The organism is Pectobacterium carotovorum (assembly GCA_016415585.1).
Classification (GTDB): Bacteria; Pseudomonadota; Gammaproteobacteria; order Enterobacterales; family Enterobacteriaceae; genus Pectobacterium; species Pectobacterium carotovorum_K.
In genome coordinates this window covers 2,076,167-2,133,837 of record CP066552.1, presented here as the reverse complement: position 1 = coordinate 2,133,837, position 57,671 = coordinate 2,076,167, and the positions used below count along the sequence as shown (strand labels likewise).

Below are 57,671 nucleotides of genomic sequence, written 5' to 3'. Positions count from 1 at the left end.
GGCCCCGATTGCGCCACCTAAGCAGCCAAAGATGAAAGGACGCTTCAGCGGCAATGTGACGCCATATACCGCAGGTTCTGTAATACCAAAGATGGCTGCCGAGAACGCCGAACCAGAAATCCCTTTCAGCTTCATATCACGAGTACGCAGCAACACACCCAGCACCGCCCCTGCCTGCCCTAACACCGCAGGCGTCAGCAGCGGCAGCAGTGTGTCGTGTCCCAATACGCTGAGGTTATTGATCATCAGCGGCGTTAAGCCCCAATGCAGGCCAAAAATCACGAATACCTGCCACAGCGCGCCCATCAGTGCGCCTGCAATTGTGGAGTTCAGCCCGTAGATCAGCTGGTAGCCGCCAGCCAGCATATGCCCAAGCCAGGTGGCCGCCGGCCCAATCAGCAGGAACGTAACGGGGACCGTGATACAAAGGCACAGTAACGGCGTGAAGAAATTGCGGATGTTGATATGCAATATGGCATTCAGTGGCTTTTCCAGACGTGAAGAGAGCCAGGCCGAGAAAATAATCGGAATAACGGAAGACGCATAATTAATAAAGGTAATTGGAATGCCCAGAAAATAAAGCTGCTGATAATTCGCATCCTGCATGGCGCCAAATTCAGCGATCATGGATGGGTGAACCAGCGTTGCACCAATCACCATGGTAACGAATGGATTTCCACCGAATTTTTTCCCTGCGGTATAGCCTAAAACTACCGGGAAGAAAAAGAATAATGCATCGCTGGCCGCAAACAGAACTTTATAGGTTCCACTGGTTTCAACCATCCAACCGCACACTAAACTCAGGGCTAAAAATCCCTTTAAAATACCAGAGGCAACCATGACGCCAATTAATGGCGTAAATATGCCAGATATAATATCAATGAAGCGGGAAAGAAGATTACCTTTCTTCTCATCACCGTCTTCATTATTTGAGGAGTCAGCCTGATCGCTCAATCCAGAAACATCCAGTAAACTGCGATAGACATCGCTGACATGATTGCCTACAACGACCTGAAATTGTCCGCCACTTTCAACCACCATGATCACGCCTGAATTATTCTTCAGCGCAGCGGCATCCGCTTTCTTGTCATCTTTTAGTTTAAAGCGTAGTCGGGTTGCGCAGTGTATCACGCTAATGATGTTGCCACGCCCACCGACACCATCGAGTATATCACTTGCTAATGCTTTATATTCCATCGTCTATCCTTAATGCTAAACAGACTTAAGTATCAATAATTTAAGATTGCCAGCTCTGTTTGAGACAAAAAAAAACCTAAATCGCTTTTCCCAATAAACATTGAGAAAACGATTTAGGTTTTGCCTGCCCGCCTAGACTAGCCTGACAGTAACAATCCTGCTTGTATGCCCGTCATACTTCAAGTTACATGTGCGTTGGCTACGCTACTTGAATTATTTAGGCCTATGCCAGCACAACTCATGCACTGACAATAAAACTTTACTTCATCTGATAATTTGCTTTCCACATACTCTATTCTTTCACTTTCATCGTAAGCAAGGTATTTATCTTGCTACATTGCTATTTTTGTGACTAAAATCAAATTAGCAGAAATTATTCTCCATCACCGGGTTCTATTTTATCCTGACCATCTGTACGCACACGTTCAATATGAATAGTTAAGAACATCAATTCTTCTTTCGTTAATGTGTAATGATACTTTTGAATAATGTGCGCCTGTATTTTTTCCGCACAGCGATAAGACAGTTGATATCTTTCCTTCACGACATCATGCAGCGATTCATCGTCACTAAATACGGTACTTTTTCCTATTAGTCGCTGAGCAAAGAATTTCAAATGCGTCACAAAGCGATGGTAGCTCAATGCCTGCTCATTATAATCCAGATTCAGCTGATATTTTACAATATTCAGTATTTCCTGCATGATTTTGGTAATTTGCAATACTTCTGGCATTTCGCTGTCAAGCTGTGCGTTCACCAAATGTAAAGCAATAAATCCCGCTTCATCTTCCGGTAGTCGCACGGCCAAACGCTGCTCAATAATATCCAATGCCTCCTGGCCGACAGCGAACTCTTTCGGATATAGGCGTTTTATTTCCCATAGCAGTACATTGCGGATATCCACCCCTTGTTTGTGACGCTCGATCGCAAAGTGGCAGTGATCCGTTAAGGAGATATAGACGCTGTTTTGCAGTTTCCCGGGTAAACGCGCTTTTGCCAGAAGAATGATTTTGTCTGCCGTTGTGATGACATCCATCGGAATCTCTGACAGCAGTTCCTGCAAGCGCGATGTCAGCTCGCCGGATTTCATCACAAACACACGCTCAATCAGCGTTTCGTCCAGCAGATCGCCAGAGTGCTTTTTGAAGCCCAGCCCGCGTCCCATCACAACCGACTCATTATTGTTTTCGTCGATTACGGTGACGACATTATTGTTGAGTATTTTGGCAATCTTCATTTTTCAAACCCTGGAAACAAAAAAACCAGACACTCGTAACAAGAACGAGCATCTGGTTTTGCCTGCTTACGCAGTAACAATCCGCAATGGCAGGTAAACTACCATCTGCATTCATCTTCTCAAGGAGCATGACACAAAAACGTGATACGGATCGACAGAAATACCTGCCGCTTACACGCATTTTCTTTATTTACTGTCAGCCATTACAAGAATCAATCACTTATCATCACTCGCCGTAATATCGTAGTTATGCAGCGGATTTCTTAGGCGGTTGCGCAACAAAGTTAGGTAAAAACACCAAATCATCCCGTTTTTTGCGTAAACGCGACAAAATATTCAATTTCATCCCTTTTACCACCTTGTTTCTCGTCGCTTAATAACTATAATACGAAACGTCGTTTCAATTGAATGGTTTCAGCTAAACAACGTGCCACTATCAATAACATTATTATCAACGGCATCGCCAACGCGAATCTCGCTAACTTCATGCGACGAGCGGCTACGCACTTCATCACCCATTCGCTACGACCATTTATACTTACCTCTTTTATACTGTTTCCTCATACATTCTTTCCAGCGGCTTGCCTCGCATCGCCACTGGTTCACTCGTTTTTTTATCCATCACAACTTGTAGAAACTATCGTATGAAAAAGACAAAAATTGTTTGTACCATCGGGCCAAAAACAGAGTCAGAAGAAATGCTGGGCAACCTGCTGTCTGCTGGCATGAATGTGATGCGCCTGAATTTCTCTCACGGGGATTACGCAGAACACGGTCAACGCATTAAGAACCTGCGTGCCGTCACGGAAAAAACGGGTAAAAAAGCCGCTATCCTGCTTGATACCAAAGGCCCGGAAATCCGTACCATGAAGCTGGAAAACGGTGCCGACGTAACGCTGACCGCAGGTCAAACGTTCACGTTCACCACCGATCAAAGCATCGTGGGTAACAAGGATCGCGTAGCAGTAACGTATGCCGGTTTTACTGAAGACCTCAGCGTGGGTAACACCGTTCTGGTGGATGACGGTTTGATCGGCATGCAAGTTACTGCGATTAACGGTAACGACGTCGTCTGTAAAGTGCTGAATAATGGCGATCTGGGTGAGAATAAAGGCGTTAACCTGCCTGGCGTTTCCATCCAGTTGCCTGCTCTGGCCGAAAAAGACAAACGCGACCTGATTTTTGGTTGTGAGCAAGGCGTCGATTTCGTTGCGGCATCCTTTATTCGTAAACGTTCTGACGTTGAAGAAATTCGCGCCCACCTGAAAGCACACGGCGGCGAACACATCCAGATCATCTCCAAAATCGAAAACCAGGAAGGTCTGAACAATTTCGACGAAATTCTGGAAGCCTCTGACGGCATCATGGTTGCACGTGGCGATCTGGGCGTTGAAATTCCAGTGGAAGAAGTGATCTTCGCGCAGAAGATGATGATCGAAAAATGTAATCTGGCACGCAAAGTAGTTATCACCGCGACGCAAATGCTGGATTCCATGATCAAAAACCCACGCCCTACCCGTGCTGAAGCTGGCGACGTGGCAAACGCCATCATCGACGGCACCGATGCCGTTATGCTGTCTGGCGAAAGTGCGAAAGGTAAATACCCGCTGGAATCCGTTACCATCATGGCGACGATCTGTCAGCGTACCGATTCGGTGATGAAAAGCCGTCTGGATACCATCAAGACGCCTCCAGTATTGCGTATCACCGAAGCTGTCTGCCGCGGTGCAGTAGAAACTGCAGAGAAACTGGATGCGCCACTGATTGTCGTTGCGACCAGCGGCGGTAAGTCTGCTAAATCTATCCGTAAATACTTCCCGAATGCCCGCATTCTGGCGCTGACGACTAACGACGTCACCGCGCGTCAGCTTCTGCTGAGCAAAGGCATTGATACGCTGCTGGTGAAGGAAATCGCTTCTACTGATGATTTCTACCGTATCGGTAAAGAAGCCGCGCTGAAAAGCGGTCATGCGCAGGCTGGCGATGTTGTGGTTATGGTATCTGGTGCACTGGTTTCCAGCGGCACAACCAACACCGCTTCCGTACACCGTCTCTGATCCCAACAATCAGATAGGTAAAAAGCGCCTTAGTGGCGCTTTTTTTATATTCTGAAACGACTTTCTACAGTGCGATAACCTAATTAATGCGTTTGTGTAACGTGCCATTTAATAGCTTACAGCCTCGGAGTTATCCGATAAAAATAGCACTGTTTTCCTTACTTTTTTAATGAATAGGTAAAACTCGCTGTTTCTTTGAGCGAACGATCAAAATTAAGCATGTTCTCATCAAAAATTTATTCTCATTAGAAAAAAGTTTGTGTAATACTTGTAACGCTACATGGAGATTAACTCAATCTAGAGGGTATTAATAATGAATCGTACTAAACTGGTACTGGGCGCGGTAATCTTGGGTTCTACTCTGCTTGCTGGTTGTTCAAGCAACGCTAAAATTGATCAGCTGTCTTCTGACGTTCAGACTCTGAACGCTAAAGTTGACCAACTGAGCAATGACGTGAACGCAATCCGCTCTGACGTACAAGCTGCTAAAGACGACGCAGCTCGTGCTAACCAGCGTCTGGACAACCAAGTTCGTACCTACAAAAAGTAATCGAACTGGTTAAGTCGTGAAAATGGCGCACAATGTGCGCCATTTTTTTGCCTTCATTTTACTCTCTCACCTTTCCTTTCAATCCTTTTTTACCCAGTCAGGTATATCCCCAGCCCTCTCCCATTTTTGGGGCAGCGCAGATGCGCCTAAGCGCATCTGGCCGGCTTATTTCACCATTAGCGCGCGGAAGTGCTGATAGCCGTGATCGGGGCAGCCTGATGCGTTTCAGGCGCTGAATCTACTGATGGCTGATAGGTATTGATATCTTGCCCTACGCTAACCACGATCGGCATGCCGGAACGGCGCACAATCGCATCAGCAACGGCCTTAGTGTCCGTTTCTGCATCCTTAACAAATTTTTGCGTCTTTGTCGTCAGCGGAATAGGCATAGTTTGCGGATCGTCTTTATCGGTCTTCGACAGAGGCTGATGCACTTCAACATAGCGTTTGCCGTCTGGCTCAACGGAAGTTTTAATCGCATCGTTAACAATCTGCACTCGCGTACCGACTGGCACGTTGTCGAACAACGCCTTGATGTCATCCGGACGCAGACGAATACAGCCGGAGCTTACACGCATGCCGATACCGAAGTCCGCGTTCGTACCGTGCAGCAGATAAACGCCACCGTGCGCTGACAGACGCAACGCGTGTAATCCCATCGGGTTATCCGGGCCAGCCGGAACAACAGCAGGCAACTTGATGCCCTGCTCTTCGAGATAATGCTTGCGGATGTTCGCCGTTGGCGTCCAGGTCGGGTTTTCACGCTTCTCGCTTACGCTGGTCGTCATCAGTGGCGTATTGCGTCCCAACTGACCAATACCGATCGGGTAAACGATGACGGTATTCTTCCCTTTCGGGTAGTAGTAGAGACGCAGCTCCGCCAGATTGACCACAATGCCTTCACGCGGGGTATCCGGCAGCAGCATTTGCGTTGGGATCGTGATTGTGGAACCCGCTGTCGGCAGGTAAGGATCCACGCCCGGATTCGCCTCCATCATGCCCAACAGACCAATCTTGAAATCCGCAGCGATAGCCTCCAACGGACGACCATCATTGGGGACCGTATAAGCGATATTCTCGCCGATAAGGCGGCTATTAGGTGGCGGTAGCGGGTATTCCGTCGCTTTAGCGGCGGTGCTGGCCAGGTATGCCGCGAAGGCCATACCGAGTAAAGTTAACGCGCGTTTCATATTAGGTTCCCTACAATCAATAACATCTGGTTATGTACCCAGAATGCACTATCCGGCTATACCTCTTGATCGGGTGTCAATCCGGCTATCACAGCCCCTTTCCACCGAGCGTGGGTATATATTAGCATTGTTGTAACAAAAGAATATTTTATTTAAAAATCAAAGCATTGATATTCAATTCTTTACAAAGCAGAGCCAGCATAAAATTTAATGGGAAATAAATATACGGGACGAATTCTGAAATATCAGCGAGTTAATAAATCAACCAAAAACAATAACGTGCCGTTGGTAAAAATCAGTAAGTGAAAAAACAAAAAAGCGCTGGACGTTTTTTTCCGTCACAGCGCTTTTTTATACTTCAGGAAAGCAGAAAACAGGGAAGAAAATTAAAGCAGTGCGGCAGCATGCGCACGAATCGCGCGCAGCATCGCCTCAAGCCCCTGAGAGCGGGATGGCGTCAGGTGTTGATTCAAAGCCAGCGATTCGAAGAATGGCCGCACATCTAGCTCAACAATCTCCTGCGCGGTCAGCCCCTGATACAGGCTGAAAACCACCGCAATCAGTCCCTTCACAATAGCGGCATCGCTGTCGCCATGCAGGACGATAATGCCCTGTTCATCAGGCTGCGCCACAATCCAAACCTGACTCTGGCACCCCGAAATCAAGTTATCTGGATTACGCCATTCGTCAGGCAGAGGGTCAAGACGCTCCCCTAACTCGATGACATAAAGATATTTTTCTTCCCAGTCATTGCAGCGCGCAAAGTTGCGCGCCAGTTTCTGCGGTTCTGGCAGACTCGCCATGTTTTCCTCCCCGAACAGATCCGCGCGCGGCGCTTAACTGCCCAGCAATCGATGGATACGTTGCAATCCGGCAACCAGCCGGTCAATTTCTTCGCGTGTAGTATAAACGGCCAGCGAGGCGCGGCACATACTAGGAACACCGTAGTGTTCCATCAGCGGCATCGCGCAATGGTGGCCGGTGCGAATCGCAATACCGTACTGATCGAGGAAACTTCCGACATCATAGGCATGGTGCTGCCCAAGATTAAACGCAATGACGCCGTGACGCTCAGCAGGACCGTACAGTGTCAGATCGGGCACCTGCGTTAACGCTTCCAGCGCATACTGCATCAGCGAGGATTCATAACGTTGAATATCTTCACGCCCCAGCGCCGTCACGTAGTCCAGCGCAGCACCTAAGCCTATGATACCGCCCGTGTTGGGCGATCCCGCTTCAAAGCGCCACGGTGAATCGGCATAGGTGGTGCCCGTACGCAGGCTCACCTGGCAAATCATCGCCCCGCCACCTTCCCACGGTGGCATAGCCTGAAGCAGGTCACGTTTGCCGTATAACACGCCAATACCCGAAGGGCCGTAGATCTTATGTCCTGAAAAGACAAAGAAATCGCAGTCCAGATCCTGCACATCGACAGGCTGATGCATAATCGACTGCGCGCCATCGATCAACACCACCGCGCCCGCTGCTTTTGCCTGCGCAATCATGGCTTTCACTGGGTTCAGCGTGCCCAACACGTTAGAGATCTGCGTTACTGCCAGCAGACGAGTACGTTCGTCCAGCAAGCCAGGAAGCTGCGCGATATCCAGCGTGCCCTCTTCAGCCAGCGGCAATACACGAACCTCAACGCCACGCGCTTCCGCCAGCATCTGCCAGGGAACGATATTCGCGTGGTGTTCCATCTCGGTGATGATCAGGTTATCGCCCGGCTGGATGAAGGTGCGGCCATAGCTGTTAGCCACCAGATTGATGGCCTCTGTCGTCCCGCGTACAAAGACAATTTCTTCTGCTGAGGCGGCATTGATAAAGGATGCCACCTTTTCGCGCACCGCTTCCATCGTGCTGGTCGCCTGTGCGCTCAGCGTGTGAATGCCGCGATGCACCGCAGCATATTCATGGCGATAGAATTCGGCTTCGCGATCGATTACCGCGTGCGGTTTTTGCGCACTCGCGGCGCTATCAAGATAGGCTAACAGATGGCCGTGAACCTCACTTGCCAGCAACGGGAAATCGGCGCGAACCCGTTCAATAGGATAACTCATCATACCGCCTTGCCGGCATTCGCCAGCGCGTTTGGCAAACGCTGCGCGATACGTTCCAGAACCACATCTCGCAGAGACTCGTTTTCAATTGCTTCTGTGACTTCCGCCGCAAAGGCGAAGATGATCATCTGTTGCGCATCCTGCTGCGTAATACCGCGGGAACGTAGATAGAACAGCTGTTCTTCGTCCATACGCCCAATAGTGGCGCCGTGGCTGCATTTCACGTCGTCTGCGTAGATTTCCAACTGCGGCTTGGTGTCGACTTCAGCCAGTCGGCCAAGCAGCAGGTTATTGTTGGTCATCTGCCCGTCAGTTTTCAGCGCATGCGGCGCAACTTTGATCATGCCGTTAAACACCGCTCTGGCACGATCGTTGACGATAACCTTATGCAGCTGGCGGCTTTCGCCATAGCCCTGATTGTGTTCCAGATACGTTCGCGTATCACACACTTCGCTACCAACCGGCAGAATCAGGCTGTTCATGGACAGATTAGTGCCTTCACCGTTCAACTGGGCGCTGGTGTTATGACGCGTCAGACCCGCACCCAGCAAGAAGCTGTGGCTACGAACCCGAGCATCACGCGCCAGAACCAGATCGTTGTGCGCGAAGTGGTAGCCTGCTGCCGCTTCAAACGCCAGCTTATAGTGGCTAACCTGGCTATTTTCCGCCGCATTCACCGTCAGGCGTGCGCCAGTAAAGTGCGCATGCTCATCCAGACTGACGTAGTGCTCGATAATTTCCGCACTCGCGCCATGTTCGACGTTCAAATGATGGCGATGGTGAACTGTGTTCAACGCCGCTGCCTGACAGCTGCTGATGTGCAACAGATAAAGCGGTTTTTCCGCCTGCTGTCCGGCAGCCAGGCGAATCAGCGTACTGGTGCTAGCCAGACTTTCGGTCAGATGCAGGAACACTTCTGACTGGATGGCCGCAGGCAGCGCGCCACGCGCACGCGACGCCTGTACATCAACCTGATAAGGGCCCCAGGTGCTGTCGCTGAGTTCGGCATTGAATACGCCATCGACAAACACCAGACGCCAGCTATCCACGGCTAATGCCAAGGCATCTACCGCTGCACGATCGAGAGACTGTGCCTGCGGTGCGACAAATTCGTTGCTCAGCAAGCCATCCAGCGGCGTGTATTTCCAGTGCTCATGCTTACGGTGCGGTAAGCCAAGGCGCACTACGTCCTGCCAGTGTTGGTTCGCCTCTTCAGAACGGCGCGACGCATCACGCTCAAACAGGCCATGCCATTGTTGCAGCGCCTGCTCTTGCTTCTGGGCGATGCTGGTTTTACCCGTCGCGTTGTCGCTCGTCACCTTATTGCTCGTCGGTAAGCCAGCCATAGCCTTGCTCCTCCAACTGTTTCACCAGCGAAAAATCACCGGATTTCACAATACGTCCCTGATACAGAACGTGGACGTGATCCGGTTTGATGTAATCAAGAATACGCTGGTAGTGCGTTACGATGATGAACGAGCGTTTGCCGTCACGCAGGGAGTTTACGCCGTTAGAGACGATTTTCAGTGCATCGATGTCCAGCCCGGAGTCGGTTTCATCCAGAATGCACAGGTCCGGCTCCAGCGCCGCCATCTGCAGAATATCATTACGCTTCTTCTCACCGCCGGAGAAGCCCACGTTGACCGAACGGGTCAACAAATCTTCCGGCATATTCAACAGCTTGATCTTTTCTTCGATAAAGTCGGCGAAGTCAAAGCGATCCAGAGGTTCCTGCTCACGGTATTTACGCACCGCGTTAACGGAGGTTTGCAGGAAGAATTGGTTGCTGACGCCGGGGATTTCGACAGGGTACTGAAACGCCATAAAGACGCCTTCACCCGCGCGATCTTCTGGAGCCAACTCCAGCAGGTCTTTCCCTTTGAAACTGACAGAACCGTCGGTCACTTCATATTCTTCACGTCCAGCCAGCGTTGCGGAGAGCGTACTCTTTCCTGAACCATTTGGGCCCATAATCGCGTGGACTTCACCCGGCTTAATGGTGAGATTAAGCCCTTTGATGATCTCTTTGCCTTCTACGCTGACTTTTAAATTTTCGATGCTTAACATGCTTATTCCTTCCAACGCCCAATGTGGCGAGCGCTTAATGAATTCCGGGACCGATGATTCTCATTATTCGTCTGTGAAAATCCCGGTAACCGCCGAATTAACCGACGCTGTGTTCCAGGCTAATCGCCAGTAACTTTTGTGCTTCTACCGCAAATTCCAGCGGCAATTCAGAGAAGACGTCCTTACAGAATCCGTTCACGATCATCGAAATAGCGTCATCTTCGCTGATACCGCGTTGCAGACAGTAGAACAGTTGGTCTTCACCAATTTTCGAGGTCGTCGCTTCGTGCTCCAACTGCGCGGTATTGTTGCGCACTTCCACGTAGGGGAAGGTATGTGCGCCGCACTCGCTGCCGATCAGCATAGAGTCACACTGGGTGAAGTTACGGGCGTTGGTCGCGCTCGGCATGATCTTCACCAGACCACGATAGGTGTTCTCACTGCGTCCGGCGGAAATCCCTTTGGAGATGATGGTCGAACGGGTGTTTTTACCGATGTGAATCATCTTGGTGCCGGTATCGGCCTGCTGACGACCGTTGGTCAAGGCAACAGAGAAGAATTCGCCGACGGAGTAGTCACCGCGCAGAATAACGCTCGGGTATTTCCAGGTAATCGCTGAGCCAGTTTCTGACTGCGTCCATGACATTTTTGAGTGCTCACCGGCACACAGCGCGCGCTTCGTCACGAAGTTCAGAATCCCGCCTTCTGCGTCATCTTTACCGGAGAACCAGTTCTGCACCGTGGAGTATTTCACTTCGGCATTCTTGTTGATGATGACTTCCACCACCGCGGCGTGCAGTTGGTAGGTGTCACGAACCGGCGCGGAGCAGCCTTCGATGTAGCTGACGTAGCTGTCATCATCGGCGATCAGGATCGTACGCTCGAACTGACCGGTTTTCGCCGCGTTGATGCGGAAATACGTCGACAGTTCCATCGGGCAGCGCACGCCTTTCGGGATGTACACAAACGTGCCGTCAGAGGCAACCGCCGAGTTCAGCGCCGCAAAGAAGTTGTCGTTCGCCGGTACGACCGTACCGAGATACTGACGTACCAGATCGGGATGTTCCTGAATCGCCTCGCTGAATGAACAGAAGATAATGCCTTTTTCAGCCAGCTCATGCCGATACGTGGTCGCCACAGATACGGAGTCGAAAATCGCATCGACCGCCACTTTCTTGCCCTCACGGACAGGAACACCCAGCTGATTAAACGCATTCTCTACTTCGCTGGTCAGGTAATTATTCACGTCCGTAATCCCGGATTGCTGCTTGGCGCCGGGCTCAGAGCCGCAGCTGTCATCGCAGTTACCGCAGGAAGGCGCGGAATAATAGCTATAGTCCTGATAGTCGAGTTTTTCGTAATGGGCTTTTAACCAATGCGGCTCTTCCATCTCCAGCCACGCTTTGTAGGCGTTGAGACGGAATTCCAACATCCACTCAGGTTCATTACGCTTCGCCGAGATCGCCCGTACGACATCTTCGTTGATGCCATGCGCCAGCTCATCGGTTTCCAACTGCGTGAAAAAACCTTCTTTATAGCGTCCATCACCCATCCAGATCTGGACATCATCAGGTACATCTACCGTGCTACGAGCCATAATTTTTCATCACTTAAATGCCAAAGCTTTCGCCACATCCACAAGCATGCTGCGCTCTGGGATTATTAAACTTGAATATCTGATTCAGCCCTTCACGGACGAAATCAAGTTCTGTGCCGTCAATGAAAGGCATCGCTTTCAGTGGGACATACAGTTTTGCGCCATCACGTTCGAAGACCAGATCGTCGGTCTCAAACTCCTGTACCAGATCCAGCACGTAGCCAAACCCTGCACAGCCTGATTGTTTAACGCCGAGCCGCAGTCCTTGCACGGCTTCATCCTGCTTCATCAGATTCTTAATCTGCTTCACGGCGCTCTCGGTCAGCGTCAGTCCTTGCCAGACATTTTCATCCAGTGAAAACGTCCCTACATTTTCCGCTTGCATATGGAATACCTCATTGCGTGTGGTACCAGTTTTAGGCTGGTTTCCCCTAATGTTAGTGATAATGAAACTAGCTTCAACCTCTTGTTTCGCAGGGCTATTCGTAACATTTCGGTTTTTAGCGAGCCAATAGCGCTATTTTACACGTCTCCGACGCGCCAAACAACGTGGCGAAAAATCGACTAACCAATTGATAATAAATGAATTAATATCATCACCCCTGCCCCTTTCGGGAAGGTAAAAATTATCATCTCATTATCATTATTATAACATTTATCGGCGATACCTATTTGTAAAACAGGGAAGGTATATGAAGATTTATGTGATTTCCGATCGGACTTTTGACGTTAAAGCACATTTTGCCCATTGATCATGGCCTTTTTTATCAATATGATAATGATTATCATTTCATATTCGGGATCGATAACCATGCTTTCCGTGAATGCCTGGCTGCACCACCAAATTGACGAATATAAATTTCAGATTCGCGATGCCACCGTTGATTTCTATATGGCGGAAGCTCGCCTGAACCGTCCAGGAAGCAATATTGACCATTTACGTCGCTATCATAACGCCTGCATGGACATGGTTGAACTCTGTCTGAGAAATGGCGATGACGACAGCTATCTGCATGCGCTGGTTAAGCTGCACAATCGGTTGATTAAAGAGATTAATAATGAAGGGCGTTGCCACCTCTTTCGAGTGCAAAGCTACTACTTTGCCCGTAACACGCTGAAATCAATTTGCCATCAGCTAAGCATGCAAGGCTCATGGGATAAAGCCACCGAGTTTCAGACAGACTTTGTTAAGCGTGTGCCGTTTCTCCCCTGAAGAGCAATGTTTTCTCAGAACAACCGAACCAGACCCGCCAGCAGTCTGGTTCAGTGCTTCATGTTTACAGTTTTACGGTGTAATGACCGACGTCGTCAGACGTGAAATGCAGCACAGGCGATTCTGATTATCAAAAATCTCAATCTGCCACACCTGGCTACGGCGGCCAACGTGAAGCGCCCGGCATACGCCCCGCACTTCCCCTTCGCGCACGGCTCGCAGATGGTTGGCGTTAATTTCCAGCCCCACCACCTGCTGATCGCCTTCAGAACACAAATAGCCCGCGACGGAACCCAGCGATTCCGCCAGCACAACAGATGCACCGCCGTGCAATAAGCCAAACGGTTGACGCGTGCGAGAATCCACTGGCATCAACGCTTCCAGAGAATCCTCCGCGATATGGGTATAACGAATACCGATATGGCCCACCATACACGTTTGGCTCGGTTCATTAAGCTGCTCAAGCGTAACCTGTCGTTTCCATAGCATCAGATAATCTCCAGCAAGGCCTGTAGCGGATGGCGCAATGCGCTGCCTTCCATACGTTTCACCTGACTGCGGCATGAATAGCCGGTGGTCAGGCAGCGTTTCTGCGGTAACTTCTGCAACACCTGCTGCCAGGACAGCGCATAGATTCCCTGCGAGTTGGCAAGGTTCTTGGTTTCATGCCCGTAGGTTCCCGCCATGCCGCAGCAGCCGACGCTGACATTCTCCAGTTTGGCACCAAAGCGCGAGAAAATGTCGGACCACTGTTTCGTGCTGATCGGCAGCGCCGTGGTTTCCGTACAGTGCCCCAACAGATACCAGGATTTGCCAGTGGCAGGTTGCGGCGTGCTGTCTGCCAATGCCGTCACTAGCCATTCGTGCACCAGCTGCACCTGGAAATCGCCACGCTTCTCTCCCAGAATTTCACGATATTCGTCACGATAGCACAGCACCAGCGCGGGATCGACGCCCACCATTGGCATCCCCAGTTTGGCTACACGGTTCAGGAAATCTGCCGTCTTCGAGGCCGTTTTGGCAAAACGCTGTAAGAAGCCTTTAATGTGCTGCGCTTTTCCGTTCGGCGAGAACGGCAATAGCACCGGTTTCAGCTTCAGTTTTTCGATCAGGTGGACGAAATCAGCCACCACCTGCGCATCGTAATAGCTGGTAAACGGATCCTGCACGATTAACACATACTGCTGGCGCGCCGCTTCCGGCAACTGTTCCAGCTGTTCCAGCGTGGTGTTGACGCCGCTATGCCCGGCAAACTGCTGACGCAGCGACGGCGATGACAGTAAGGGCAAATCGACCATACCAATCTGGCTGCGGCTCAGGTTATTCAGCAGCGGCATTTTCAGGAAGAAGTTAAACGTCTTCGGGCTGCGCGCCATCAGCGGCGCATAGCTTTCGACACCGGCCACCAGATAATCACGCACCGGACGCAGATAGCGAGTGTGATAAAGCTGTAGGAAGCGAGAGCGGAAACCGGGCACGTCAATCTTGATAGGGCACTGCGTTGAACAGGCTTTACACGCCAGACAGCCCGACATCGCATCTTTAACTTCATGCGAGAAATCGTAATCACCCTGCTTCGCCTGCCAGGTATTGCGAGTCTTCTGGATAAAGGCGCGCAGGCTCAGCTTCTGCTGCGGCAACGCTTTTTCCAGCACTACCGGATCGACGCCCTGCTCCGCCAGCAGGCGTAACCATTCACGCACCAGCGTCGCACGGCCTTTCGGTGAATGAATACGGTTGCCGCTGATCTTCATCGACGGACACATTGGGCTACGAGCGTCAAAGTTAAAACACAGTCCGTTACCGTTACATTCCATCGCACCACGGAACGCGGTACGCACCGTCAGCGGGATCGTGCGATCAAACGTGCCGCGCTTAACCGCATCGACTTTCATCATCGGCGCATCCACGTCCAGCGGCGCACAAATTTTCCCAGGATTAAGTCGGTTATCGGGGTCGAACGCCGCCTTGATGCGGCGTAACTCGGCATACAGCTCCGGCCCAAAGAATTCAGGGCTGTATTCGGCGCGGAAACCTTTACCGTGCTCACCCCACAGCAGGCCGCCATATTTGGCCGTCAACGCGACAATTTGGTCGGAAAGCTGCTTCATCAGCATTTCCTGTTGCGGGTCGCACATGTCCAGTGCGGGACGGACGTGCAACACCCCTGCGTCCACATGGCCGAACATGCCGTACGTCAGGTTATGGCTGTCCAGCAGCGCGCGGAACTCTTCAATGTAATCAGCCAGATGTTGTGGTGGCACACAGGTATCTTCCGCAAATGGGATCGGTTTAGCCTGCCCTTTACTGTTGCCCAGCAGCCCGACTGCTTTTTTCCGCATCGCGTAAATACGTTCGATGCCAGCCAGATCGTTACAAGTTTGGTAGCCAATCACCCCGCCTTCGCCGGTAGCCAGCAGCGTATCCAACCGCTGACAGAGCGCGTCGACCTGCCCGTTAATCAGCGCCTCATCATCCCCTGCGAACTCCACGATATTCAGGCCGAGCATTTCCTGATTAGGCACATCGGTAATCAGTTCACTGACGGAGTGCCAGACGATATCTTCGCGGGCAAGGTTTAACACCTTAGAATCCACGGTTTCAACGGATAACGCCTTCGCCTCCACCATGAACGGCGCATTGCGCAACGCGGAGTTGAAGGAGTCGTATTTGATATTCACCAGACGACGGCTCTTCGGCAGCGGCGTGATATCGAGCTTCGCTTCGGTGATAAACGCCAGCGTACCTTCCGCCCCGGTCAGAATACGCGTCAGGTCAAAGGTACGGAGATCGTCGCTGAACACATGACGCAGGTCATAGCCCGTCAGAAAACGATTCAGCTTAGGGAACTTGTCGATAATCAACGCACGCTGTTCGCGGCAGCGGTGCAGCACCGTATGGTAAATACGGCCGATGGCGGAATCTTCTAACGCCAGTTTCTCTGCCAACTCTACCGGCATCGCCTGCGTATCCAGCATTTCGCCGCCCAGCAGAACCGCACGCAGCCCCAGCACATGGTCTGAGGTTTTACCGTACACCAGCGAACCTTGCCCTGATGCATCGGTATTGATCATACCACCCAGCGTTGCTCGGTTACTGGTCGACAGTTCAGGTGCGAAGAAATAGCCGTAAGGCTTCAGATATTGGTTAAGCTGATCTTTAATGACGCCAGCCTCGACGCGTACCCAGCCCTGTTCAGGATTGATCTCCAGAATGCGGTTCATATAACGCGACATATCGACCACGATGCCGCGGTTCAGCGCCTGCCCGTTTGTTCCTGTCCCGCCACCGCGTGGCGTAAAGGTCAACCCTGAAAAACGCGTATCACCCGCCAGCCGCGAGAGGATCGCCACATCGGCGGTTGAGCGGGGGAAAACCACCGCATCCGGCAAAAGCTGGTAGATACTGTTATCCGTTGCCATCGTCAGACGATCGGCATAATTAGTCGCCGTATCGCCTGTGAATCCATTTTTCTTCAATGCTTCCAGAAAATTAAGCACCGGCTGAACCAGCCCGGGAGATTGCGTGATCTGTGGGATCATTATTTTTTGACCCTGTCCGTACATGATGTGTTTGCCAATATGTCGTGAAATGCCTGTGAAGAGTCTGCTATAGCCGCTCTGTCATCGGGGACATCACGTTTTATCACATTTCGCAATCGTGTGCGCTCCCGGATCGGCAAAAACATACAGCGTGTTGGCGAACCGTCGTTTCACCAACAAAATGTTCAACAGGCTGTCAAAACACCCGGAAATATCTCATGATGACGCTGTGATTAAATCAGTTCACCCAAACCACCTCACCTTCAGCCTTTTCTTTTGCTATTGAGGAACCATTCGTTGAGCAAATATTCTCAACCACCACGATTTGACCTGGCCAGAATCCTGTTCAGTCTGGTGTTTATTACCATCATGATTATTGCCTGTTTTTGGGTGGTGCAGCCTTTTATTCTGGGATTCGCCTGGGCATGTATGGTGGTCATTGCCACCTGGCCGATGCTGATTAAATTTCAGGCACTATTATGGGGGCGGCGTTCTCTGGCAGTGCTGGTGATGACGCTGCTGCTTATCCTGCTATTTATTGTCCCGATTGCCGTTCTTGTCAGTAGCGTGGTGGATAACAGCTCTGCGCTGATGAGCTGGGGAGCCCGGCAGGAAAACTTTTCGCCCCCGACGCTGGAGTGGCTGACGTCCATTCCTTTAGTGGGAGAGAAATTATTTAACAGCTGGCAGGCGCTGTTGCAAAGCGGTGGCAGCGGTCTGTTCGCCAAAGTGCAACCCTATTTTGGTAAAACGGCGACCTGGTTGGTGGCACAGGCGGCGCATGTCGGGCGTTTTCTGATGCACTGTTCCCTGATGCTGATCTTCAGCGCCCTGCTTTATTACAAGGGCGAAGCCGTTGCGAAGGCCGTGCGACATTTCGCTATCCGGCTGGGACAGGAGCGCGGCGATGCCGCCGTGATTCTGGCAGCACAGTCAATTCGTGCCGTCGCACTAGGCGTGGTAGTAACAGCTATCGTGCAATCGGTGCTAGGCGGAATCGGTCTGGGGCTATCCGGGATTCCCTACACCACACTATTAACCGTTCTGATGTTTCTATGTTGTCTGGCGCAGTTGGGGCCACTTCCGGTACTTATCCCTGCCATTATCTGGCTGTATTGGACAGGCGATACCACCTGGGGCACCATCCTGCTGGTATGGAGCTGTTTCGTTGGCACCATCGATAACATTATCCGTCCGGTATTAATCAGAATGGGAGCCGATCTTCCTATGCTGCTGATTCTTTCTGGCGTGATTGGTGGGTTGTTGGCGTTTGGCATGATTGGGATATTTATTGGTCCGGTCGTCCTCGCCGTTTCCTACCGTCTGCTGTTTGCCTGGATGCGTGAAATCCCCGAACCGCAAAACATCCTCTCCGTTAATACGTCTAACACGACAGATAAAGAGTAAGACCGACAGTCACCGTTTTCTCTTCCCGTGGGCGGTACACCGCCCACGTATTCCCTCTCTCGGCATCGCTTCTTCGGCTCTATTTTCCGGTTCTATTTTTTCGACACTATCATTCCCTTACTTTTTCAATAGGTAAAAGTAGCTAATGATTAACCCTCTATTCTTAGGGATTAGTCCTAAAAATTTTGATATCATTTCTCTAATGCATCAATATTATTGACAATATAAAAACTCTGAGAGGTCAACTCTTAAAAGATAATTAACTATTAGGATGATTCTTAATGACGAAATAGGCCATAATCCATAGGATAAATACCGGAGCTAGTATTAACCTACTGTTTGTCCATGAGGTTTCCTCCTCGTCAGAGTTAGTAACGAATTGCTGTGTGTAGTCTTTGCCCATCCCCTGAGATGGGCCTTTTTTTTCCTTTCATTTGTCTTCCATTCAATTACGCCTCATCCCTTTTTTGTTACTCTCCTGTCTGCCTACTCTCAGTTCAGTTTTTCAGGAGTTTTTCATGATGCCTCTCGCCGCGAAGAGATTGCTACTCTGTGGCTTATTCTGCCTTCTGACAGCCTGCGATAATCCAACGCCGACAACACAGCGCCCTTTGTTGACCATTGAAGGCAAAACCATGGGGACGTTTTACAGCGTAAAAATTAGCGGCGACGTCACCGAAGACAAAACGCAGTTGCAACGAGAAATCGATGCCCTGCTGGAGCAGGCCAATAACGACATTTCCACCTACCGTGACGATTCGGTACTGTCGCGTTTTAATCAGTACAGGGGAACGGATCCCCAGCCCATCAGCAATGGCATGGCGGATATTATTCTGGCCGCGCTGCGTATCGGTAAAGCCACGCACGGCGCGATGGATATCACCGTCGGCCCGTTGGTTAATCTCTGGGGATTCGGCCCGCAGAAGCAACCTACGCGGATTCCCAGCCAACAGCAGATTGATTTAGCGCGGCAAAATGTCGGGCTGCGCCACCTGAAACTGATAAGTGATGAAAAAGGCGAGTGGATTCAGAAAGACCTCCCGGATTTGTATGTCGATCTCTCCACGCTGGGCGAAGGGTACGGCGCAGACATTCTCGCGCAGCTAATGACGCGTAAAGGGATCACCAATTATCTGGTTTCCGTCGGCGGTGCGATTTCCAGCCGTGGGGTGAATGCCGAGGGTACGCCGTGGCGTGTGGCGATTCAGAAGCCAACCGACCAGGAAAATGCAGCGCAGGCGGCGGTGAATTTGCAGGGTTATGCGATCAGCACCTCCGGCAGCTATCGGAATTATTTTGAGGAAGACAGCAAGCGCTATTCTCACGTTATCGATCCCGAGACGGGCAGACCGATTACTCATCAGTTGGTTTCTGCAACCGTGATTGCGCCAACCGCGCTGGAAGCCGACGGCTGGGATACGGGTTTGATCGTGTTGGGAACGGAGAAGGCGTTGAAGCTGGCGGAGCAGCAGGGGCTGGCGGTTTATCTGATTACCAAAACGGATAAGGGCTTTAGCGCAGTGATGACGCCACAGTTCAAATCCTTCCTGATTGCAGCACAGTGATTTTCAGCACGGCTTGCGATAAGCAGCGGCCGAGCGGTGGTAATGGATAGATCGTAAAGACGCTGTAAATACACCCCTGTACGCTCGGATTGCGCCATCCATGGCGCAAACGCTTTACTCTTCTATTCCATTACCACCGTTTTCATTCTGTAAATATTGTTTCAACAACCTGAATGGCTGATGACTACGGATATCAGACACCCACAGTGCGGATTACTTGTGCTCCGCCAGATTCAGCCAGGTTTGCACCACGGTGTCCGGGTTGAGCGACAAGCTATCGATGCCCTGTTCCATCAGCCAGATCGCGAAATCTTCGTGATCTGACGGGCCCTGACCGCAAATACCGACGTATTTACCCTGTTTCTTGGCAGCTTTAATCGCCATCGACAGTAGCGCCTTCACCGCATCGTTACGTTCATCAAACAGTGACGATACCACGCCAGAGTCGCGATCCAGACCCAACGCCAGCTGCGTCATGTCGTTTGAACCGATGGAGAAGCCATCAAAGTGTTGCAGGAATTCATCGGCCAACAGCGCGTTGGACGGAATTTCGCACATCATGATGATTTTCAGGCCGTCTTCGCCACGGCGCAGACCCTGACTCGCCAGTTCGGCAATCACCGCTTCCGCTTGCGCCACGGTACGAACGAACGGGATCATGATCTCGACGTTCTTCAGGCCCATCACGTTACGCACGCGTTTGACCGCTTCACATTCCAGCGCAAAACAGGCTTTGAAGTCCGGCGATACGTAGCGGCCTGCACCGCGGAAGCCCAGCATCGGGTTTTCTTCTTCCGGCTCATAGCGTTCACCGCCGACCAGATTGGCGTATTCGTTCGATTTAAAATCGGACAAACGGACAATAACGCGCTTCGGCGAGAATGCCGCTGCCAGCGTCGCGATCCCTTCCACCAGACGACCTACGTAGAATTCCACCGGATCGTCGTAGCCCTGCATCAGCGTTTTGATCTCGCGTTGCAGCTCAGGGGCTTGCTGGTCGAATTCCAGCAGCGCACGCGGGTGTACGCCAATCATGCGGTTGATGATGAATTCCAGACGCGCCAGACCGACGCCATCGTTTGGCAGGCAGGCGAAATCAAATGCACGGTCAGGGTTACCTACGTTCATCATGATTTTCAGCGGCAGTTCAGGCATTTCATCAATCTGTGAACTCTTCACGGAGAAGTCCAGCAGATCCTGATACACATAACCGGTGTCGCCTTCCGCACAGGACACAGTCACTTTCTGCCCTTTGCGCAAACGCTCGGTCGCATCGCCACAGCCCACGACAGCCGGAATGCCCAGCTCGCGTGCGATAATCGCCGCGTGGCAGGTACGTCCGCCGCGATTGGTAACAATCGCCGCCGCTTTCTTCATGATCGGTTCCCAGTCTGGGTCGGTCATGTCAGTCACCAGCACATCACCCGCGTTGATCAGGTGCATCTCGCTGATGTCCTGAATCACTTTTACTTCGCCCGCACCGATACGGTGGCCGATCGCACGGCCTTCCACCAGCACCGTGCCACTGGCAGGCAGGTGATAACGCTCCATGACCTGGCCGTTGGAACGTACGGTCTCAGGGCGTGCCTGCACAATATAGAGTTTGCCCGTGTGGCCATCTTTCGCCCACTCGATGTCCATCGGGCGGCCGTAGTGTTTCTCAATCATCAGTGCCTGACGTGCCAGCGCCTGCACTTCGTCATCCGTCAGACTGAAACGTGTCGTTTGTTCTGTCGGCACATCTTCAATCCGCACCTGCTTGCCATGTTCCTGGCTCGCGGCATACACCATACGGATTTTTTTCGATCCCATGTTACGGCGCACAATCGCCGGTTTGTTGTTCTGCAAGGTCGGTTTGTGAACATAGAACTCATCCGGGTTCACCGCACCCTGCACCACCATTTCACCCAAACCGTAAGCCGAGGTGATGAACACCACCTGATCGAAACCGGATTCGGTATCGATGGTGAACATCACGCCTGCGGAGGCCAGATCGGAACGCACCATGCGCTGCACACCCGCCGACAGCGCCACGCCACGGTGGTCATACCCCTGATGTACACGATAGGAGATCGCACGATCGTTAAACAGCGACGCAAACACGTGCTTCACCGCCACCATCACCGCGTCAATGCCCTGCACGTTCAGGAAGGTTTCCTGTTGGCCGGCAAAGGACGCATCCGGCATATCTTCTGCCGTGGCGGAAGAACGCACGGCAAACGAGGCGTCTTTCTCACCGTCGGCCAGTTGCTGATAGGCGTCACTGATTGCCTTTTCCAGCTCCGGCTGGAATGGCGTATCAATAATCCACTGGCGAATCTGCGTACCGGCGCTCGCCAGTTGACTCAGATCGTCAATGTCGGTGCGATCGAGCAGCTCATAAATGCGCTGGTTGATCCCGCTTTGATTAAGAAAATCATTAAACGCCTGCGCCGTTGTCGCAAAACCGTTGGGAACGGCTACGCCCAATCCTGAAAGGTTGGTGATCATTTCACCCAGAGAGGCATTCTTGCCCCCCACCCTTTCAACGTCGTGCATACCGAGCTGGTTATACCAAAGGACATTACGCAAATCAGGGCCGTTATTGGACATCGAAAATAATCCTTTCTGCATACAATTAGGGTATGAAAGAGTTCGGTTGAGAATCGCCTCAACGCAATCAGGTTAACATAGCGTTTTGATGAACATGGACAGGTGAATCGATCAACCTATGAAAAAAAACTGATTTCACGGCGAATGATTGCTTAACGCGGTAAAAATCCAATATCGTAGGAGATTAGCATTCTTTATCATGAAGATAATGAAATGGCGTTTTAATAAAAGTATTCTTGAAACGCAATTTTTGACGAGGTTAACGTGTTCGAGCTGTCGGAAATATCACAAGGGGGTTATGTGGAAAGGAACGTATTTTATGTCTCGGACGGTACAGCCATTACGGCGGAAGTGCTGGGTCATGCGGTGTTATCCCAGTTCCCCGTGAACACGGTTAGCTATACCTTACCTTTCGTGGAAAGTGAAGCTCGCGCCAAAGCCGTATGTGAGCAAATCAATACGCTATATCAGCAAACCGGTGTGCGCCCGCTGGTGTTTTACTCCATCGTCACGCCGACCGTGCGTAACATTATTACCAGCAGCGACGGGTTTTGCCAGGACATCGTACAGGCGCTGGTTGCCCCCTTGCAGGAAGAATTGAACACGCCGCCTACGCCGATTGCCAACCGCACTCACGGTTTGACGGCCAATAACCTAAGCAAATACGACGCCCGTATTGCCGCCATCGACTATACGCTGGCGCACGATGATGGCATTTCGCTGCGCAACCTCGATCAGGCACAGGTTATTTTGCTGGGTGTGTCACGCTGCGGTAAAACGCCGACCAGCCTGTATCTGGCGATGCAGTTCGGCATTCGCGCCGCCAACTATCCTTTTATTGCCGATGATATGGATAACCTGCGCCTGCCTGACGCGTTAAAACCTTTCCAGCACAAGCTATTCGGGCTCACCATTGATGCCGAACGGCTGGCGGCCATTAGGGAAGAGCGTCGGGGCAACAGCCGCTACGCTTCGTTGCGCCAGTGCCGCATGGAACTCAGTGAAGTTGAAGCGCTATTTCGCAAACATCAGATTAAATATCTCAATACCACCAATTACTCCGTTGAGGAAATTTCCGCCAAAATCATCGACATTCTCGGCATGAGTCGGAGAATGTACTAGTACATGATAGATTTTTTATTCTGATGCGGTTGTAATGTGCGCCATTTCGTTTATTGTGTGCACCATCACTTCCCGGCATTTCGCCGCTGCGAAGCAACCTTTTAGTCGGAAACATAGCCTGAAAACGCTGTCTGAAAACACTGTCATGTCCATGCATTTCGGTGACGACAGGTTTTCGGCTTGACCGTATTCAGAGATAAAACATGCTGCAAACAGATGAACTGCGGAGCGCGCGCATCGAGAGTCTGGTTACGCCTCAAACGTTACTCGCCAGACTCCCGATTACCCCTGCCGTTGCCGAAAATGTCACCTCGTCACGCAAGAAAATTGAAGCCATTCTAACCGGTCAAGATCCCCGTTTACTCGTCGTGGTTGGCCCGTGTTCCATCCATGATACCGATAGCGCGTTAGATTATGCGCGCCGTCTGGCTGCACTACGCACGCAGTATCAGGATCGACTGGAAGTCGTCATGCGCACCTATTTTGAAAAACCGCGCACGGTGGTGGGCTGGAAGGGACTCATTTCCGATCCGGCACTCAATGGAACCTTCCAGGTGAATGAAGGGCTGGAAATTGCACGCCGCCTGCTGCTGGACGTCAACCAGCTTGGATTGCCGACCGCGACGGAATTCCTCGATATGGTCACTGGCCAATATATCGCCGACCTGATTAGCTGGGGCGCGATTGGCGCGAGAACTACCGAAAGCCAGATCCACCGGGAAATGGCCTCGGCGCTGTCCTGCCCTGTTGGCTTCAAGAACGGCACAGACGGTAATACACGCATTGCCGTCGATGCCATTCGTGCCGCTCGCGCCCAGCACATGTTCCTCTCGCCGGATAAGCAGGGCTTCATGTCGGTCTACAAAACGCAGGGCAACCCGTTTGGCCACATTATTATGCGTGGCGGGAAAAAACCGAACTACCACGCGGAAGATATCGCCGCCGCCTGCGATCATTTGCGTGAATTCTCGCTGCCCGAACATCTGGTGATCGATTTTAGTCATGCCAACTGTCAGAAACAGCATCGCCGTCAGCTCGACGTTGCCAATGACATCTGCCAGCAAATTCGCGCGGGTTCACGCGCCATTGCGGGCATCATGGCGGAAAGTTTCTTAATCGAAGGCAACCAGCCGGCGATCAATCCTCTGGCATTGACGTATGGGCAATCCATTACCGATCCGTGCCTGAGCTGGCAGGATACCGAAACGCTGCTGGCACGTCTGGCAGACGCCGTCGACAGTCGTTTTTAATCCGATATACGCTGGCACACTCACCTTCCCCGGTAGTGTGTCAGCCATTTTCCTGCTTTCCCCCGCCCATCTCGCTATCTCGCAGCACGTAAATACCTCTTACGATTCTTCTTATTCCACTTATTAAGAAAACTTCACTTGAGGTTGCGTTTTTGTTACATGAAAATGATTCTCATTCATTGCTATAATCAACACGACAACGATTAAGGGAACGAGATGCAGACGTCCATTTACCAACAATACCTCCAGGCTAAAGTAGAACATCCGCGTAAATACGCACGCGATCTGGCTGCACAACTCGGCATCAGTGAAGCGGAATTAACTCACGCCCGCGTCGGACACGATGCACAGCGTCTACAGGGTGATGCCAAAGTTTGGCTTAGTGCACTGGAGCAGGTTGGTAATACCAAGTCGATCACGCGCAACGAATACGCCGTGCATGAGCATACCGGTTACTATCAAAACCAGACGCTTGATGGGCACGCTGGTCTTATCCTCAACCCGCGCGAGTTAGATCTGCGTTTGTTCCTTTCTCAATGGGCTTCCGCCTTTGCGCTGCGTGAAAATACCGCACGCGGTGAGCGCCAGAGCATTCAATTTTTCGATCATCAAGGTGATGCCATTCTGAAGGTCTACACGACCGACACCACAGACATGGACGCCTGGCAGCTATTTGTTGAGAAATTTACCAGCAGCGACAACCCCGCGTTGGCACTTCGTCCAGCAAACAGCGTAGCCGCCGAGCCGGTCGTTGCCCATAATCCTCAGCTTGAAGCAGACTGGCGTGCGATGACGGATGTGCATGATTTCTTCATTCTGCTCAAGCGCTATAACCTGACGCGTCAGCAGGCGTTTAACTCGGTCGCTGACGATCTGGCCTACCGCGTAGAAAACGATGCGCTGTCACAGATTCTGTTTGCCGCGCGTGAAGATCAGAACGAGATCATGGTATTTGTCGGTAACCGTGGCTGTGTGCAAATCTTCACCGGTACGCTTGAGCGTGTAGAGCGTATGGAGCAGCATGCGGAATGGATTAACATCTTTAATAAAGATTTCACCCTGCATCTGATCGAAGGCGCGATCGCTGAAAGTTGGATCACGCGTAAACCGACGGCCGACGGTATTGTGACCAGCCTCGAACTCTATGCCGCAGACGGCTCTCAAATTGCACAACTCTTTGGGCAACGTACCGAAGGCACGCCGGAACAACAGCAGTGGCGCGACCAGATCGATGCCCTAAAACCGCATAAGGATCTCGCCGCATGAAAAACTGGCTATTCCCCCTGCTATTGACACTCCCGCTGGGGGTGTCTGCTGCCGAACGTATCGTTTCTATCGGCGGCGACGTCACGGAAATCATCTATGCGCTGGGCGCGGAGAAAGATCTGGTTGCGCGTGATAGCACCAGTCTGCACCCGGAAGCCGTGAAGAAACTGCCTGATGTGGGCTACATGCGCCACCTCAACGCGGAAGGTATTCTGGCCATGAAACCGTCACTGGTTCTCGCCAGCGATCTGTCCCAGCCATCGCTCATCCTGCAGCAGGTAGCGGACAGCGGCACAAAAGTGGTTCATGTAACCGCCGAGCCATCGCTGGATGCGGTGCCGAAGAAAATCGGGGCCATTGCTCAGACGCTAGGAAAAGACGCAGAAGGTAAAAAACTGACGGAAACTTATCAGCAGCAACTGGCGGCAGTCAAAACCTCACCGCTGCCGGTTAACGTGCTGTTCGTTCTCAGCCACGGCGGCATGACCGCACTGGCTGCGGGTAAAAATAGTCCGCCAGACACGATTATCCGCAGTGCCGGATTAAAAAATGCCATGCAAAACGTTGAGCGCTACCAGCCATTGTCACAGGAAGGCGTGATTGCCAGTGCGCCGGATCTGATTCTGATATCCAGTCAGGGGCTGAAAACGTTGGGTGGTGAAGCACAGGTCTGGAAATTACCCGGTTTGGCATTGACGCCTGCGGGTAAAAACAAGCGTCTGTTAGTGGTCGATGACATGGCGATGCTGGGCTTCACGCTCGAAACGCCAGCGCTGATGGCAACGCTGCGTCAGACAGCCGAAGCGATCAAATGACGTCACGCTTTCACCCGCGCACGTGGTTGATCGCACTGCTGTTACTGATGGTGGCACTGATGGTCGGTGCCGCCAACATGGGCGCGCTGACCCTATCGCTCAAGATGTTATGGCAAACGCCGCTTGACGATCCAATCTGGCATATCTGGTTGAATATCCGCGTACCCCGTGTGCTGCTGGCGATCCTCGTCGGCGGCGCGTTGGCCTGTTCCGGCGCGATTATGCAGGGGTTATTTCGCAATCCGCTCGCCGATCCTGGCCTGCTTGGGATCAGCAGCGGTGCCGCACTCTGCGTCGCGCTAACCATTGTGCTGCCGCTAGGCCTTCCCCCGCTGCTGGCGCTTTACGGCCCGATGTTTGCCGCTTTCGCGGGTAGTCTGGCAATTACGGCGATTATTTTCATCCTCAGCCGCTCCGAACAGGGTGGATTAACGCGATTATTGCTGGCAGGCATCGCGCTCAATGCACTGTGCCTTGCCCTCATCGGCGTGTTGACCTACATCAGCACCGATCAGCAACTGCGCCAGTTCTCACTGTGGGGAATGGGGAGCCTTGGACAGGCACAGTGGCCCATGCTGCTGGTTGCCAGCACGTTGGTCATCCCTGCCACGATCGCCACGTTATACTACGCGCACCGTCTGAACGTGTTGCAATTAGGGGACGAAGAGGCGCACTACCTTGGCGTCAACGTGAAACGCACCAAGTACACGCTACTGCTGCTCAGCTCGCTGTTGGTTGGCGTAGCAGTGGCGGTCAGCGGCGTGATCGGGTTTATCGGGCTTATCATTCCACACCTGATGCGCATGCATCTGGGTGCCGACCATCGCTGGCTCATTCCCGGTTCTATCCTCGGCGGTGCCTGCCTGCTGTTGTTTGCCGATACGCTGGCACGCACGCTGCTTTCTCCGGCAGAAATGCCCGTTGGGTTGTTAAGCAGCCTGATTGGCGGGCCATATTTCTTATGGCTGATCGTTCAGCATAAAGGACGGGGAAATGACTGACTCAGCGTACGACCGGACGTTAGTCGCACGTCATCTACGCTTTCAGACCAACGGACGCTACCTGACGGATGACGTTTCTCTGGAATTGCACAGTGGGGAAATTGTCGCGATTATCGGCCCTAACGGTGCGGGGAAATCTACCCTGCTCCGCTTACTGACCGGTTATTTGACGCCAGATGAAGGCGAGTGCCTGTTAGCCGGACAGCCTTTTTCACACTGGCAGCCCGGCGCACTCGCAAAAACGCGTGCGGTGATGCGTCAACATAGCGGCATGGCGTTTGCGTTTAGCGTACGGGATGTCGTTGCGATGGGGCGTTCCCCGCATGGGCGCTACCCGAAAAATGATGATGTTATTCAGCAGGTCATGGCGCAAACGGGCTGTCTGGAACTGGCTACGCGCGACTATCGTCAGCTTTCCGGCGGGGAGCAACAGCGTGTGCAACTGGCTCGCGTGCTGGCGCAGCTGTGGCATCCAGAGCCGACGCCGGGTTGGTTATTTCTCGATGAACCGACTTCGGCGCTGGATCTCTACCACCAGCAGCACCTCTTACGGCTGCTCAAGCAGCTTACACGCGAACAGCCGTTATCCGTATGCTGCGTCCTGCACGACCTGAATCTGGCCGCGCTGTATGCCGACCGCATTCTGCTGCTGCATGAAGGGAAGCTAGTCGCACAAGGCACGCCTGCGCAAGTGCTACAGGCCGAGACGTTGACCCACTGGTATCGCGCCGATCTCAGCGTCGGTTCACACCCTGACTACACCATTCCGCAGGTTTATCTGCGGCAATAGTCTGTCATCCCTGCTCTAGCCTAGCTGGAGCAGGAAATCTCCAGATGCTTACCCCACTCTGGCGGTAACGCCGCTAAGTCGTTCTTCTCCGGCTGTTCATCAAACGGTTGGCACAGCGCCTGATGCAGACGCGCCAGCACACTGATGTCATCACTTTCCGCCCGTTCAATCGCCATTTGTGCCAGATAATTACGCAGAATATATTTCGGGTTCGTTGCATTCATCAACCGACGACGTTCCTCATCGCCCTGCTCTTCCTGCATCAGCCTCTGGCGATAGGTCGCAAACCAGCTATCGAACGCAGCCCTGTCGATGAATTCATCACGAAGTGGCGAGCGCGATGCCTGCTTTTCGCTGTCTGCCAGCAGGCGGAACGTGCGGGTGTAATCGCTGCCTTCTTGCTGCATCAAACGCAATAGCCCGACCAGCACGTCATTATCTTCAGAACTTGCGGTAAAGAGGCCCAGCTTAGCGCGCATCAGCGTGCCATAGTGCTGCATCAACGCCGGTTCGTAGCGTGCAAGCGCACGTTCCAACGTTTCCGTGTCCATCAGCCCCGACAGCGCCTGCGCCAGACGATGCAAATTCCACAGCCCCACGGCAGGCTGATTGTCAAACGCGTAGCGCCCGCGATGGTCGGAGTGATTGCAAATGAAATCGGGCTGATAGGCATCTAAAAAGCCATAAGGGCCGTAATCGATAGTCAGTCCCAGAATCGACATGTTGTCCGTATTCATTACGCCGTGCGCAAAACCAGCGGCCTGCCAGTGTGTAATCAGACGGGCAGTACGCTCTACCACATCGCCGAACCACAGCTCATAACGACGCTCGTCGTTTTCCCACTGCGGCCAATGGCGGGCGATCACATACTCCACCAACTGACGCACTTTTTCTGGCTCGCGGCGATAGTAGAAGTGCTCGAAATGACCGAAGCGCACATGGCTCTCTGCCACGCGCAGCAGCATCGCCCCCTTTTCTTCCTGCTCACGCTGGACCGGATGTGTACTGGTAACAATCGTCAGCGCCCGCGTGGTGGGAATTCCCAGATGGTGCATCGCTTCCGAGGCCAGAAATTCGCGTATTGCTGAGCGCAGCACCGCACGACCGTCGCCCATGCGCGAATATGGCGTCAGCCCCGCGCCTTTCAGATGCCAGTCCATACTGCGGCCATCTGCCAGCTGTTGTTCCCCTAGCAGGATGCCACGCCCGTCACCCAACTGACCGGCCCACGCGCCAAACTGATGACCGCTATAAACCTGCGCCAGCGGTGCCATTCCCGGCAGCAAACGCTCGCCGCTCCAGACGGCATCCTGTTCTGGCGTAAACCAGTCAGACGACAGACCGAGTTCCGCGGCCAATCCCTCGCTGTGATAAAGCAGGCGAGCGCCATGCAGCGGCGTCGGCTGTAGCGCGGTATAGAACCCCGGAAGTTGGTCAAAATAATGATTTTTGAATAATGGCGTCTGCTGCATCCTGTCTCCCTAATACCACTCTATTCAGGTGAAGAGAGCCACGCGCTCACCACACAACAATTAACGGGTAGATAGAAAGTGTAGAGGGATGGCACTGAAATTAACACGGAGGAAACGCAGGGGTATTATTTTCACGATCGGTATTCAGGAAGCCCTTCGCCCCCGAAGACGGTTGGCGCGATTAAGTCAGCCAATAAGTGCCGTGCGTTGCTCAAGCCTGTCAAAATGTACGGCAGGCCACATCTGTCCTTGAACGGCATCAATGTTCAGCAGTCTCATTTTATTCAGGTTAGCCATCGTATCGATCTCCTTGGCAACAATACTGATACCTGCATAACTGTTTTTAATCGTCCGCAGTAACGGTTCCATCATCAGCGTATTGGCCGGGCGCGATAAAAGCTGCCCGATGAACTGACGATCCAATTTCACGCCACGAACGAGCCCATCGTGCAAAGGTTTCAGCGTTGTCTTGCCAGAACCGAAATTATCCAGCCATAAAGGAACGGATTGGCTCAAATTCAACAGCGCGGCATTTTCTTTGCCCTGCGATAGCTGGGGGAAAAGCTCATTAATCTCCAACAAAACAAAATCGAGGTGTTTGATTTCACCGCGCAGCACGTCGGATTTAATTAACATTTCGGTTATTTGACGCCCTACCTTCAGCACTAGCTGAATGTGGTTATCAATAAACCATGCGGATTTATCTTTGATAAAAAGCAGCTGTTCACAAATAAAATCATATTGTTGTTGTGGGCTTAACTGCATAAGGAGAATATCGGCAGGCATACTCAACTTGCCAGAAAGCCCATTAAAATGGCTGATCATTTCAACTGCCAACAGCGTTCCATCCAACCTGAATATCGGCCAAAAAACGTAGTCACTGGTGTAGTCAATCGCAAGATGGATGCGCATGATCTGTACTGCATGGAATGAATAATAATCACATTACGTTATTATTATAGACGGCGCTACAGTGATTATCGCACAACGCACGAAAAGCGCTTTTCTGCCATGCAGCGGGTTCATTAATTAAGAGTTCTATTTCGTGATTCTAGGGGTTGAAGCCCAACTGTACGAAAACGTACGATAGGTACGTTTTTTGAACTATCCAGCCCAATGCTGGAATTCGAATCATTCCGGTGTGCACAGACGATACTGGCAGGTATTGAGTTATTTAACATGATACGCAACGGTCAATTTCATCATTCAGCCAGCGACTGATTGTCGCCGGCTGAACCGTTTTATTTTACGGTAAGGCCATGAGAGCATTTTTTCATAAAGCCCTGCAAATTCATCAAACGTTGCAGGATCAAACTTAGATAAATTACCACTATCCTCCAAGGCAGATGAAGTGTTTGACGATTGTATGAAAATCATAACGGATCACCATTTATTTACAATAATAAATTAATTAACAGTTTAATTTCTTGCTATTTACCTCATTTGTTACTCAAGGCAGAAGCGGAAAAACTGTCAAAATAAAGTTACTCTGTTCATTTATTGACACAAGTAATGAAAGGTCATGGATTCTTTCCTGACACATTCAGTATTGGAGGCGTATGAAAGGTCAACGTATTGGCTATATTCGGGTAAGTAGCTTTGACCAGAATCCAGAACGGCAACTGGATCAAACTCAGGTGGATAAAGTCTTCGTCGATAAAGCATCGGGTAAAGATACTCAGCGGCCAGAACTGGATGCACTGTTGTCATTCGTGCGTGATGGAGACATCGTGGTGGTTCATAGTATGGACAGGCTGGCTCGTAACCTGGATGATTTGCGCCGTCTGGTACAAAAGCTTACCCATAAGGGAGTGCGTATCGAATTTGTTAAAGAATGCCTGACATTCACTGGCGAAGATTCACCAATGGCAAACCTGATGCTCTCAGTGATGGGGGCTTTTGCCGAGTTCGAACGTTCTTTAATCCATGAACGTCAGCGTGAAGGGATCGCTTTAGCCAGGCTGCGTGGAGCTTACCGTGGACGGAAAAAATCACTGTCCTCAGAACAACAAATTGAAGTTCGACGGCGAGCAACGGATGGTGAGAAAAAACCCCAGCTTGCCCGCGAGTTTGGTATTAGTCGTGAAACGCTGTATCAATATCTGAAACAGTCTGATTAACTTCTCATTTTATTTATTCGTATGTGATCCGTAGCCAAGGAGGCACTTTTGCCAGCAGATTTTTTAAACGCGGAACAACGTGCCAATTATGGTCAGATGAAGTCCGGCTTTCGCTACTGCGGCATGCTCATATCAATATGCTGGGGTACTATACATTTACGCTTGCGGAACAGGTAACAAAAGGACAGCTAAAGGCCACTTAAGCAAGCAGAAAAGAGCGATGAATGGCCTTTATAGCCGCCTTTTGCCATGAGAATAAAAAACGCCATCTTGGTTAAAAAACGTACTTAGCGTACGTTTTCGTACGGTTGGGCTTCAGACCCCATCTAGCGCAGGCTCTGACCCAACCCTTTTGCTAGTTGCTGCAATTCATTTTGCTGTTCGGGGAAAGTCGTAACTAGTACCTGACACGCAGCAGCCAACGTGAGCCGCTGGACGAACGACAGGACGCCACGAACCAATTCCTCACACATTAACAATCTCTTTTTAGTCTATAAGATATATAATTTCCGACATCTCTGCTAAAACTCTAGCATACTAGCCACTATCGAGATCATCATGGGAAACTCTCAAGAAATATATTCAAAAAATTTATTTTTTATTTTATTTATCTTCATTATCTCCTTATGCATTCCTTATGCTAATAATAATTTATTTAAAATTTTCTTATTGTTAGGAACATTATCTCTATATCTGTATATGTTTATCATTCTACTCAATGTAACAAAGAGAGTAAGTGATCCAAAAATATCAATAAAAGAACTTAAATTTCTTTTTATCACCATCGCTGCCTTTTATTCTGGCTGCTATTTTTTTCTTGCCACAGTAGACCAAAATGAAGTAATGATATCAGGAATAAGGGAGGTAAATGCATCATTAGATTATGATTTTTATTCATTGTCTGGTTTTTATGACTATGCAAAAGATATCTTTAACACTTATCTGAATTGCGTTTATTACTCCGTAATGATAATGGCTACACTAGGTGACTCTAATATAGAGGCGAGCGGCGGAATTGCTAAACTGTTAGTTGCATCAGAAGTCGGGCTCACGTTGACGATAACAATATTTAAAGTTGGTGAATATTACAGTTTACGCTCATCTCAAGAAGCCCAGGAAATGGAAAAAAACATCATCAGCCGAATCGATAGCCTCAGTCGCCCCTCACTAACCTTAAAAGAAAAGATATTCAGAACATTTTTTAAATAATCACGATAACGATGTATCAATGACATAAACAACGTGGCTTATCAAAACGTTAAGCCACGCTGCTACAGCACGATTAAGCGTAAATTATCTTGCTCTCAGCACGAGATAGCTGCCTGCAGACTCATCAACGCGGAATTGTTCAACGGTGCGTGATAGATCCTGTGCCTGTTCACTCAGCGATCTTGCCGCGGCCAGCGCTTCTTCAACCAGCGCCGCATTCTGTTCAGTACTCTGATCCATCTGCGATATCGCGAGATTGACCTGCTCAATACCGGAACGCTGCTCTGCACTCGCCACGCTAATTTCGCCCATCATCGACGTGACACGATGTACGCTTTCAACCACTTCACTCATGGTATCGCCAGCCTGTTTCACGAAATCCGTGCCCTCGCCCACCTTGGCAACGGAATCATCAATCAAACCTTTAATTTCTCTGGCTGCGGATGCCGAGCGCTGCGCCAACGTACGCACTTCACTCGCGACCACGGCGAAACCACGCCCCTGTTCACCAGCACGCGCCGCTTCCACCGCCGCATTCAGCGCCAGAATGTTCGTCTGGAAAGCAATGCTGTCAATAACGCCGATGATATCCACAATTTTGCGCGATGATGAGCTAATGGAATCCATCGTCACGACAACCCGGCTGACAACATCCCCACCGCGCACTGCCACATCCGACGCCGACACCGCTAGTTCATTCGCGTAGCGCGCATTGTCCGCATTCTGTTTCACCGTTGCCGTCAGTTGTTCCATTGCCGCTGCCGTCTGCTCTAATGCGCTGGCCTGCGAATCGGTACGAGCAGACAAATCACCGTTACCCGATGCGATCTGCGTCGAAGCCGTGGCAATGGAGTTTGTGCTGCTGCGAACCTGATTAACCAGATGCGACAGGTTGTCGCGCATCGCGCGAATAGCATAGAGAATACTAGTTTGATCGCCCGGCTTTGTTTCAACGTCAACGCGTAAATTACCTTCTGCGATTTCGCGCACGACATCCACCGCATATTGCGGCTCGCCGCCAAGCTGGCGCATCAGCGTACGCAACATATTCCATGCAAATGCGGAAATGATTAACAGCAGAATCAACCCTAACGACAGCAGGATCAGCGCATTGTGCCAGAACGTCTGCTGAATATCGTCAATGTAATCACCGTAGCCAATCGTCCAGTCCCAAGGCTCGAATTTAATGACAGCATAAAGCTTCTCAACCTTATTCTGCTGACCTGGACGCGTCCCTTCTGCGATCACCGTGCCAATCGTATTGCCTTGAAGCGAAGCACGGTAGCGTTCTCCGGCTTCTTTACCGCCATTCGCATCGACGATGCCAATACGCTTAGGATTCGGGTGCACATAGTTCACGTCATTGGTGTAGCCGCGCACGAAGAAATAGCGATCGCCCTGATGGAAACTACCGATCGTCCGTTTGGCTTCTTTCTCTGCTTCATCACGCGACAGTTGGCCACTTTTCTCTAGTTCATACGCCTTCTGTGCCGCAGAATGAGCCAGTTCAACCAGCGTAGAGAGCTGGCCAGTGCGTTCACTCATCATCGTGTTATAGAGTGTGTTCAGCGCCACCGCAGATAAAATTAGCATTCCTAACAAGGTCGTACCGCATAGCAGTGCAATTCTGGTTCGTAATTTCACTATATTCTTCTCTCTAATCTCTAACTGCTTTTCAGAAAATTCCGAGGAAAAAATTACACTACATTGGCGCCTTGAGCCATACCATTCAGGTAGTAATGATAGATTTTTTAACAAAAAATAATGAAAAATTACCTTATTCGCTCAATTTAAAACCACAATCGAGCAATAACGAATAATAAATTGGCGAAAAATGATCGAAAGCGAAATAAATGCGTAAATGACGTTACAAAAGCAATAAAGCCCCAGTTTGTCATGCGAGGCTCATGTATTTGTCGTTCGCTTCCGTCAGTTGACCTCTGTGTCGATTGAACAGAGAGAGATGCAGAATCAGGGTATTTAGCCCTTAAAAAACAAAAGCCTCCGCAGAAGCGGAGGCGTTCCCTCTAATGACAAGGCGCGCTAAGCGGTAACAGCCCTGTCCTCCATGGCTTTTCGCCAGCCTCCCAACCAGTAAGACCGGGCATTAATTGATTGATAAGGACAAAATTCCTTTGGTCTACCGACAATATCTGCTTGATAACCACGTGAATGAGCCCGTTCCAAGCGATCGCGTTTCTGTCTCTTCATGCCTTATTTCCCTCATTATTTATCTGGTGGAAAGAAAACAATGATTACTTTATAAGCAATCACATAATATCAATACCGATTATTAAACCAAAGGTCAAGGCGAAAAATTCACGCCAGTGTCATATTTGTGATCCAAAATAGGAATTTTCCCCACGAAAAAGGGGAAAAACTTAACTGATTGAAAAAAGTAAAAAACCTATAAAAATGCAATGCAATCAAAGCATTACATCTTTATAGGCCTGATTTTCTTGGAACCGTAGTTGTTTCAAATAATGCTCGGATAATACTCAGCATGGGTAATATTTAGTTAAGCGTACTTGCCTGCTGAGCAATCGACTGGGCAACCTGCTGCCAACCTTGCGCCAGCGTTCTTACCAGCGCGTCATAACCATCTTCTGTTTGTGGCAGCATCACGCTAAAGGGGCGTTTAACCACTTTCCCCTGATAGGTCAGCATCCATTCACCACGCACGATAACATTGCCATCGTAACGACCGTGAAAACCCGTTACCACCACGTTCAGCACTGCCTGCTCACTTCCCTGCGGCTGTGTGGTCACGACCCAGCCGGGCAGCTTCAGCCCCAGGTTAGTCACCAGCACCTGCTGTAATTGTTGATCCAACGGGCTCGCCCACAGATTGTTACTGGCAATGACATATTGCACATCGTTAGTCTGGTAGACCAACCCTGCGTTGACGAGATAGTCCGCCACGCTGACATGTTCAACCCAAAGCGGATGCCCCTGAGTCATCGCGGTCTGCACCGTGCTAGTGTTCGCGGTTGTCGGTAGCTGATAATACGTTTTCTGGATATTGCTACTGCTGCATGCGCTCAGTACCAGCGCCATCGCCAGCGTCCATCCTTTAATCATTGTGTTGCCCTCTTCGGCTGAGGATCCTGACTCCCCTGCGCCTCAAACACCAAGGCGTTGCTTTTCTCGTTCAGGGTACGTAACACGGGCTGTAGCTCCCGCAACACCTGATCCAAACGCTGCATATCCGCCACCATCTTGTTATACGCCGGTGAACCGGGCTGGAAGCCTTTCATGCTGCGATTCAATTCAAGCAAGGTTTTTTGCATATCTTCTGGCAGATCCTGCATTGCTTTGCTAGATGTCAGCTTATTCAACGTCGCCAGTGTTTTTTGCATTTCACGCAGCATTGCCTGACTTTCCGCCAGTGTCTTCGTCGCTTCATTGACCATCGGGTTCAGCGGCAGGTTATTCACCTTATCTAGCACCGCCATCAGCTTCTGCTGAATCTGAGACAGGCCACCGTCAATCGTTGGCAGGATCGGATAACCATCAAAAACATAAAGCTGTTTATTAACCTTCTCTTTCGGATAAAAATCGAGATCGATATAAAGTGCTCCAGTGATCAGGTTTGCCGACTTCAGTGACGCGCGTAACCCTTGTGATGGCGCTTGTTTCAAGTGCTGTTCTATGTCGAATGAGTCCCCGATCCTTTTCGCAAAACGCTCTGGTTCAATGCGTATCAGCACAGGAATTCGATAGTCATCATCCAGGTCCTGCTGCATATTGCGTGGGAAAAATGGCGCTTCAGCAACCGTTCCCAGTCGAATGCCGCGGAATTCAACCGGTGCCCCCGCCTGTAAACCACGGATCGATTCACTGAAGAACAGCAGATATTCTTTATATTCGGTGTACAGCGAGTCCTGAATGCTACGTTGGCTATCAAAGAGCCGATACTGCGCCATTGTCTGGGCGGCATCCCCCAATTCCCATCCAGTGGGAACATCAAAGCTGACGCCACCGCTAAATAACGTAGTCAGCGAGCCCATTTCGACACGCATACCCTGTGCCGACATATCGAATGCGACGCCACTGTCTTTCCAGAAACGAACATTGGTCGTGACCAGGCCGTCATACGGCGCGGAGACAAACAGCTGATAGCGCATCTTGCGCGCCTTCGGATCAAACTCGCTGGTTTCCACCGACCCCACCCGATAGCCGCGGAACAGAACGGGATCGCCCGCATTCAACTGCCCGGATTGCTCACTGTCTAGTATCACCCTGATGCCTTTCGCATCCGGCGAAGCCAGCGGCGGCGCATCCAGCAGGGTAAACTCGCTTTTATCATTTTTACTGGCTCCGGGCTGTAGCTCAATGTAAGCACCGGATAAGAGCGTCCCCAGACCGGAAACCCCTTCGCGACCAATTTGCGGCTTCACCACCCAGAAAGCAGAGTCCTGCTTGAGCAGTTTACCCATACCGTCATGCAGTCGTGCTTTAATCTCCACCCGATGGAGGTCGTCACTCAGCACCACGCTTTCTACGATCCCGACGTCCACGTTACGGCTTTTGATGTTGGTTTTTCCCGCTTCAATACCTTCGGCGTTGCTGGTAATCAGCGTAATTTGCGGCCCCTGATGGCTGAAATGGTAAAACAGTATCCAGGCACCGATCAGTACCGTGACAATCGGCACAATCCAGACCGGCGACCAGCGTTTAATCGTTTCTACATCCGCAATGGCATGGTTATCTTTCGCCAACGGCAGGCTCCTTATGAAGAACATCATCGCGACGATCCCACAACAAGCGGGGATCAAACATCATCGCGGCAAACATGGTCAGAATCACCACAGCCGCGAACAGCACCGCCCCAATGGCGGGATAAATACTCATCAGCCGACCGATGCGCACCATCGCAGACAGGACGGCAATAACGAATACATCAATCATCGACCAGCGCCCAACAAACTCAACCATCTCATAGATGACATGCATCCGCTCGCTATCTTCCGTTTTCTTGGTTTTGCGATTGGCCTGCCAGCAAAGCCAGCCTAGCGCCAGCATTTTTAGCGATGGCACCATGACGCTGGCGACAAAAATCACCAGCGCGACAGGATAAGACCCCATACCCCACAGCAGGATAACGCCCGCCATGATCGTCGATCCCATGCGATCGCCGAAGGCTTCTGTCACCATGATCGGCATCAAATTCGAGGGGATATAGAGCATTATGGAGGTAATCAGCAGGGCTAGCGTCCATTGCAGGCTGTGCTTCTTGCGGGCATGTCCGCGTGAGTGGCAGCGCGGACAGATTAGCTGGTTAGCTGGCAGAATGGCGGTGCAACATGTGCATAAACGCAGCCCTTGCGATAGCCCGCTTTGTCCCAGAGCCGGTGGCGCAGGCAGCGCGGGCGGCGGCACGATGTCATTCCACAACCAGCGGCGATCGAGGCTTTGGAAGGCCAATAATTGTAGCAGACAGAACAGGACAAAAGGCATAAAGCTGGTGCCGATGCCGATATCACCATAGGCCATCAGTTTGACAAAGCTGACCAGCACGCCAGCAAGAAAAATCTCTGCCATTCCCCAACTTTTGAGGTGGAACAGCATTTTGCCCATGCTTTTTTTCAATGCCAGCGGCAGCGAAGCGTGTAGGCAAAGCAGAATGAGGGTCGCCATACTGAAAGCTGGAACCAGTTGAACAAACAGCATAAACAGCGTCGCGACGCTGGCGTAGTTTTCCGCCACCATCACTTTAGGAATTTGTATCAGGGTAATTTCGCTGGTGATTCCCGCTACACGCATAGAAACGAAGGGGAAGAGGTTTGCCAGCAATAGCATGACCAGCGCGCTCACCGCGTAGCCAACTGGCCGTTTACGCGGTTCCGTCTGGTGGTTGGTTAGCGTGGTTTTACAGCGTGGGCAGGTCGCCTTCTGACCGTGTAATAGCTCAGGTAACTCCACCAGCAGGTCGCACTGCGGGCAAAGCATATAGTCATCATGGTGATGCTCGTGTTGAAGATTACAGTCATGCCGATCGTGATGGGAACACACACGTTCTCTCCTTCAAAATTCGTCAGCTTCTGACTGAAAGCATCGTCACCAATGCCATAAGTGCACAGGTAAAGTACATCGTGCGGTGATAATGGGTAGATCGTAAAGACGCTGTAAATACGTCCCTGTACGCTCGGATTGCGCAGATATGAATCTCATCCCTGAGATTCACCCTTTCAGGGCCGTCGCTAGCGACGTTCAAAAACGTTCCTGACGTTTTTGTCCATGGCGCAAACGCTTTACTCTTCTATCCCATTATCACCGTTCTAGTTCGAGAAATAAGCTTGCCAGAAATCTGAATGAATTAGCCGTTTTTCTGTGCTTCCAGCTCTTCCCAACGTTCGAAACAGGTTTCCAGCGCGCTTTCCGCCTCCGCCAGAGCGCTTAAAACCTGCTGCGTCTCTTCGCGTGGGCGGTTAAAGAAACTGGCGTCATTCATTTGCGCTTGCAGCGACTCAATTTCCTGCTCCAGTTGCTCAAGACGCAGCGGCAATTGGTCTAATTCGCGCTGCTGGTTATAACTTAATTTCCCCGTGCTTCGTTTAGCGGACGGTGCGGTGTTCACCGTCGCCGCTGGCGCTGTTACCGCCGATGCAGCCGTCGTTCGCAGTGGTGTCGCCGTTGCACGCTGCTGTTGCGCATCAAAATACCCGCCGACAAAGCGAGAAATTTTGCCCTCGCCTTCAAAGATCCAGCATTCGGTAACCGAATTATCAACGAACTGACGGTCGTGGCTGACCAGCAGAACCGTTCCTTGATAACTTTCGATTAACTCTTCCAGCAATTCCAGCGTTTCCACATCCAGATCGTTGGTCGGTTCATCGAGAATCAACAGGTTACTGGGTTTGAGGAACAAACGCGCCAACAGCAGGCGGTTACGCTCCCCACCCGACAGCGCTTTTACCGGCGTCATGGCGCGTTTCGGATGGAACAGGAAGTCCTGCAAATAGCCCAGCACATGACGTGAACGGCCGTTGACCATCACTTCCTGCTTGCCTTCTGCCAGGTTGTCCATCACCGTACGTTCTGGATCGAGTTCAGCACGGTGCTGATCGAAATAGGCAACTTCCAACTTCGTGCCACAGTGCACGCGTCCACTGACCGGTTCTAACCCACCCAGCATTAATTTTAGCAGTGTGGTTTTGCCGCAGCCATTCGGCCCCACCAGCGCAATCTTGTCGCCGCGCTGTACCTGAGCGGAGAAATTACGGGTCAGTATCTTATCGTCAATCTGGTAGCTCACGTCTTCCAGCTCAAACACAATCTTGCCAGAGCGAGCAGCTTCTTCAACCTGCATTTTCGCCGAGCCCATCACTTCACGACGCTGCGCACGATCCTGGCGCATGGCCTTCAGTGCCCGCACACGTCCTTCATTACGGGTACGGCGGGCTTTGATGCCCTGACGGATCCACACTTCTTCCTGCGCCAGTTTGCGATCGAATTCCGCATTTTGCAGATCTTCCACCCGCAGCGCTTCTTCTTTCCCTTCCAGATACTTATCGTAGTTACCCGGCCAGGAAACCAGTTTTCCGCGATCGAGGTCGACAATGCGGGTCGCCATATTGCGAATAAACGAGCGGTCATGGGAGATAAAGACAATGCTGCCTTGGAACGTTTTCAGGAAGGTTTCCAGCCAGTCAATCGTCTCAATATCCAGATGGTTAGTTGGTTCATCCAGCAGCAGCACACGCGGTGAACTCACCAGCGCTCTGCCGAGTGCAGCTTTACGCAGCCAGCCACCGGAAAGCGAAGCCAGCGGCGCATCGGCGGACAGACCAAGCTGTTCCAGCACCTCGTGAATGCGACTTTCCAATTGCCATAGGCCCTGATGCTCCAAAACGTCCTGCAACTTAGCCAGTTGATTCAGGTTCTTTTCACTCGGATCGCTTTCTACCAGACGTAGCATGGCGTGATAGTTTTTCAGGTGATCCGCCTGTGCGGCGACCCCTTCAGCAACAAAATCAAAGACGCTACCAGCAACATCACGCGGGGGATCCTGTTGCAGGCGCGCGACAATCAGATCTTGTTCATAGGTGATACGACCATCATCCAGCGGGATCTCTTTGGCCAGAATTTTCAGCAGGGTCGATTTACCCGCGCCGTTACGGCCAACCAGACAAACACGCTCATTTTCTTCGATATGGAGTTCGGTGTTATCCAACAGCGGCGCATCGCTGAACGACAGCCACGCACCTGAAACACTGATTAAAGACATCGGTTACTTTTCCTCACCGGCATGCGTTAGCAGCCAGCAGTTATGAATTTGACGATTACGGGCAAAATCCTGCGATTGGGTCTGTGCGGTAATTTCTTTGGCGTTCAGCCCCAGCGCAGTCAGACCAGCGGTATCCATCTGGAAGCCGCGTTTATTGTTCGAGAACATGATGGTGCCGCCACGACGCAGCAGGCGTTTGAGATCTTTCATCAGAGCCAGATGATCGCGCTGGACATCAAACGACTCTTCCATTCGTTTTGAGTTAGAGAAAGTCGGCGGGTCAATGAAGATCACATCAAATTGCTCGTTCCCGTTATGTAGCCATGACAGGCAATCTGCTTGGATCAGACGATGCTGACGCCCGGTCAGACCATTCACCCGCAGGTTTTTCTCTGCCCATTCCAGATAGGTGCGTGACATATCGACAGTGGTCGTTGAACGTGCACCGCCCAGTCCAGCATGCACACTCGCCGTGCCGGTGTAGGCAAACAGGTTAAGAAAATCTTTGCCACGGCTCATCTCACCCAGCATTTTTCGGGCGATACGGTGGTCGAGGAATAGGCCGGTATCGAGGTAGTCGGTCAGGTTGACCCACAGCTTGGCGCCAAACTCTTCCATCAGCAGGAAGTCACCTTTCTGCGCCAGTTTCTCATACTGGTTTTTACCTTTCTGACGTTCGCGCGTTTTCAGCACCAGACGGTTCGACGGTAATTCCAGTACGCTCAGCGTCGCGTTGATCACATCAAACAGGCGCTGACGCGCCTTTTGCGCATCAATGGTTTTCGGCGGCGCATACTCTTGTACGACAACCCAACTGCCATAGCGGTCAACCGCCACATTATATTCAGGCAGATCGGCATCATAGATGCGATAGCACTCAATCCCCTGCTGCTTCGCCCATTTTTCCAGCTTGCGCAGGTTCTTGCGTAGACGGTTGGCAAAGTCTTCTGCGATTTCCCCCGCAGCCCCACCCTGTGTTTCCGCCAGTTGATAATTTTTCTGTACGCAGTCCAGCGGGCCGTTTTTCGCCTTGAATTGGCGCTCGGCACGCAGTTGCAGGCAGCTCAGCAGTTCCGGCGAGGCACTGAACAGCGAGAGCTGCCAGCCACCAAAGTCGCTTTTCATCTTACGGCCCAGCATATTATGCAGGGCAATCAATGCGGGCTCACTTTCCAGACGTTCACCGTAAGGCGGGTTGCTGACAACCGTACCTTTCGGGCCTTCCGGCAGTGGATTTTTTAGCTGCGCAGCATCCCTCACGTCAAAAGAAATCAGTTCGGCAACGCCTGCGCGACGCGCATTAGCTTTGGCAATCTCGATCACTCGACGATCGTTATCCGATCCGAAGAAACGCGCCGTCGTCGTCTGCAAGCCTTGGCTAGCACGCTGCTGCGCTTCCGTGGTCACCTCGCGCCACAGTTCGGCATCGTGCTTTAACCAGGCGTTAAATCCCCAGTGCGTGCGATGCAAGCCGGGCGCGCGATCGGATGCGATCATGGCCGCTTCGATCAGCAACGTACCGGAACCACACATCGGATCGACCAGCGGCGTGCCGCTCTGCCAGCCGGAACGCAACACAATCGCCGCCGCCAAGTTCTCTTTTAGCGGCGCCAGTCCGGCCAGATCGCGGTAACCACGCTGATGTAAGCCATCACCGCTTAAATCCAGCGAAACGCTGGCCATATCACGCTGTAAAAAGACGTTAACGCGAATATCCGGCTGCTGTTTCGCCACATCTGGCCGCTGCCCGGTTTTGCGCGTGAAGCTATCCACAATCGCATCTTTGACTTTTAACGCACCGTACTGGCTGTTGCGGATATCTTCATTGGTACCGGTAAAATGCACGGCAAAGGTTTTATCGATGCTGAAGATCGTTGACCAGTCAATTGCCTGCACGCCCAGATACAAATCCAGATCGCTGTGTACCTTGAATTCATTCAGCGGCAGCAGAATGCGCGATGCCAGACGGCTCCACAGCAGGCTCTGGTACAGCAGGCGATTGTCACCCTCAAAATGGACACCGCCCTGCACAACCGCACAGGACTGCGCACCCAATGATTCGAGTTCGCTTTTTAATAACTCTTCCAATCCCCGCGCCGTACTGGCAAACAAAGCATTCATGTCGTCACTATCACCAAAAAATAGATTCATAAAAGAAATTGAGGCGCATTATAGCTAATCCGAGACGCTTGTCATAAAGTTGCCGTTTTACTTTGGCAAGGAACAGGTCAGTGATTGGCGTAACGCGGCTTTATATTCATCCAGTAAAATCGATGCGGGGGCTACAACTGTCCCACGCGATGGCGTCTGTCAGCGGTTTGGCGAACGATCGTGCCTTCATGATTACCGAATCGGATGGCACATTTATTACTGCCCGCCAGTATCCGCAGATGGTGCTATTTACCCCCGCCTTGTTACCCGATGGACTGTTTATTGCTGCGCCGGATGGTCAAACGGCCACTATACGTTTTGCCGACTTCACCGAAACACCTCAGCCGACAGAAGTCTGGGGGACGCACTTTACGGCACTCGTCGCTCCTGAAGCCATCAATGTCTGGTTAAGCCACTATTTTCAGCGTGCCGTACAGCTTCGCTGGGTGGGCAATGAGCCATCGCGGCGAGTTAAACATTATCCAGACGTTCCTTTAGCATTTGCCGACGGCTATCCGTTTCTGTTAATTAATGATGCCTCATTTCAGGCGCTACGCCAGCGCTGTTCCGCCGGCATTAAAATCGAACAGTTTCGCCCCAATTTGGTCGTGACGGGCGCGGAAGCCTTTGCCGAAGACAGTTGGAAGACCATTCGGATTGGCGAGGTTATTTTTGACGTCGTCAAACCCTGTAGCCGCTGCATTTTCACCACCGTCAGCATCGAACGTGGCCGTAAGCATCCGTCAGGAGAACCACTGGCAACGCTGCAATCTTTCCGTACTGCCGAGAACGGCGACGTTGATTTTGGGCAAAATTTGGTCGCCAGAAATACGGGCATCATTCGCGTGGGCGACACATTGGAAGTCTTAGCGACCAAACCGCCGCGTCCTTATGGTTCCGGTCAGGTAGTCGAAAACCTTGTGGTTCCCGAAAAAAGCGAACAGGCCGTCACCATCCACTATCAGGGAAAATCGTTACAAGGGAACAATCAGCAGATTTTACTGGAACAATTGGAACAACAGGGTATTCGAATCCCCTATTCTTGTCGGGCAGGACTGTGCGGTTGCTGTAAATTGACGTTGGTCAGCGGAGAAGTTTCCGCACTGAAGCAAAATGCCATCAGGCAAAACGGCGAGATTCTTAGCTGTAGCTGTATTCCGCAGAGTGACGTTCATCTGCAATAGCCAAAGAAAAAATAGCGTACATGCAGTTTGAAGTATGACGGGGATATGACGCGGTTTAGACGACCTTGGCATACTCAAATGCCGACGTGCCTTCACCCAACGCGGTTTCCCACTCAGCTCTATTCTGAACGACGGCGGGCATTAGCCTGTCGTGCATGATTTTTATGGCGTCGCCCAGCCCCATGGTCTTTCCACTTAATGACAGCTGTTCTTGCGCCAGCAGACAGAGACAGGCTTTGTCCCCTGCTTCCGCCACCAGGAAACAGGCCGTTTCATGAGTTTCAGTGAGCTGAACCTGTACAACATCACCCGCCTGCGGCGAATACGTCACGGCATCCGGCTGCTGGATGAAGTGCCAACTTTTTGGCATAAGCGGTTTGAGAAATCGGCTTGCGACCAGCGCATTCAAAACCAATTCGCCTTGAAGGTCACGGTGCAGCGCCGCTTTCTGACACTTGTCGTTATAGGTAAAAAATAGCGCAGCATCGTCAACACAGAATGCACATTCATTAAATGCATCCGGCGTTAACATTTTAGACGGAAAACGAGAACGGAATAACATGCCGTTAGCCAAATCCAACATCAGGCGATCGTGTTCGGTATCAAAATACCAGCGCCAGTTATCGTCAGGTTTTAACTTCATATTATTTACCCTTCGCCTTCACAGTAGAAATATCAGAAATGGCTGATTGTGTTTTCTCACATTACAATAACCGTTCATCGTCATAAACGTTGCGGTAAGAAGATCAGACATCGGTTGATAGATTATTTACGCAAACGGATAAAATATAGACTAGCTGGGGGGATAAATAAACCCCCAGCTAAAAATGAAAGGCATTTCGGATTAAATATGTGTAACGATATCTTTAATCAAGCGAGGACCGTGGAAAATAAAGCCTGAATATATCTGTACCAGCGATGCGCCAGCTTCCATTTTTTCGCGTGCGGCGACCAAAGAATCAATTCCGCCAACACCAATAATCGGCAAACGCCCTGCTAATTCCTGTGACAAACGGCGGATAATTTCCGTGCTGCTTGTCTGCAACGGACGTCCACTTAATCCTCCGGTTTGCCCACAGTGGTTTAATCCCTGAATCAGTTTTCTGTCGAGCGTCGTATTGGTGGCAATCACCCCGTCGATGTTATGGCGAACCAAACTGTCAGCAATTTGGATCAATTCTTCTTCAGAAAGATCCGGCGCGATCTTCACCGCCACGGGAACATATTTCTGATGCTTATCTTTTAATTCCGTCTGCTTGTTCTTTATCGCCAGCAAAAGATCGTCCAGCGCTTCACCATATTGCAGGCTGCGTAATCCCGGCGTATTGGGTGACGAAATGTTGATAGCGATATAGCCTGCATGAGGATAAACCTTATCCATGCAGATCAAATAATCGTCTTTACCTTGCTCAACCAGCGTATCTTTATTCTTGCCGATGTTGATCCCTAATACACCGCCAAAGCGTGTTTTCTTTACATTCTCGACCAGATAATCCACGCCTTTATTATTGAAACCCATCCGGTTGATCAATCCTTCCGCTTCCACTACGCGGAATAATCTCGGTTTGTCATTACCGGATTGTGGACGCGGCGTCACCGTCCCCACTTCAATAAAACCAAAGCCCATTGCGCCTAACGCATCGATACATTCGCCGTCTTTATCTAATCCCGCCGCTAGACCAAGTGGGTTTTTAAAAGATAACCCCATGCAGGTAACTGGTTTAGTAGGAACAGATTGGCGGACGAGAAATTCAAAAGGCGTGTTGGTAATACGGCGTAATTGTTGGAAGGTCAGCTCATGTGCACGCTCTGGATCGAGCTGAAACAGGGCTTTTTTGATAACGGGATAGAACATATTGTCTCCTGAGATCCCTATCGCAAAGGTATCTTGCCTACGCTGGAAGTAAGCAATAGTGGATTACGGTTTAACTCACGGTCGGTGATGGTAGTGCCATCTCTGCGGAAAGTAAAACGTTTGCGGAAGTAAGAAATTAGCGCAAGGGAGAATGTCACACGCGGCAAGCTACCGCGTGTGACAGAAGAATGACTATGGCAGGATTAGTCTTGCAGTGCCTTGCTGATCTTCTCGAACAGATCGCCAGACAGATTTTCCAACGTCTTCAACTGTTCCAGCGCCTGACGCATTTGCGACTGACGTTTAGCATCATAACGTTTCAGGCGGATCAACGGTTCGATCACCCGTGCCGCGACCTGAGGATTGCGGGTATTCAGATCGGTTAGAATCTCCGTCAGGAAGCGATAGCCGCTCCCGTCTTCAGCATGGAACGCCGACGGATTAGCGGCGGCAAATGCTCCCACCAGAGAACGCAGACGGTTAGGGTTGTTCAGGCTGAATGATCGATGTTGCAGCAGCTCACGCACGCGGGTCAGCACATCGGCAGCCGGGCTGGTGGCTTGCAGCACAAACCATTTATCCATGACCAAGCCATCCTGATGCCAGCGGTTATCAAACTGCGTCAGCAGCTCATCACGAACGGGCAACTGAGCCTCGACCGCCGCCGACAGCGCCGCCAGCGAATCCGTCATGTTATCCGCTTGACGGAACTGCGCCTGCACCAATTTATCCGCCTGATCCGCATCGCTGAATGCCAGATAATGCAGGCAGACGTTGCGCAGCGCGCGTTTGCCCATATCCGCATGTTCGATACGATATTGCGGTGCCTGATTCGCGTGGTATACCGCCAGCCACTCATCCGCCATCTCTTTTGCCATCGTACGCGTCATGCTTTCACGTACGGCAGCAATCGCCGTAGGATCGATGATGTCAAACAGCTCGGCAATCTCGTTTTCGCTCGGCAATGTCAGAATCTGAGAAGCCAGCATCGGATCCAGTTTTTCATCCAGCAACACGCCACGGAAAGCATCGACAACATGCATCGGTACAGAAAGCGGCTGTTTCTGCTGATAGCGAGAAACGTTCAGACGGATATAGTTAGCCAGCAGGCTCTGTGCCGCATCCCAACGTGAGAAGGCATTGCTTGCGTGGCGCATCAGGAACGTCAGTTGTTCATCGCTCCAGGCATAGTTCAGTTTTACCGGCGCAGAGAACTCACGTAATAAAGAAGGAATCGGGCGGCAAGGTACCTGATCGAAAATGAACGTCTGTTCGGATTCGGTCACATTAAGCACCGACGCCAGCAGTTGACCGTCTTTCTGTAGCGGGATGACCTGCCCTTGCGGATCGTACAGTTCAATATCCAACGGAATATGCAGCGGCAGCTTCGGCTGTTTGTCGGCACCGATTGGCGTTTTTTGGCTCACGCTCAGCAGATATTGTTGCGTCTGCGGATCATAATCATCACGCACAGTCAGCACCGGCGTGCCTGACTGGCTATACCAGCGGCGGAACTGTGTGAGATCGACACCGGAAGCATCTTCCATTGCCAGTACGAAATCATCACAGGTCGCCGCGCTGCCGTCGTGACGCTCAAAATACAGACGAATACCGGCTTGGAATTTTTCCTCACCTAATAAGGTGTGCATCATGCGGATCACTTCCGATCCCTTTTCATAGACCGTCAGCGTGTAGAAGTTATTCATCTCGATCACCTGATCGGGACGAATCGGATGCGACATCGGGCTGGCATCTTCGGCAAACTGCGCACCGCGCATCACACGCACGTTATCAATACGGTTCACCGGACGCGACCCCAGATCGGAGCTGAACTCCTGATCGCGGAACACCGTCAGCCCTTCTTTCAGGCTAAGCTGGAACCAGTCGCGACAGGTGACGCGGTTGCCCGTCCAGTTGTGGAAATATTCATGGCCGATCACCGCTTCAATATTCAGATAGTCTTTATCCGTCGCGGTTTCTGCCTTGGCCAGCACGTATTTAGAGTTGAATACGTTCAGCCCTTTGTTTTCCATCGCCCCCATGTTGAAGAAATCAACGGCGACGATCATATAGATGTCGAGATCGTATTCCAGACCGAAACGCTCTTCGTCCCACTTCATCGAATTCTTCAGCGAGGTCATCGCCCAGCCAGCCCGATCGAGGTTGCCACGGTCAACATACAGCTCCAACGCCACATCGCGGCCAGAACATGTCGTGAAGCGATCCTGAAGCACATCAAAATCGCCGGCAACCAGCGCAAACAGATAAGCCGGTTTCGGGAACGGATCCTGCCATTCAATCCAGTGGCGACCGCCTTCCAGCTCTCCTTGTGCGATACGATTACCGTTAGAGAGTAAATAAGGATAGCGAGCTTTATCCGCTGTGATGCGCGTCGTGAATTTCGCCAGCACATCCGGTCGGTCGAGATAATAGGTAATGTGGCGGAATCCTTCGGCCTCACACTGCGTACACAGTGCTTCGCCTGATTGATATAGCCCTTCCAGCGCGCTATTGGCGGCAGGGTTGATTTCCGTTTCGATGCTGAGCGTGAAACGCGCGGGTAATTGCGTCAGAATCAGGCCATCGTCCTGCTGCTGGTAATGTGTCCACGGCTGACCATCAACGCTCAGGCTAATCAGTTTCAGCCCTTCGCCGTCCAGCTTCAACGGCGCGCCCAGCGCCCCCTGCAACACCACCTGGCTGACGGCTTTTACGTGAGTTTTTTCAGCATGAAGATCGAAATCCAGTGCAATATTAGTAATGGTGTAATCCGGTGCACGGTAGTCATGGCGATATTTTATTTGCGGCTGTTGATTCATATTAAAGCTCCCACCTCGTCATAAGCATCAAAGATCAAGTCTATACCTGTTGCCCCAATGTTATCACAACAAAATAAGGAGGCTAATCATCGTGCTGCGGTTCACTCCCGCACGTCTCGCTATGTTGTCGTAATGTAATAAACAAATAATCAAGGTATACTGATTGGACATTGCTAGCTGTCCCGATGGTGGATAGACATCTTACAAAGATGTCGTAACGCATTATGACTTTGCATACTTCTCCGATTCTGCACTCATTGCTGGATACCGATGCCTACAAGCTGCATATGCAACAGGCGGTGTATCATCATTATTATGATGTCGACGTTGCGGCTGAATTTCGCTGTCGCGGTGATGAGTTGCTAGGCATTTACGCGAATGAGATAGCCCATCAGGTCGATCTGATGCGTTTCTTGTCATTGCGTGACGATGAGTTCACCTATCTTTCTTCTCTGCCGTTCTTTAAACAGGACTATCTCCACTGGCTGCGGGATTTCCGTTTTAATCCGCAGCAGGTGTCGATTAAGAACAATGCGGGCAAGCTGGATATCCGTATCGCTGGGCCGTGGCGTGAAGTGATTTTGTGGGAAGTTCCCTTGTTGGCGGTGATCAGTGAAGTTGTGCATCGGGAGCGTTCGCCCAATGCCACAGCTGAGCAGGCGCTCGCCCAACTGTCTGCCTCACTAGAGAGCTTCCGCCAGAACAGCACGGATGTGGACCTCAGCCAATTCAAGCTAATGGATTTCGGCACGCGCCGACGTTTCTCTCGCGATATCCAGCAGACTATTGTTACGACGCTGCGAGCCGATTTCCCTTACCTCATCGGCACCAGCAATTACGATCTGGCGCGCCGTTTGGATATCACGCCTGTCGGTACGCAGGCACACGAGTGGTTTCAGGCCCATCAGCAGATTAGTCCGACGCTGGCAAACAGCCAGCGCGCCGCGCTACAAATGTGGTTGCGTGAATATCCCACACATTTAGGCATTGCGTTGACCGATTGCATCACTATGGATGCCTTCCTGCGCGATTTCGATTTGTCGTTCGCCGAAGCCTATCAGGGGCTGCGTCACGACTCTGGCGATCCAGTCGATTGGGGAGAGAAAGCCATTGCACACTATCAGCGTCTGAACATCGACCCAATGAGCAAAACGCTGGTCTTCTCCGACAATCTGAATCTGGATAAAGCGCTGACGCTGTATCGTCACTTCTGGCAACGCGTGAATCTGGTATTTGGCATGGGCACCCGCCTGACGTGTGACATCCCCGGCGTGAAGCCGTTGAATATTGTCATCAAGCTGGTGGAATGCAATGGCAAGCCAGTGGCAAAGCTCTCCGATAGCCCGGGTAAAACCATCTGTCAGGATCAGAACTTCGTGTGTGAGTTGCGCAAAGCGTTTGACTTACCTCGCGTGAAAAAAGCCAGTTGAAACGTCTCCCCCTCCCCTAATATGCAACTTGAAGTATGCCGGGTATTGACCAACTTTGCAGCAGATTCACCAGCATGAGCGAAAACTTCGCGCCATTCCGGTGATTTCTGCTTGTGTCCTGTTGCATCGCAAGTAACATAGCAAATGGCTCGGATTGGGCCATTTGACGTTTTAACCACGATATATTTCTTAAACACGATTAATTAAAGAGAGAATTTTATGAGCGTAGTGCCTGTAGTCGATGTACTGCAAGGCCGTGTCGCCGTTGACAGCGAAGTCACCGTGCGCGGCTGGGTACGTACCCGGAGAGATTCTAAAGCCGGTATCTCCTTTATCGCCGTTTATGACGGCTCCTGCTTTAATCCATTACAGGCTGTCGTTAATAATAATCTCTCCAATTATCAGGATGACGTGCTACGCCTGACTACCGGCTGTTCCGTAGAAATCACCGGTAATGTCGTCGCTTCTCCGGGTGAGGGCCAGAGCTTCGAGTTGCAAGCCACCAACGTCAACGTCGTCGGCTGGGTTGACGATCCCGATACCTACCCGATGGCGGCGAAGCGTCACAGCATCGAATATCTACGTGAAGTTGCGCATTTGCGTCCGCGTACCAATCTGATCGGTGCCGTGACGCGTGTTCGCCATACGCTGGCACAGGCGATTCACCGCTTCTTCCATGAGAATGGCTACTTCTGGGTCTCTACCCCGCTGATTACCGCATCCGATACCGAAGGCGCGGGCGAAATGTTCCGCGTTTCTACTCTCGATCTGGAAAACCTGCCGCGTACCGAACAAGGTAAAGTGGATTTCAGCGAAGATTTCTTCGGTAAAGAAGCATTCCTGACCGTATCCGGCCAGTTGAATGGCGAAACCTACGCCTGTGCGCTGTCCAATGTGTATACCTTTGGCCCAACCTTCCGCGCGGAAAACTCCAACACCAGCCGCCATTTGGCCGAGTTTTGGATGATCGAACCGGAAGTCGCTTTTGCCACGTTGGATGACGTTGCCGGTCTGGCTGAAAACTTACTGAAATACGTTTTCCAAGCCGTATTGAACGAGCGTGCCGATGATATGGCGTTCTTTGCCGAACGCGTTGATAAAGAAGCCATCACTCGACTGGAAAAATTCGTTAGCTCTGATTTCGCACAGGTGGACTACACCGATGCTGTCGAGATCCTGCTGAACTGCGGGCAGCAGTTCGAGAATCCAGTTTACTGGGGCGTTGACCTCTCCTCCGAACATGAGCGTTATCTGGCGGAGCAGCACTTCAAAGCACCGGTTGTCGTTAAAAACTACCCGAAAGACATCAAAGCCTTCTACATGCGTATGAACGACGACGGTAAAACCGTTGCCGCGATGGATGTTCTGGCACCAGGAATCGGTGAAATCATCGGGGGTTCTCAGCGTGAAGAGCGTCTGGCTCAACTGGATAGCCGTCTGGAAGAGATGGGACTGAATAAAGAAGACTACTGGTGGTATCGTGATTTACGCCGTTACGGCACTATTCCACATTCCGGTTTTGGTTTAGGTTTTGAGCGATTAATTGCCTATGTTACCGGTGTACAAAATGTGCGCGACGTAATCCCTTTCCCGCGTACCCCACGGAACGCCAGTTTCTAAATAAAAATTTAATATAAGTAAAACAAATATGTAGAAAAGAAGAGTCGGGTTTCCCGGCTCTTTTTTTTTAATTTTTATTCTGTCTCACAAAGTTCCCTGAATTTTACATTTAGACACACATTATTTCCATTTGTTACCCGATTACGAACTTTGTAGCATCTTTAAGGTGGATTAACGGGCGTGTGAATGGAAAACTGCGTTCAGACACAGGAAGACACCAAACTTTCAGGAATAGTTCCGTAAAGAATTATTTATGGCAGTGGCAGGTGTCTAAATAACACCAATGAGGGTAATAATGATGAAACGCAACATTCTTGCAGTAGTAATCCCAGCTCTGTTAGTCGCGGGCGCAGCCAATGCAGCAGAAGTTTATAACAAAGACGGCAACAAGCTGGATCTGACTGGTAAAATCACTGGCCTGCACTACTTCTCTGACGACAAAGGCAATAACGGCGATCAGACCTACGCTCGTTTAGGCTTCAAAGGCGAAACTCAGATTTCTAGCGAATTAACTGGCTATGGCCGTTTTGAATACCAGTTCAATGGTTATAAAGACGAAAGCCAAGGTTCTGCTGGCCCGAACGCAGATAAAACTCGTTATGCGTTTGTTGGTTTAAAATTTGCTGATGTCGGTTCCCTAGATTACGGCCGTAACTTGGGTATTGCATACGACGCACTGGCTTGGACAGACGTTCTGCCTGAGTTTGGTGGTGATTCTAGCTACACTGATAACCTGACTGGCCGTAGCACTGGTGTACTGACCTATCGTAACAAAAACTTCTTCGGTTTAGTGGATGGCTGGGATTTTGGCCTGCAGTATCTGGGTAAGAATGACAGCAACAGTATCAATGAAAGAAATAATGAAGAAAAACAAAACGGCGATGGCTGGGGTATTTCTTCTTCTTACACCTCAGATATCGGTGTAGGCGTTGTAGCTTCTTACGCTAAATATGATCGCACTAATGACCAACATGGCTATGGTGCCAATGGTCTTCGTGCTGGTAATAACGGTAGCGCAGCAGATGCTTGGGCAACTGGCCTGAAATATGATGCTAACAACATTTATGTTGCAGCAATTTATGGTGAATACCGCAACCTGACCGTTGTTAAGCCGAAAGCTGGCGCTGTCAACGGCACAGGTAACTTCTACGCTGACCAAACTAAAGTGTTTGAAGCTGTAGCTCAATACAACTTCGATTTTGGTCTGACTCCATCTCTGGCTTACGTTTCTGCTAAAGCTAAAGACGATACCAGCGTTGTAACAACCAACGATTATGTAACTAAGTATGTTAGCGTTGGCGCTACTTACTCATTCAACAAAAATATGTCTACCTATGTTGATTATCAAATCAACCTGTTGAAAGATGAGAACGCGTATAAACTGAATACCGACGATACTGTTGCTGTTGGCCTGACTTACCAGTTCTAAGTCATCCCAGCATAACGTAACGAGTTAATCGTTTGTATTGCAGGAAAAGACAGAGCCTCGGCTCTGTCTTTTTTATTGTGAGCCGGATAGCATTCTACCTTTACGCGCGTTTTTTGGTTTCTGCTTTACGCCACGCTGCGCCAATTATTCTCGTCTAACCAGTCTTTTATTTCGTCTCTCTCCTTCTCCCTGTTATTTCCCTTTCTTTTTGACATCAACGGTTGGCAAAGCCTTTTACTGACGGTACTCTGAGAATTCTTATTTCATCTCAGTTATGGAACATTCTGGCAATGTTTGAAAATATCTCTGCCGCACCGGCCGATCCTATTCTCGGGCTGACCGATCTTTTCCGCGCCGATGACCGCGCGAATAAAATCAATCTGGGTATTGGTGTCTATAAAGATGAAACCGGTAAAACCCCGGTTCTGACCAGCGTAAAAAAAGCAGAACACTATCTGCTGGAAAATGAAACCACCAAAAACTATCTGGGCATTGACGGTCTGCCAGCATTCGGTCAGTGCACGCAGGAGCTGTTGTTTGGCAAGCAGAATGCCATCATTGCCGACAAACGTGCCCGTACGGCGCAAACCCCAGGCGGAACTGGTGCGTTGCGTGTAGCCGCTGATTTCATTGCAAATCAAACGTCTGCGAAGCGCATTTGGATCAGCAACCCAACCTGGCCAAATCACAATAACGTCTTCTCTGCTGCCGGTTTGGAAGTGTGTCAGTATGACTATTACGATGCAGCGAACCATGCGCTGGATTTTGATGGCCTGCTGAACAGCCTGAATGCCGCACAAGCAGGCGACGTGGTGCTGTTCCACGGCTGTTGCCACAACCCAACCGGTATCGATCCTACCGCTGAGCAGTGGGCTACGCTGGCCGAACTGTCGGCAGCGAAAGGCTGGCTGCCGCTGTTTGACTTCGCCTATCAGGGCTTTGCCCGCGGGCTAGAAGAAGATGCGGAAGGCCTGCGTCTCTTCGCTGCCAAACACGATGAATTGATCGTATGCAGCTCGTACTCTAAAAACTTCGGTTTGTACAATGAGCGCGTCGGTGCCTGTACGCTGGTTGCCGCCGATGCCGCCACGGCAGACACAGCATTCAGCCAGGTGAAAGCCGCTATTCGCGCAAACTACTCTAACCCACCGTCACACGGCGCGACCGTTGTTGCGACCATTCTGGGCAACGATGCGCTGAAGGCCGTCTGGGAACAGGAATTGACGGCGATGCGTGAGCGTATTCAACGCATGCGTCAGCTGTTCGTGAATACCTTGCAGGAAAAAGGGGCAAATCAGGATTTCTCCTTCATCATCAATCAGAATGGAATGTTCTCATTCAGTGGTTTGACCAAAGAGCAGGTTCTGCGTCTGCGTGATGAATTCGGTGTTTATGCGGTGAATTCTGGCCGTATCAACGTTGCAGGAATGACACCGGAAAACATGGCGCCGCTCTGCGAAGCGATTGTTGCCGTACTCTGATCGTTCTGCGATCAAAAAAGCCGACACCCTGTGTCGGCTTTTTCATTTCTGCCCTTTACTGATAAATTTCTGCCCTTACTGATAAAAAGTACAGAAACTACCAAATCGCGGCATCTTCACGCAGGAAAGGATTAGTTTTACGTTCATGTCCTAAGTTTGACATCGGACCGTGCCCCGGAATAAACGTCACATCGTCACCCAGCGGCAGCAGTTTATTCTTGATAGACGCAATTAGCGCCTGATGATCGCCCTGTGGGAAATCGGTACGCCCTACACCACCGTTGAAAATAACATCACCTACCTGTGCCAAGCGCGATTCTGCATCAAAGAAAACAATATGGCCCGGTGTATGACCTGGGCAATGGAACACCGCCAGCGTCGTCTCGCCCACGCTAACCTCATCACCGTCCTGTAGCCAGCGTGATGGCGTCAGCGGCGCGCACTCTTCTAGGCCAAACATCCGGCACTGCGCTGGCAACCCTTCCAGCCAGAAAGCATCGTCAATCTGTGGGCCAATAATCGCGACCTGATAGTACTCAGCCAATTCCGCCGCCGCGCCAACATGATCCAGATGGCCGTGTGTTAATAGAATCTGCTTAACCGCAATCCCAGCATCCGCGACGGCACGCTTGATTTTTTCTGCATCGCCGCCGGGATCGACAATCGCCGCTTCATTGGTTTTTTCACACCATAACAACGTGCAGTTCTGGCTAAATGCCGTCACCGGAACTATTTGATATTTCATATCACTCCATGTTGAATAAACTGAACGGCTCGCGCTGTAAGCGAACCGTATCAGAAAAAAATTTAGCGCTGCGGTATGCTGTAGCGAATTACCAAGTGCGGACGGGGCCAGTATCGATGTGAACGAAATCACTGCGTGGATAGTAGCCAACGCCACCGGCACGCATCTTCATCGCCGCTTTACGAATGTTAGCGAGTTGAACGCCTTCAATATGGAAATCCATCGCCTGCCCTTTCGTGTGGTAGCTCTGCTTTGCTACACCTCGGCTATGCGCACGTAATTCGTTATTCGTATCTATCGCGCGATAACCAGAAATCAGCTGTATGGGCTTGTTGGTGCCCAACATCACCTGTAAGCGATAGAGCTGATCGAAAAGTTGGGGATCAATCGTTTTGACTTTATTGGCGCGATAGTCGCGGAAAAAGTGATTCAGGCGGGAAAGTTCTGACTTGTTATACCGTTTGCCATCAAAGAATTCCGTTTTCAACCGCTCTCCGGTATTCAGATTATTCAGCGTCAAAATTCGTGGTCGGGGTGTCGATAACGTCGCAAATGCCTGACCGGGAAGTAGTGCGATGCCCAACGCGGCACCACCCAGTGCAAGCAACTTACGGCGATGATTGTCAATGTGATCCATAGAACAAGTACCCTGGCTAAAAAACGGTATAAAAGGAGGCACAAAACGCACCGCCTTGAACCTTAACTGCCAGAGAAAAGTGAGTCAACCCGCTTTGCTTAGAGGTTTGCGGAAGATCGCATCGATCCTCCGCAAAACGATAAAATACCAATGCCGCTAATGCCCGTATTTTCAATACTTACTGAAGCAACAGCCCTGCTTTGGACAGCACTTTCGTCCCGGCACGCGCGGTGTCATCATAATTGTAAATATCTGTTCGGAACTGCGGCCTGCCATCCTCAGCCACCCACGCGGTCAGGTAATAGAGGTTGACCGGAATCCGGTGTTTCATCGACACAAAGGTGGTATTTCCCTGATCCAGCGTGGAAGAAATACGACTATTATTCCATCCTGCATCCTGCAATAGCATGCTAGCCAGTTCCGATGCCTTATTAACCCGCACGCAGCCGGAGCTCAGCGCCCGGATATCACGCTGGAATAGATTGTGATTAGGCGTGTCGTGCAGATAAATCGCTTCTGAATTCGGCATATTGAACTTATAGCGTCCCAGCGAGTTATTCGCACCAGGGGCCTGACGCAGGCGATAGGGGAAGCGTTCCGCTGACACCATCTGCCAATCGATCATTGAAGGATCGATCGCTTCAGCATCCTGACTCCAGCCGGACAGCACCGTGTAGCCATGACGCTGTAGATAACCGGGATCGCGCACCACTTTAGGAATGATGTCCTGCCGAGTCAGCGTCGTCGGGACATTCCACGGCGGATTGACCA

The 57,671-nt window shown here is 51.0% G+C and carries 46 protein-coding genes and 1 other RNA gene (2 of these 47 running past the window's edge); 19 read left to right on the top strand and 28 right to left on the bottom strand.

All coding sequences use genetic code 11. The annotated features are described in order from the left end of the window. Positions 1–1,197: the 5' portion of a PTS beta-glucoside transporter subunit IIABC gene (bglF, locus tag JFY74_09455; protein ID QQG30219.1), read on the bottom strand. The gene continues 705 nt to the left of window position 1, outside the view; only the first 1,197 of its 1,902 coding nucleotides appear in the window; it begins with the start codon at positions 1,195–1,197; its stop codon lies beyond the left edge, outside the window. Between the two features lie 373 nt (positions 1,198–1,570). Next, on the bottom strand, positions 1,571–2,434 hold the full coding sequence (bglG, locus tag JFY74_09450) for a transcriptional antiterminator BglG (GenBank protein ID QQG30218.1): 864 nt from the start codon (positions 2,432–2,434) through the stop codon (positions 1,571–1,573). A 644-nt stretch (positions 2,435–3,078) separates the two neighbouring features. Here bglG and pykF point away from each other — a divergent pair. Together pykF and JFY74_09440 are read left to right on the top strand one after the other, a co-directional pair. Then, the gene (pykF, locus tag JFY74_09445; GenBank protein ID QQG30217.1) at positions 3,079–4,491 is read left to right on the top strand and encodes a pyruvate kinase PykF; all 1,413 of its coding nucleotides are present in this window, start codon (positions 3,079–3,081) and stop codon (positions 4,489–4,491) included. A 313-nt stretch (positions 4,492–4,804) separates the two neighbouring features. Further along, positions 4,805–5,041, top strand: a complete 237-nt coding sequence (locus tag JFY74_09440; protein ID QQG30216.1) for a major outer membrane lipoprotein — start codon at positions 4,805–4,807, stop codon at positions 5,039–5,041. 176 nt (positions 5,042–5,217) lie between these two features. Here the strand turns inward: JFY74_09440 and JFY74_09435 are convergent, their stop codons facing one another. From JFY74_09435 to sufA, 7 genes are all read right to left on the bottom strand, one after another. Then, on the bottom strand, positions 5,218–6,231 hold the full coding sequence (locus JFY74_09435) for a L,D-transpeptidase family protein (protein QQG30215.1): 1,014 nt from the start codon (positions 6,229–6,231) through the stop codon (positions 5,218–5,220). A gap of 386 nt (positions 6,232–6,617) precedes the next feature. Next, positions 6,618–7,034 (bottom strand): cysteine desulfuration protein SufE, encoded by a 417-nt coding sequence (sufE, locus tag JFY74_09430; GenBank protein ID QQG30214.1) that lies wholly within the window; start codon positions 7,032–7,034, stop codon positions 6,618–6,620. Positions 7,035–7,067: 33 nt separating this feature from the next. Continuing rightward, a complete protein-coding gene (sufS, locus tag JFY74_09425; GenBank protein ID QQG30213.1) occupies positions 7,068–8,291 on the bottom strand; it encodes a cysteine desulfurase SufS in 1,224 nt (407 codons plus the stop codon). Beyond that, complete coding sequence (gene sufD / locus JFY74_09420) at positions 8,291–9,637, bottom strand: Fe-S cluster assembly protein SufD (protein QQG30212.1); 1,347 nt, start codon at positions 9,635–9,637, stop codon at positions 8,291–8,293. Before sufD ends, sufS begins: the two co-directional genes overlap by 1 nt. Beyond that, positions 9,612–10,358: a Fe-S cluster assembly ATPase SufC gene (sufC, locus tag JFY74_09415; protein QQG30211.1), complete on the bottom strand. Its 747-nt coding sequence runs from the start codon at positions 10,356–10,358 to the stop codon at positions 9,612–9,614. Before sufC ends, sufD begins: the two co-directional genes overlap by 26 nt. 97 nt (positions 10,359–10,455) lie before the next feature. Further along, positions 10,456–11,955 (bottom strand): Fe-S cluster assembly protein SufB, encoded by a 1,500-nt coding sequence (gene sufB / locus JFY74_09410; GenBank protein ID QQG30210.1) that lies wholly within the window; start codon positions 11,953–11,955, stop codon positions 10,456–10,458. Positions 11,956–11,968: 13 nt separating this feature from the next. Next, positions 11,969–12,340 carry a Fe-S cluster assembly scaffold SufA gene (gene sufA / locus JFY74_09405; GenBank protein QQG30209.1) on the bottom strand — a complete coding sequence of 124 codons (372 nt, stop codon included), beginning with the start codon at positions 12,338–12,340 and terminating at the stop codon, positions 11,969–11,971. 426 nt (positions 12,341–12,766) lie between these two features. Between sufA and JFY74_09400 the strand changes: the two genes are divergently transcribed. Continuing rightward, on the top strand, positions 12,767–13,168 hold the full coding sequence (locus tag JFY74_09400) for a hypothetical protein (GenBank protein QQG30208.1): 402 nt from the start codon (positions 12,767–12,769) through the stop codon (positions 13,166–13,168). A gap of 72 nt (positions 13,169–13,240) precedes the next feature. On the opposite strand, the gene menI is transcribed toward JFY74_09400, so the two are convergent. After that, positions 13,241–13,657, bottom strand: coding sequence for a 1,4-dihydroxy-2-naphthoyl-CoA hydrolase (menI, locus tag JFY74_09395; protein ID QQG30207.1), 417 nt, complete (start codon positions 13,655–13,657; stop codon positions 13,241–13,243). Beyond that, positions 13,657–16,710 (bottom strand): FAD-binding oxidoreductase, encoded by a 3,054-nt coding sequence (locus tag JFY74_09390; GenBank protein ID QQG30206.1) that lies wholly within the window; start codon positions 16,708–16,710, stop codon positions 13,657–13,659. The genes menI and JFY74_09390 overlap by 1 nt, the downstream gene beginning before the upstream one ends. Positions 16,711–17,007: 297 nt before the next feature. Between JFY74_09390 and ydiK the strand changes: the two genes are divergently transcribed. The 3 genes from ydiK (at position 17,008) to apbE (ending at position 19,682) form a co-directional block, all read left to right on the top strand. Next, entirely contained in the window at positions 17,008–18,117 is a 1,110-nt protein-coding gene (gene ydiK / locus JFY74_09385; GenBank protein ID QQG30205.1) for an AI-2E family transporter YdiK, read from the top strand. Positions 18,118–18,432: 315 nt separating this feature from the next. Continuing rightward, an RNA gene (gene rprA / locus JFY74_09380) (antisense sRNA RprA) lies at positions 18,433–18,544 on the top strand. A 91-nt stretch (positions 18,545–18,635) separates the two neighbouring features. Beyond that, the gene (apbE, locus tag JFY74_09375) at positions 18,636–19,682 is read left to right on the top strand and encodes an FAD:protein FMN transferase ApbE (protein ID QQG30204.1); all 1,047 of its coding nucleotides are present in this window, start codon (positions 18,636–18,638) and stop codon (positions 19,680–19,682) included. 213 nt (positions 19,683–19,895) lie between these two features. On the opposite strand, the gene ppsA is transcribed toward apbE, so the two are convergent. Further along, positions 19,896–22,274: a phosphoenolpyruvate synthase gene (ppsA, locus tag JFY74_09370; protein ID QQG30203.1), complete on the bottom strand. Its 2,379-nt coding sequence runs from the start codon at positions 22,272–22,274 to the stop codon at positions 19,896–19,898. A 300-nt stretch (positions 22,275–22,574) separates the two neighbouring features. On the opposite strand from ppsA, the gene JFY74_09365 reads away from it, so the two are divergent. From JFY74_09365 to JFY74_09340, 6 genes are all read left to right on the top strand, one after another. Further along, complete coding sequence (locus tag JFY74_09365) at positions 22,575–23,396, top strand: kinase/pyrophosphorylase (GenBank protein QQG30202.1); 822 nt, start codon at positions 22,575–22,577, stop codon at positions 23,394–23,396. A gap of 203 nt (positions 23,397–23,599) precedes the next feature. Then, a complete protein-coding gene (locus JFY74_09360; protein QQG30201.1) occupies positions 23,600–24,646 on the top strand; it encodes a 3-deoxy-7-phosphoheptulonate synthase in 1,047 nt (348 codons plus the stop codon). Positions 24,647–24,862: 216 nt separating this feature from the next. Further along, a complete protein-coding gene (locus tag JFY74_09355; GenBank protein ID QQG30200.1) occupies positions 24,863–25,912 on the top strand; it encodes a hemin-degrading factor in 1,050 nt (349 codons plus the stop codon). Next, on the top strand, positions 25,909–26,727 hold the full coding sequence (locus JFY74_09350; GenBank protein QQG30199.1) for a hemin ABC transporter substrate-binding protein: 819 nt from the start codon (positions 25,909–25,911) through the stop codon (positions 26,725–26,727). The genes JFY74_09355 and JFY74_09350 overlap by 4 nt, the downstream gene beginning before the upstream one ends. Continuing rightward, positions 26,724–27,728, top strand: coding sequence for an iron ABC transporter permease (locus JFY74_09345; protein ID QQG30198.1), 1,005 nt, complete (start codon positions 26,724–26,726; stop codon positions 27,726–27,728). The genes JFY74_09350 and JFY74_09345 overlap by 4 nt, the downstream gene beginning before the upstream one ends. After that, the gene (locus tag JFY74_09340; GenBank protein ID QQG30197.1) at positions 27,721–28,518 is read left to right on the top strand and encodes a heme ABC transporter ATP-binding protein; all 798 of its coding nucleotides are present in this window, start codon (positions 27,721–27,723) and stop codon (positions 28,516–28,518) included. Before JFY74_09345 ends, JFY74_09340 begins: the two co-directional genes overlap by 8 nt. Before the next feature lie 20 nt (positions 28,519–28,538). Here JFY74_09340 and JFY74_09335 read toward each other — a convergent pair whose 3' ends face one another. Continuing rightward, the gene (locus JFY74_09335; protein QQG30196.1) at positions 28,539–29,990 is read right to left on the bottom strand and encodes a YdiU family protein; all 1,452 of its coding nucleotides are present in this window, start codon (positions 29,988–29,990) and stop codon (positions 28,539–28,541) included. Positions 29,991–30,176: 186 nt separating this feature from the next. Beyond that, positions 30,177–30,902, bottom strand: a complete 726-nt coding sequence (locus JFY74_09330) for an EAL domain-containing protein (protein ID QQG30195.1) — start codon at positions 30,900–30,902, stop codon at positions 30,177–30,179. Positions 30,903–31,549: 647 nt separating this feature from the next. Between JFY74_09330 and JFY74_09325 the strand changes: the two genes are divergently transcribed. Continuing rightward, complete coding sequence (locus tag JFY74_09325; protein QQG30194.1) at positions 31,550–32,110, top strand: recombinase family protein; 561 nt, start codon at positions 31,550–31,552, stop codon at positions 32,108–32,110. Between the two features lie 326 nt (positions 32,111–32,436). On the opposite strand, the gene JFY74_09320 is transcribed toward JFY74_09325, so the two are convergent. Next, positions 32,437–32,583 (bottom strand): hypothetical protein, encoded by a 147-nt coding sequence (locus tag JFY74_09320; protein QQG30609.1) that lies wholly within the window; start codon positions 32,581–32,583, stop codon positions 32,437–32,439. A gap of 85 nt (positions 32,584–32,668) precedes the next feature. Here JFY74_09320 and JFY74_09315 point away from each other — a divergent pair, with 85 nt between their 5' ends. Then, positions 32,669–33,319, top strand: coding sequence for a hypothetical protein (locus JFY74_09315; protein ID QQG30193.1), 651 nt, complete (start codon positions 32,669–32,671; stop codon positions 33,317–33,319). Positions 33,320–33,403: 84 nt separating this feature from the next. On the opposite strand, the gene JFY74_09310 is transcribed toward JFY74_09315, so the two are convergent. The 7 genes from JFY74_09310 to rlmKL all read right to left on the bottom strand — a co-directional run bounded on the left by JFY74_09310 (position 33,404) and on the right by rlmKL (position 43,670). Further along, a complete protein-coding gene (locus JFY74_09310; protein ID QQG30192.1) occupies positions 33,404–34,963 on the bottom strand; it encodes a cache domain-containing protein in 1,560 nt (519 codons plus the stop codon). A gap of 399 nt (positions 34,964–35,362) precedes the next feature. Further along, positions 35,363–35,530: a ribosome modulation factor gene (gene rmf / locus JFY74_09305; protein ID QQG30191.1), complete on the bottom strand. Its 168-nt coding sequence runs from the start codon at positions 35,528–35,530 to the stop codon at positions 35,363–35,365. A 303-nt stretch (positions 35,531–35,833) separates the two neighbouring features. Further along, positions 35,834–36,400, bottom strand: a complete 567-nt coding sequence (gene pqiC / locus JFY74_09300; GenBank protein ID QQG30190.1) for a membrane integrity-associated transporter subunit PqiC — start codon at positions 36,398–36,400, stop codon at positions 35,834–35,836. After that, positions 36,397–38,040, bottom strand: coding sequence for an intermembrane transport protein PqiB (gene pqiB / locus JFY74_09295; protein QQG30189.1), 1,644 nt, complete (start codon positions 38,038–38,040; stop codon positions 36,397–36,399). The genes pqiC and pqiB overlap by 4 nt, the downstream gene beginning before the upstream one ends. Further along, positions 38,027–39,334, bottom strand: coding sequence for a membrane integrity-associated transporter subunit PqiA (gene pqiA / locus JFY74_09290; GenBank protein ID QQG30188.1), 1,308 nt, complete (start codon positions 39,332–39,334; stop codon positions 38,027–38,029). Before pqiA ends, pqiB begins: the two co-directional genes overlap by 14 nt. Positions 39,335–39,638: 304 nt before the next feature. Beyond that, a complete protein-coding gene (locus JFY74_09285) occupies positions 39,639–41,549 on the bottom strand; it encodes an ABC transporter ATP-binding protein (GenBank protein QQG30187.1) in 1,911 nt (636 codons plus the stop codon). Between the two features lie 3 nt (positions 41,550–41,552). Next, a complete protein-coding gene (gene rlmKL / locus JFY74_09280; GenBank protein ID QQG30186.1) occupies positions 41,553–43,670 on the bottom strand; it encodes a bifunctional 23S rRNA (guanine(2069)-N(7))-methyltransferase RlmK/23S rRNA (guanine(2445)-N(2))-methyltransferase RlmL in 2,118 nt (705 codons plus the stop codon). Between the two features lie 110 nt (positions 43,671–43,780). On the opposite strand from rlmKL, the gene JFY74_09275 reads away from it, so the two are divergent. Continuing rightward, on the top strand, positions 43,781–44,884 hold the full coding sequence (locus tag JFY74_09275) for an MOSC domain-containing protein (protein ID QQG30185.1): 1,104 nt from the start codon (positions 43,781–43,783) through the stop codon (positions 44,882–44,884). Positions 44,885–44,939: 55 nt separating this feature from the next. Here the strand turns inward: JFY74_09275 and JFY74_09270 are convergent, their stop codons facing one another. The 3 genes from JFY74_09270 to pepN all read right to left on the bottom strand — a co-directional run bounded on the left by JFY74_09270 (position 44,940) and on the right by pepN (position 49,558). Continuing rightward, positions 44,940–45,527, bottom strand: a complete 588-nt coding sequence (locus JFY74_09270; protein ID QQG30184.1) for a cell division protein ZapC — start codon at positions 45,525–45,527, stop codon at positions 44,940–44,942. A 201-nt stretch (positions 45,528–45,728) separates the two neighbouring features. Further along, a complete protein-coding gene (pyrD, locus tag JFY74_09265; GenBank protein ID QQG30183.1) occupies positions 45,729–46,739 on the bottom strand; it encodes a quinone-dependent dihydroorotate dehydrogenase in 1,011 nt (336 codons plus the stop codon). A 203-nt stretch (positions 46,740–46,942) separates the two neighbouring features. Then, the gene (pepN, locus tag JFY74_09260; GenBank protein QQG30182.1) at positions 46,943–49,558 is read right to left on the bottom strand and encodes an aminopeptidase N; all 2,616 of its coding nucleotides are present in this window, start codon (positions 49,556–49,558) and stop codon (positions 46,943–46,945) included. Between the two features lie 224 nt (positions 49,559–49,782). Between pepN and pncB the strand changes: the two genes are divergently transcribed. The 4 genes from pncB to JFY74_09240 all read left to right on the top strand — a co-directional run bounded on the left by pncB (position 49,783) and on the right by JFY74_09240 (position 55,518). Next, positions 49,783–50,988 (top strand): nicotinate phosphoribosyltransferase, encoded by a 1,206-nt coding sequence (gene pncB, locus JFY74_09255; protein ID QQG30181.1) that lies wholly within the window; start codon positions 49,783–49,785, stop codon positions 50,986–50,988. A gap of 219 nt (positions 50,989–51,207) precedes the next feature. Continuing rightward, a complete protein-coding gene (asnS, locus tag JFY74_09250) occupies positions 51,208–52,608 on the top strand; it encodes an asparagine--tRNA ligase (protein ID QQG30180.1) in 1,401 nt (466 codons plus the stop codon). A gap of 298 nt (positions 52,609–52,906) precedes the next feature. After that, a complete protein-coding gene (locus JFY74_09245; GenBank protein QQG30503.1) occupies positions 52,907–54,037 on the top strand; it encodes a porin in 1,131 nt (376 codons plus the stop codon). A 290-nt stretch (positions 54,038–54,327) separates the two neighbouring features. Further along, a complete protein-coding gene (locus tag JFY74_09240; GenBank protein ID QQG30179.1) occupies positions 54,328–55,518 on the top strand; it encodes an aspartate/tyrosine/aromatic aminotransferase in 1,191 nt (396 codons plus the stop codon). A 97-nt stretch (positions 55,519–55,615) separates the two neighbouring features. On the opposite strand, the gene JFY74_09235 is transcribed toward JFY74_09240, so the two are convergent. The 3 genes from JFY74_09235 to ldtD form a co-directional block, all read right to left on the bottom strand. Beyond that, positions 55,616–56,263 carry an MBL fold metallo-hydrolase gene (locus tag JFY74_09235; protein QQG30178.1) on the bottom strand — a complete coding sequence of 216 codons (648 nt, stop codon included), beginning with the start codon at positions 56,261–56,263 and terminating at the stop codon, positions 55,616–55,618. Positions 56,264–56,351: 88 nt separating this feature from the next. Beyond that, positions 56,352–56,900 (bottom strand): YcbK family protein, encoded by a 549-nt coding sequence (locus JFY74_09230; GenBank protein ID QQG30177.1) that lies wholly within the window; start codon positions 56,898–56,900, stop codon positions 56,352–56,354. 178 nt (positions 56,901–57,078) lie between these two features. Then, on the bottom strand, positions 57,079–57,671 hold the final stretch of the coding sequence (gene ldtD / locus JFY74_09225; protein QQG30176.1) for a L,D-transpeptidase. 1,144 nt of this gene lie beyond the right edge of the window; the window shows 593 of its 1,737 coding nt (coding positions 1,145–1,737); the start codon falls outside the window, past its right edge; it ends in the stop codon at positions 57,079–57,081.

Bases quoted from the DNA above. Each gene is read 5' to 3' on its own strand.
- bglG (QQG30218.1), bottom strand. From the start codon at position 2,434: ATGAAGATTGCCAAAATACTCAACAATAATGTCGTCACCGTAATCGAC.
- pykF (QQG30217.1), top strand. From the start codon at position 3,079: ATGAAAAAGACAAAAATTGTTTGTACCATCGGGCCAAAAACAGAGTCA.
- JFY74_09440 (QQG30216.1), top strand. From the start codon at position 4,805: ATGAATCGTACTAAACTGGTACTGGGCGCGGTAATCTTGGGTTCTACT.
- JFY74_09435 (QQG30215.1), bottom strand. From the start codon at position 6,231: ATGAAACGCGCGTTAACTTTACTCGGTATGGCCTTCGCGGCATACCTG.
- sufE (QQG30214.1), bottom strand. From the start codon at position 7,034: ATGGCGAGTCTGCCAGAACCGCAGAAACTGGCGCGCAACTTTGCGCGC.
- sufS (QQG30213.1), bottom strand. From the start codon at position 8,291: ATGAGTTATCCTATTGAACGGGTTCGCGCCGATTTCCCGTTGCTGGCA.
- sufD (QQG30212.1), bottom strand. From the start codon at position 9,637: ATGGCTGGCTTACCGACGAGCAATAAGGTGACGAGCGACAACGCGACG.
- sufC (QQG30211.1), bottom strand. From the start codon at position 10,358: ATGTTAAGCATCGAAAATTTAAAAGTCAGCGTAGAAGGCAAAGAGATC.
- sufB (QQG30210.1), bottom strand. From the start codon at position 11,955: ATGGCTCGTAGCACGGTAGATGTACCTGATGATGTCCAGATCTGGATG.
- sufA (QQG30209.1), bottom strand. From the start codon at position 12,340: ATGCAAGCGGAAAATGTAGGGACGTTTTCACTGGATGAAAATGTCTGG.
- JFY74_09400 (QQG30208.1), top strand. From the start codon at position 12,767: ATGCTTTCCGTGAATGCCTGGCTGCACCACCAAATTGACGAATATAAA.
- menI (QQG30207.1), bottom strand. From the start codon at position 13,657: ATGCTATGGAAACGACAGGTTACGCTTGAGCAGCTTAATGAACCGAGC.
- JFY74_09390 (QQG30206.1), bottom strand. From the start codon at position 16,710: ATGATCCCACAGATCACGCAATCTCCCGGGCTGGTTCAGCCGGTGCTT.
- apbE (QQG30204.1), top strand. From the start codon at position 18,636: ATGATGCCTCTCGCCGCGAAGAGATTGCTACTCTGTGGCTTATTCTGC.
- ppsA (QQG30203.1), bottom strand. From the start codon at position 22,274: ATGTCCAATAACGGCCCTGATTTGCGTAATGTCCTTTGGTATAACCAG.
- JFY74_09360 (QQG30201.1), top strand. From the start codon at position 23,600: ATGCTGCAAACAGATGAACTGCGGAGCGCGCGCATCGAGAGTCTGGTT.
- JFY74_09355 (QQG30200.1), top strand. From the start codon at position 24,863: ATGCAGACGTCCATTTACCAACAATACCTCCAGGCTAAAGTAGAACAT.
- JFY74_09350 (QQG30199.1), top strand. From the start codon at position 25,909: ATGAAAAACTGGCTATTCCCCCTGCTATTGACACTCCCGCTGGGGGTG.
- JFY74_09345 (QQG30198.1), top strand. From the start codon at position 26,724: ATGACGTCACGCTTTCACCCGCGCACGTGGTTGATCGCACTGCTGTTA.
- JFY74_09340 (QQG30197.1), top strand. From the start codon at position 27,721: ATGACTGACTCAGCGTACGACCGGACGTTAGTCGCACGTCATCTACGC.
- JFY74_09335 (QQG30196.1), bottom strand. From the start codon at position 29,990: ATGCAGCAGACGCCATTATTCAAAAATCATTATTTTGACCAACTTCCG.
- JFY74_09330 (QQG30195.1), bottom strand. From the start codon at position 30,902: ATGCGCATCCATCTTGCGATTGACTACACCAGTGACTACGTTTTTTGG.
- JFY74_09325 (QQG30194.1), top strand. From the start codon at position 31,550: ATGAAAGGTCAACGTATTGGCTATATTCGGGTAAGTAGCTTTGACCAG.
- JFY74_09320 (QQG30609.1), bottom strand. From the start codon at position 32,583: ATGTGTGAGGAATTGGTTCGTGGCGTCCTGTCGTTCGTCCAGCGGCTC.
- JFY74_09315 (QQG30193.1), top strand. From the start codon at position 32,669: ATGGGAAACTCTCAAGAAATATATTCAAAAAATTTATTTTTTATTTTA.
- rmf (QQG30191.1), bottom strand. From the start codon at position 35,530: ATGAAGAGACAGAAACGCGATCGCTTGGAACGGGCTCATTCACGTGGT.
- pqiC (QQG30190.1), bottom strand. From the start codon at position 36,400: ATGATTAAAGGATGGACGCTGGCGATGGCGCTGGTACTGAGCGCATGC.
- JFY74_09285 (QQG30187.1), bottom strand. From the start codon at position 41,549: ATGTCTTTAATCAGTGTTTCAGGTGCGTGGCTGTCGTTCAGCGATGCG.
- rlmKL (QQG30186.1), bottom strand. From the start codon at position 43,670: ATGAATGCTTTGTTTGCCAGTACGGCGCGGGGATTGGAAGAGTTATTA.
- JFY74_09270 (QQG30184.1), bottom strand. From the start codon at position 45,527: ATGAAGTTAAAACCTGACGATAACTGGCGCTGGTATTTTGATACCGAA.
- pyrD (QQG30183.1), bottom strand. From the start codon at position 46,739: ATGTTCTATCCCGTTATCAAAAAAGCCCTGTTTCAGCTCGATCCAGAG.
- pepN (QQG30182.1), bottom strand. From the start codon at position 49,558: ATGAATCAACAGCCGCAAATAAAATATCGCCATGACTACCGTGCACCG.
- pncB (QQG30181.1), top strand. From the start codon at position 49,783: ATGACTTTGCATACTTCTCCGATTCTGCACTCATTGCTGGATACCGAT.
- asnS (QQG30180.1), top strand. From the start codon at position 51,208: ATGAGCGTAGTGCCTGTAGTCGATGTACTGCAAGGCCGTGTCGCCGTT.
- JFY74_09245 (QQG30503.1), top strand. From the start codon at position 52,907: ATGAAACGCAACATTCTTGCAGTAGTAATCCCAGCTCTGTTAGTCGCG.
- JFY74_09240 (QQG30179.1), top strand. From the start codon at position 54,328: ATGTTTGAAAATATCTCTGCCGCACCGGCCGATCCTATTCTCGGGCTG.
- JFY74_09235 (QQG30178.1), bottom strand. From the start codon at position 56,263: ATGAAATATCAAATAGTTCCGGTGACGGCATTTAGCCAGAACTGCACG.
- JFY74_09230 (QQG30177.1), bottom strand. From the start codon at position 56,900: ATGGATCACATTGACAATCATCGCCGTAAGTTGCTTGCACTGGGTGGT.